This is a genomic window from Natrialba aegyptia DSM 13077, assembly GCF_000337535.1.
Taxonomy (GTDB): Archaea; Halobacteriota; Halobacteria; order Halobacteriales; family Natrialbaceae; genus Natrialba; species Natrialba aegyptia.
On record NZ_AOIP01000016.1, the window covers coordinates 112,641 to 169,876 of the forward strand.

Sequence of the window (57,236 nt, forward strand, 5' to 3'; positions counted from 1 at the left end):
TCGGGGTAGAGGTCGATCGCACAGCCGGCGTCGTGTGCGGGATACGGCGAGTTATAGAGCGAGAAGCGGGCGTACTGGGCGAGTACCGACTCGGGGAGTGTAACGGAAGTTGTGGCGGCCATCGGCCGAGTTCACCTGGTCACGTTCCTCTGTGCAGCGGGACTGTTTAGGTGCGTCGACACGAACGGGCCGTGTATGCGAGTGCTCCGCGGTCGTGCCGAGACGATCGACGCGGATCGGCGGGTGACCACACGCCTGCTCGAGATCGCGGCCGACGGCGAGCCTGCCGTTCGCGTCTGGACTCCCCACCGGCAGGTCGCCTTCGGCCGCCGGGATCGCCGGCTGAAGGGATACGACCGCGCTCGCGAACTCGCGGACGAACGCGGCTTTCCATCGGTCGAGCGGGACGTCGGGGGCCGGGCGGTCGCCTACGACGGCGAGACGACGCTCGCCTTCGCTCGTGCCGACCCCGTTGGGGACTTCCGGCAAGGGACCGACGAGCGCTACGAACGGCTTACCGCGGCCGTCGAGCGCGCGCTCTCGGAACTGGACTGCGAGACAGTCCGCGGCGAACCGTCGAACGCGTTCTGTCCCGGCTCGCACTCGATTTCGACGCGAGCGGCGGGCGGCTCACTACGAAAGCTCGTCGGGCTCGCCCAACGCGTCCGGCAGGACGCGGCGGTCACTGCCGGCATCGTCCTCGTCGACAACCGCGATGAACTTGCAGCCGTTCTCGCTGCGGTCTATGATGAACTCGACGTGGGGTTCGATCCCGAGTCGGTCGGAACGGTTGCGGCCGCAGATGGTAGGATCGATTCCGGCGTCGTCAGAGCGCGATTCGAGGATGCTCTCATCGGTGAAGAAGATTCGGCAAACGTGACGGTCAGTGCGGTGACGTAGGCGGTCGAAATAGCGAAATCGACAGAAAACGAGGCCTGGAAACGAAAGCGAGGGACGGGGATCGCCGGGCGAGTCTCGATCGGACACCCCGGATCTCAAAGTATGTATTTCCAGACAATTGGCCGCTACATTTACAATTAGATGGGTAAAAAACGCGATCAGCGATCGGTTCGGACCCGACTCGCACGCGGGAGCGGATACAACGGTCGATAGTCGATAACGGCGCTTTCGGCGGCAGCGAACGGGGATCGTTGCCAACGACCACACAGAAACGCACGGCGACCGGACAGCACCGAATCGCATCCGGAGGACCATGATCCGACGCACGACACTGAGACGGACCAGGGGGATGAGGCGATCGAGACGAATCAGGCGATGGAACGCCTCGAGGAGACGGGTGCACTCGAAGCGAGAATGAGGCCCGCACAAACACTCCCCGACGGGTTTTTTCTCGTCGACGTTGCCGATATTCTCACGATCGTCTTCGTCGTCATACTCGTAGTCCTGTTCTGGCGGACGTACCAGATACAGGAACTCATGGCGTCGATCCAGCAGACGCAGGCGGAGCTGATGGAACAACAAACGGCCTTTCTGAAGGCGAACCACCGGCCGATTATCGACCTCGAAGCGGTCGGTGCCGAGCAAAATACGCTCCACGTAACGCTCCAGAACCGAGGGAACGGTCCCGCACGGAACCTTCAATTGCAGTGTGTCGTTTACAAACAGAACGGGGAGACGACGAACGGGCCGACCGAATTGCGTGATAACGCACGGCGTACCGACTCCGTTGCGGATCCGGCCTGGACTCACCTCTGGAAGACATCTGCCCCGCAACTGGAGGCCAACCGCGGCACTCAGACTCCCGGCCCACACGACGGAATCGAACCGAACAGTTTACCGACCCAATTCGAAGCGGAAATCTCGTTTGCGGGGACGCCCGAAACGCGACCCCACGAATCGACCTTCTCCGAAGTCATGGAACAGATCCGCCGCGAGTGGTCCGTCGAACACATCGCACTCGACTTCCATATCGCGTTCACCGACGTGACGATCGAGACGCACACACAGCCGATCGGTTCGTTCGGCAATATTCCAACAACGACCGTCTACACCCTGGAAGAGGCCATCGACGACGCACAGATCCGAGCGCCTATCGGGGATGCCATCTCGAACGAGAACGTTTCGTCGGTGACTCCCACCGAGCGACAACCGAATACAGCCGAATGACGTGACCCGATCAGAACCGCCCTTTCTCTCACTCTCTCGCTCGCGATAACTGCAACTGCAACTGTAAACGTCGTCCCCACGTCGACCGTGCGACTCGCGAGTAACCGACTCAGCGGCCACCAACCGCAAACGTCCGGGTCAGACAGCTGTTGTTCCGATTTCCCGGGCGACCGCAGGACGGTCGCGGGTGCGCCGGCACTGAGTGACAGCCGTCCGTCTCAACACGGGCCGAACTCGAGTCGGCCGTTAAGCGCCATCGAGTGATCGTCGTAGTACGCATAGAGGTTCTGGGGAGCCTCGTATCGCCCGCCGTAGTGTCCGGCCGGCCCGTTCGAGTCAATGATGTTGTCGTCGTGGTCCTCCGTGAACCGGAAGTTCGTTCGCTCGTAGACGAGTTCGTCATCGAGCCAGTAGCGGACGATGCCGTCCGGATTCGCCACGCCGTTCGTGATCGTGTTCACGCAGACGTAATACTTGAACTCGTACCAGTTGCCGGGGACGATTTCTGGTTGCCCGTAGGCGTACTCCTCGCCGTCCATGATGAAGTCGTGGTCCTGGTTCTGATCGAGGTGGTACGTGTGCGAGAGGAGGTAAAACGGGCCCTCGGGATCGGAATCCCGATTGGTGAGGTACATCCGGTTACTCCAGCCGTTGGAACCGGTGGGCATACCGCCGCCGGCGCTGCCCTCGCCGAGTGCCATCGCACAGTTCCAGAGCCGGCAGTTCGCCGGGTAGCGGCCGGCCATTCCCCACCCAGTGTCGAGCCCGAACCGAACGCGGCCGGTGAGTTCGAACAGGCCATCCTCGAAGTCGTAGTGCATGCTCGCGCCCCAGTGGTTACCCTCACGAACCTGCAGTTGCAACGCGGTGTTCTCGGAGTAGACCGGATCGGTGACGAGGTCGAGCGTCTCGCTGTCACCGTTCGATAGCCGGTAGATGTCGTCCCAGCTATCGTAGTCGTCGTAGTCGAGGTGAATCACGTCGTCCGGCCGGTCACACGCCGCTGCCGCGCGGTCGGTGCCAACGCCGAGAACGCCGAGGAGACCCCCTGCACCGAGCACACCGCCCGCGCGTAATGTTCGTCGACGCGTGACGCCAGCGTCAGTTGATCCGGTCGAAGAACGATCGGTCGATTCCGCCTCGGAATGCCGTGCTGGCGCGTGCCCATCACCGCCAGCGGGATATTCAGCCATGCACGTCCCACTCTCAGACGCTGGTGGATAGTATCGAATTTGCTACCTGACTGTTCCGATAGCAAAAACAGTATTCCACGGTGATTACCATCTGGTCCGGATAGTTCCTGTTGCCACAACAGTCACGACAGCCCGGCTCGTTCCGACCGCACCACCAGTCGGCCGAGTGAACTCGATCGCTTTCGCCGTTTGGCGGTGGTTTACGAGTCGTCTTCCGCCCGCAGTTCCTCGCTCGCCGCTCGAACCTCCCGCATCACGCTCGAGATACGCTCTTCGGCTTCGAGTTCGTCTTCGACGGAGAGGTCGACGCCCTCGACTTCGAGCAGGAATTTCGCGACTTCCGTGGATTCGTACATCACGTCGTCGAGTTCTTCGGCGGTGAAAAAGTCACACATCGCGCCGTAGAGGAAGGTGGCTCCGGCGGTGCGGACCTTGTCCTCGAAGGACGAGCGGGCCTGGTTGACCGCCTGGGGCGTGTAGGTGTCGGTCATGAACGGCACGAGTTCGGGCAGGTTCTCGCCGATCTTGGTCATCTCGACGCCGGTTTCGGTCCGGAAGTCGGCACAGAGACGGGCGATGGCCCACTCGCGGGCGGTGATGTAGGTCCGGTCGCGCAGGAACTCGTTGACGCGGTCGTACTGTGCGCCGTCCATTTTCTTGAAGCGGGCGTATTTCTGAACGTCTTCCGGGACATCCGACCCCTCGGGTTCGGTGTCCGGAACGCCCGGCATGGAACTGGCCGCCGCGTCGTCACGAGTCGAGTCGGGTTCGGCGGGGTCGGTTCCGGTGGAGTTTGAGTCGGTTCCGGCGGATTCCGATTCCGTTTCCGTTTCCGTTTCCGTTTCCGTTTCCGTTTCCGTTTCGGAGCGGGGCGCGGACCCGGCCGCATCGTTGGCTGTCACGGCGGCGGTGGCGGACTCATCAGCCGCGGTCGATTGATCGAGTTCTCGTCGCTCGTTCGGTCCGTCCTCGTCCATAGCCGTGTATTCCGAGACGCGCGAGATAAGGGTTGTTCTCGACGGCGACACCGCCGGCAGAAGGCGGGTCGGTCGGTGCCGTCCAGATAAACTCCGTCCGCATCCTTCGGAGTTCGACCGGATTTAAGTCCGTTAAGGATCTTCGGTACAGTATGCCACAGACGCCAGTCGTAGTCAAGGCCGTGCGGACACCACAGGGCAAAGAGGACGGCGTGTACGCCGATCTTCGCAGCGAAGACCTCTCGGTCCCGCTCATCGACGAGATCCTGGCCGAAACCGGCCTCTCCGGCGAAGACGTCGACGACCTGATGTGGGGCTGCGCCCAGCAGCGCGGCGAGCAGGGCAACAACCTGGCTCGCGTCATCGCCCTGCTTTCTGAACTCGGCGAGAGCGTCCCGGCGACGACGATCAACCGCTGGTGTGCCTCCTCGATGCAGGCCGTCATCTCCGCCTCGGACGCCGTCGCCGCCGGCAACCGCGACGCCGTCATCGCCGGCGGCGTCGAGAGCATGAGCCGCGTCCCGATGGGCGAAAACACCCCGAACGTCCACCCGAAGATGGCCGAACTCTACAACATGGGCGAACTCCAGATGGGGATGACCGCCGAGAAGGTCGCCGAGGAGTACGGCGTCAGCCGCGAGGAGCAGGACGAGTACGCCGCCCGCAGCCAACAGCGCGCCGTCGAAGCTACCGAGGAAGGCCGCTTCGACGACGAAATCGTCCCGATCGAAACCGAAGACGGCACCGTCGAGGAAGACGAGGGCCTGCGCCCCGGCACGACCGCCGAGAAACTCGCCGAACTGCCGACCGTCTTCAAGTCCGAGGGATCCGTCACGCCCGGCAACGCCTCCCAGATCTCCGACGGTGCGTCCGCCCTGCTGGTCACGAGCGAGGAATTCGCCGAGGACCACGACCTCGAGATCATGGCCGAAATCGGCATGAACAACGTCGCCGGCGTCGATCCGACCGTCATGGGTATCGGCCCGGTCCCCGCAACGCGGGGCCTGCTCGAGCGCAACGGCCGCGACGTCGACGAGTACGACCTCGTCGAACTCAACGAGGCCTTCGCCAGCCAGTCGATCTACTCCCGCGACGAACTCGGCATCGACCCCGAGATTTTCAACGTCAACGGCGGCGCAATCGCCATCGGCCACCCGCTCGGTGCCTCCGGTGCGCGCCTGCCGGTGACGCTGATCAACGAACTCCAGAAGCGCGGCGGCGGCCTCGGACTGGCGACGCTGTGTGTCGGCTTCGGCCAGGGTGCAGCGATCGAGTTCGACGTGAACTGATACGGTCTGCTGTAACGATTTTCTGGCGCAACAGCGCCCGTCCTGCGGTTGCGCCGGAAACGACTTACAGCAGTCCGTATGAGGCCACCCGTTCGGTCACGGCCGTCGCCGGCCGATCGCTGCGGGGGATCGATACATATTTTGTTACAGACACGTTCGTTCGAGTATGGTCGTCCCGGATAGGCTCACCCATCGCTCTCCCCGGCCGTTCGAGTTCATCGATCGACGATGACGATGCCGAACGGGCGAGCACTGCTGGTACGGATGGTCGTCTCGATCGCGTTGCTCGCGCTCGTGATGGCCGGTCTCGTTGCGGGCATCTGGGGCGTGTTCTACGGCCTCCTGTCGATAGTCGGCGTCGAGAATCCGGCGACGCTGGCGTCGGTGATCAGCGTCTGTCTACTGGCATCTATCGCCGCCCTCGAGTTCACCCAAGTTTCGACGGTCGAACGATTCGCGGGAGCTGCGCCGGTCGACAGCGACGCGGAACCGGAACTGTACCGGACGGCGACGACGGTCGCAACGATGCTCGACGTGCCCGCACCGACGATCGCGATTTCGGACAGTCGCGCGCCCGAAGCGATGGTCGTCGGTTACCGGCCGGACGCGATTCACCTCGTGCTCTCCGCGGGCACGATCGATGCGCTCGATGCGGATGAACTCGAGGCGGTGATCGCACACGAACTCGCCCACGTGAAAAATAGGGATGCGATGGTGATGACGGCGCTTTCGGTTCCGGTGGTGCTCGCGGCGGGATTGCGAACGCGCCTTCCCGAACCGGCAGGCAAGGGTGCGGTGTCGATCGTCATCGTCCCGTTGCTGTTCGTTTCGAACGTCGTCTGGATCGCTGGACGAACGATCACGGCCGTTCTCGCTCGCGTTCGCGAGCGCGCCGCCGACCGCGCGGCCGCCGAAGTGACGGGGTCGCCCGCGGTTCTCGCAACCGCCCTGGCCACCCTCGATGATCGAATCGAAGCGACGCCGACCCGGGACCTCAGAGCGGTCGAAAGCGTCTCCTCGCTCTCGATTCTGCCGCTGGAAGCCGATCCGGCGACTCGAGACGTTCGTCTCGGCCCGGAGGGCGACGTCGAACCGTCGTACCAGTGGTTCGACCGGCTGAAGTGGCGACTCTTTACGACCCACCCGCCGACCGAGGACCGACTCGAGACGCTTCGGTCGCTCGAACGCGAACGGAGTCTAGAATCGGAACGGGACCGAGATTGAGTTGAGACCGAACTCGAAAACGAAGTCGAAATCGAAGTCGAAGTCGAAAACAGCAACGCAACGCGGTCGCGAGCACCGACAGTCGATTTACAACCCTCGGGCACGTATATCGGCCATCCCATGGACCCGCTGCTCCTGGCCATCGTCGTCGGCATTCCCCTCGCCTGGCACGTCGGGCTGACCGTGTTCACCTACTACGACGCCGGGAAGGTCGGGCTCGAGCCTCCCGCAAAGTGGGCGGCGATCACCGCCGTGCTCCCGCTCTTTGGCTTTTTCATCTACCTCTTCGAACGCAGTGAACTCGACTACGATCCGGAAACGGACCCCTACCGGGGAAACAACTTCAATATCCATCCCTCGCGGGCCGACGACACGCCGCTTCGGTCCCGCGGGGACGACCGACTCACGCCGGAGGGCGAAGTCGGCGAGTGGACCGACGAGGACGCGGACGAAAACGACCGATCGAGTTCAGGTCCGGAGTAGCGCCATAGCGGCGACGGAGACGGCGTCGCGGCGGCTCAGTCGTCCGCGGGTGCCGTCTCCGAGATCGTCTCGAGTTCGCTCGCGGGAACCGTCCCGTCGTCGTTCCAGTCGCGTTCGTCGTAGTACTCGTCGAGGCCCTGCTCGAAGTCGGGAATGTCGTACGGCAGCGTGTCGTCCGCCCGGTCGAAGCCGCGCTGGTTGTTGAAGTGGCGTTCGAGGGCGACGACTTCGCTGCCGACCGCGAGCAGTTCCTCGTAGTCGGCGTCGAGTAGCGTCTCGAACCGCTCGGTCGTCATGAAGTCCCGGGAGAACTTACAGAGGACGGCGCTATCCTTGATCGCGTTGATGTTCTCGAGTTCGACGAGCTTCGGTGGCTTGTTCTCGAGTCCAGCCTTGTCGAAGGCGTCGTCGGCGTCGACCAGCGGGTACTCGTAGGGGTAGAACTCGGCGTACATGTGGTCGGCACCGCGGTTCGAGGTCGCGAAGGCGAGGCCCTGGCCGTTCAGCGTGCGGCCGTCGTGGGCGGCGAACTCCATGCCCTTGACCGACCAGTTGTCGACGCCGAGTTCGTCGTGACAGCGGGCGACGCCCTCTGCGAGCTGGTCGCCGATTCCCTCGCGGTAGGCGATCTTCTCGACGGTTTCGTGAATGAGGTCGGCGTCGCCGAACTCGTCTTCGCTGGCGAGGTAGGCGGCGACGACGTCGCCGGCTGAGATCGTGTCGAGGCCGAGTTCGTCGCAGAGCTTGTTCGATTTCATCACGTCGACGATGTCGTCGACGCCGGAGTTCGATCCGAAGGCCATCAGGGTCTCGTATTCGGGGCCTTCGGTCTCGAGGCCGGTCTCCTCGTCTTTTGTCGGAAGCTTGCAGGCGAACGCGCAGGCCGAGCAGGTGCCTTTCTTGTACTTTTTCTCCTCGACGCGGTCGCCGCTGATGTCGTCGATGTGTTCGTAGGAGAGTTCGGAGAAGTACCGCGTTGGCAGGGCCTCGACCATGTTCGCGTACGTTGCGACGGAGGTCGTCCCCTGGTCGCGCATCGGGCTGTCGGACTGGGCGGCCTCGCCGTGGATCTCCATCTGGAGCGCCGGGAGGTCGACCTCCCGGGTGGAGTCGCCGTCGAAGGTGATCGCCTTGACGTTCTTCGCGCCGAGCACCGCGCCGAGGCCGCCGCGGCCGAACGCGCGCTCCTCGGAGGTCATGATCGAGGCGAAGCGGACTTCGTTCTCGCCGGCGGGACCGACGACGACGGTGTGCTCCGAACCGAGTCCGTGTTCGTCGTCGATGTAGGCGCAGGTTTCGGGGACGGTCGCTTCTTCGAGTTCGGGGACGGCTTCGAACGAGACGCCGTCGTCGGTGACGTGGACGATGACGAGGTCGTCGCTCGCGCCGGTGATCTCGACGGCGCTGTAGCCGGTCGCGGTGAAGTTACGCGAGAGGAAGCCGCCGGCGTTCGAGGAGAGCAGGCCGTCGGTCAGCGGCGAGACGCCGGTTGCGGACATGCGGCCGGTAAAGCTCATGGTCGCGTGCTGGAGCGGGCCGGTCGCGAAGTACAGGTTGTTGTCCGCCCCGAGCGGGTCGGCGTCGAACGGGATGCGAGCGTGAGCGAGTTTCGTCCCGAGCGCGCGGCCGCCGATTGCCGACTCGAGGAGGTCGTCGATCCGTTCGGTTTCGCTCGTCTGTTCCCCGACATCGATCGTACACAGTGGCCCCCGGACGTGCTTCATACTCGATACCGTGGGACGTGCGGTGGCAAAACGGTACCGGTACGTTGTCAGCGGATAACAGACGCGGCGTCGGTCTCGGGACGGCGAGTTCATCGAATCAGCCAACGCTTAATGTATCGGCACTGGACGACTTCGATAATGACCGGCCACGACTCCGCCGTCGACATCTATCGGCAGGCGTTACCGGTGGTCCTCGTCAGTCTCGTCGCGGGCCTGTTCGCCGGCACGCTGCTCGGCAGCGAAACGATGCGTGAGGGAATCAGCCGCGTTCCCGGGTTGCTGTTGCTGTTGCCGGCCTTTCTCGCCACCCGCGGCGGGGTCTACGGTTCGCTCGGAGCGCGACTGTCGAGCGGGCTCCACCAGGGACTGCTCGACCCTCATTTCGAGTGGAGCGGGCGGCTCAGAAACGCCATCATCGCATCCTTCCTGAACGGCATGATCGTCTCGCTGTTTATCGCCGTGCTCACCTGGGTCGTAATGCTGGCCCTGGGACGGGAGGCCGCGTTGCTCGAACTCGTGATTATCCTCTTCGTCGCCGCTCTTTTGAGCGCCGTCGCGATGCTCGGCGTCTTGCTTCCCGTGATCTTCAAGGGCTATCGCCGCGGCCTCGATCCCGACAACGTCATCGGCCCCGTCGTGACGACCGTCGGCGACGTGTTCGGCGTCTTCTTCCTGCTGGTCGGGATCGCCGTGACGGAGGCACTACTGTGAGCGCCAACGAGGCCCGGGCCGGCGATGAACTCGGGCGAGATCACATCGGCGACTGGACGATCCGGAATATCGTCACGACGCTCGTCCCGCTCCTGGCCGTCCTGTCGGTGTTGCAGATGGTGTCGGGAACCGTCCTCGAGACCTTCGAAGCGGCGTTACTGACGAACCCCGCGTTGCTCGTGTTGGTCCCGGTGATGATCGGGACCGCCGGAAACCTGGGCTCGATCATGTGTGCCCGCCTCTCGACGCAGTTACACCTGGGGACGTTCGAGTTCTCGCCGACCAATCCGGATCTGCGAGCGACAGTCGGGGCGATCGTCGGTCTCGCGGGGACGGTATTCGTCCTGCTCGGTATCGCCTCCTGGGCTATCGGCCACCTGCTGGGCGGCGAGCTCGGACTCGCTCCGCTGCTGGTTATTACGATCACCAGCGGCATGCTGCTTGCCGTCTGGGTCGTCATCGTCAGTACGACCGCGGTCTACGCCTCCTACCGTCTCGGCTACGACCCTGACGACACGACGATTCCAGTCGTCACGAACGTCTGTGACATCACCGGGGTGCTCATCCTCTTTGCGGTGGTTTCAGTCGTTCTCTGAGGCGGTCTTTGCGGTGGTCTCGATCGGTCTCTGAGACGGCAGGACGGTACAATACCCGTTTGACCTATCCCAACATTGGTTATCGTGCGCGGTGAGATTCGAGTATGCACCGCCGTCATCTCCTCGCTGCTGCCGGCATCGGGCTCTCCATCACCGGCGGCTGTCTCCAGTCGTCGCTGCCGACTACCGGCGGCGAAAACCCACCTCCGGTAGCCGCCGAAACGACCGTCCAGTACGACATCCAGCAGTTGGGGGTTCGACACGGGTCATCGCCGCAATTCGACGGCGCAGCCGCGGGACAACTCGACGTGTTCGACTCGAGCGCGGCCGTCCATCGAACGCTTTCGGTTGCCGATTACGACGGCGAGACGCCTGCAAGTCGCGCGTTCGTCGACGAAACGAACTTCGACGCCGAACTTCTCGTCCACGTTACGTCGGTCTGGCCGAAACGGGATTTCCTCGGAATCCGCGTTCGTGAACTCGACAGAACGTCAGACACGCTCATCGGAACCGCAACAGCGATCGGCGACGACCCAACCGAAGGCAATGACGCACTGGCCTTTCCGGCCGCTCTCGTTCGCGTGTCTGTCGGGGAGGATACCCCCGAATCCGTCGAGTTCACGATCGTCGATTACCGGGAGAACGAGACGACCGTCGAAGAACCGATCTCGGCGGACGCATAACGAGCGTCGGATTGCGCCGCCACTAGGCGTGGTCACCGCCATCCGCGAAACGGAACAGCGGTCGCGTTTCAGGCCTCCGGAGCCTGTTCCGTCGCTTCGTCGGCGTAGATCGAGTTCACCTCGTCGGCGAACGCGTCCAGAATCGTCCGGCGTTTCTTCTTCATCGTCGGCGTCAGCATCTCGTTTTCCTCGGTGAACTCGATCGGCACGAGTCGGAACTCCTTGATCGTCTCGTGGGCCTCGAAGTCCTCGTTGACGGCCTCGACCTCCCGACCGATCCGCTCGCGGACCCACTCGTGATCGCAGATGGCTGCCGGGTCGTCCGGCAGCGCAACGTCCTCGGTCTCGGCACGCCGTTCGAGGGCGTCGATGTTCGGCACGATGAGCGCGCCGACGAACTTCTCGCCGTCGCCGACGACCAGACACTGCTCGACGAGTTCGTTCGCGGCGAAGGTGTCCTCGATCGGTGCGGGCGCGACGTTCTTGCCGGTCGAGAGGACGACGAGTTGCTTCGTTCGCTCGTGGAACTCGATGTAGCCGTCGGGGCGGACGGTGACGATGTCGCCGGTGCGGAACCACTCGGCGTCCGCGTCGGTCTCGGACGCGTTCCCGTCTCGGTCGGCGTCGCTCGCCCCCTCCCCCGGCGCGTCCGCCGTGAACGCCCGGTCGGTCGCCGCCGGCTTGTTCCAGTAGCCCTCGGTGACGTTCGGCCCGCGAACGAGGAGTTCACCCGTTTCGCCGGGCGTGCTGGCGGCATCGCCGTCCGGCACGATCGACCCGTCGACGGTCACGTCGCAGTCGATAACCGCCGGCCCGACAGTGCCGATCTTCGGTGCCTCCGGCGGGTTCGTCGTGACGACGGGCGAGGTTTCGGTGAGCCCGTATCCCTCCAAAATCGGCAGCCCCATGCCGTGATAGAGCGTGCAGAGATCCTCGGAGAGCGACCCGCCGCCGCTGACCAGCATCTCGACGTTCCCGCCGAGAGCCTCCTTGACCTTGCTGAACACCAGTTTGTCCGCAACCGAGAGCTTGAACTCGAGGATCGGTCCGGGATCGTCGGCCCGATAGTAGGCTCGACTCACGTCCGTCGCCCAGTCGAAGATGCGCTCTTTGATCGGAGACTCCGTGGCCTCCTCCCGAATCGCGTCGTAAATCTTCTCGTAGACCCGCGGGACGCTCGTCGCCCCGGTCGGCTGGACCGCGCGAAAGTCCTCCTTCAGCGTGTCCGAACTCTCGGCGTAGGCGACGGTCGCCCCCGCGGCGAACAGCAGGAAGTGCCCCGCCGTCCGCTCGAAGACGTGCGCCAGCGGCAGGTACGAGACGAGCGTACTGTTCTCGTCGATGACCGGCGTGTCCGCGTCCTTGTCCGGCCGCGGGCCGTAGCGACGGTAGACCTGATTGACGTTCGTCCGGAAGTTCCGGTGGGTGAGCATGACCCCTTTCGGCTTCCCCGTCGTTCCACTCGTGTAGATGATGCTCGCCAGATCGTCCGGGTCGCGCGCTGCGAGCCACTCCTCGTACGCCTCCGGATCGTACCGCTCGTCTCCCAGTTCGTAGACCTCCGCGAGCGTGTAGCAGTCCGTCGCCGCGTCCTCTCCCGCACCACCTACCTCGTCCATCGACACGATGAACTCGAGTTCGAGTTCGTCCTCGACGGCGAGCACCCGCTCTAACACCGCCTGGTTCTCGACGACGACGCCGCTGGCACCGGGATCGTCGAGCAGGTAGTGTGCCTTCTCGGGCGAGGAGTTCTTGTAGACGGTGGTCACGACTGCACCCGCGGCGAGTAGCGCGAAATCGGTCTGGGCCCACTCCATGCGCGTCTGGGCGAAGATACCGACCCGGTCGCCGGCCTCGACGCCGAGTTCGCGGAAGCCGGCGGCCAGCGCGCGGACGATCTCACCCGTTTCCGCGTAGGTCAGGCTTTCGTAGTCGCCGTGTGGGGCGGGGTCGACCGCCGTCCCGGCGAGACTGCGATCGTAGATGCCGCCCTGATACTGCTGGGCGATCGCGTTCGGATTGCGCTCGACCGACGCCTCGAACATCCCTCCCAGCGGTTCCATACCCAGCACCGGACTCGTGAACTCGCGCTCCGCGGTCTGCCAACCCATGGTATATTATACCAAGAGGAGCGGGGAACTCTTGAAAGTACAGGGAGTTCAGAGCAATTTATCACGATATTTCTGTGGGGGCGGCGGACGATAGTCGAGGTGTGAGGACCTAACCCATACCACCGAAACAGTTCTATCGGGTGCTCGGGAATCCCGCGTATGGGCGACGGTCCAGCGGCACAGGAGTTGTCGGAATCGACCATCGAAGAGATGCTTCGATCCATCGAACGGGAGCGAGAGTCGGGACCGAAACTGGAACTCGTGGAGGCAACAGCGGTCGAGCGCGGCTTTTGTTCCGTGTACCGCATCATTGGCTCCGGCGGAGAAGGTGCCGACAGGAATGCGACGTGAGAGGGATACCTGAAGGCCACCCCCGACGGGCAGACGTGGGGAATTCCAACCGAGTCGCGGATTCAGGCGGTTCTCAACGCTCACACGTCGATCCCGGTTCCGCCGGTCTGCGGCGTCGTCGACGATCACGACTCCCTGCCATCGCCGTTTTACCTCATGCGCGCACTGCCCGGCGAGGAAGTCGCCTACGAGCGCGTGTGCCGATTCGAAGACGCCTCGCTCCGGCGACTCGCTCGAGAAACCGGCGAGTATCTGGCCGAACTGCACGCGGTTTCGGCGGTCGACCGGTTCGGACACGTCCGTCACGACGGCCCCGAACTCGACGGCGGCCAGCCTGTCGGCGATCCGGCGACCCTGACCATCGGTACCCCACGAGAAGCGTGGCCAACCGCACTGCGGAACTACGCCGATCGTGAACTCGACCGGCACGCAAATTCCCGGTTTTCGGATCTCACACCCGAACTCCGCCGGTGGGTCGAAACGGGCATCGACGAACTCGACGGACCGTTCGAACCCGTCCTGGGGCGAAACGATCACGGACTCCACAACCTCCTCATCGATCCCGAAACGGGCGAGATTACCGCGATGCTCGACTGGGGCTATACGCTCGCCGTACCGGCGGCTTTCGACTTCGAGTTCGCCGCGTACCTCTACAGCGGGGCCTTTCTCGCGGGACTGCCCGATGTCTCGGACCGGCGACCCCTCGTCCGCGAGGCAATGCTGTCCGGGTATCGGTCGACCGCGCCCACCCGTGCTGAAAACGTTTCAGCGCCCGAACCGCTCTACGAGACGGTAGCGATGATCCGTATTATGAACGACTTCCATCATCTGGCGTTCCCCGACGGAACCGAAACGGCGGTGATGGACCGCATCAGGGCAGACGTACGGGACCGTATCAGCTGATAACGCGACCCGGAACGGGAACGGACACGGGCACGGACACGGACACGGGCACTCGAACAGTCGTACTGATTCACGCGTTCTCGTAGATCCGATCCACTCGGTCCCCGAAGCGGTCCAGAATGACGCGGCGCTTCTTCTTCATCGTCGGCGTTAGCATCTCGTTCTCCTCGGTGAACTCGACCGGGACGAGTTCGAATTGCTTGATCGTCTCGTGTTTTTCGAAGCCCTCGTTCGCGCGGTCGACCTCCCGTTGGACGTACTCGCGAACGCGCTCGTCGTCGCAGATGGCGTCGGTATCGTCGGGCAGGTCGATGCCCTGTTCGTCCGCCCACGTCCGGATGTGCTCGACGTTGGGGACGAGTAACGCGCCGATGAACTTCTCGCCGTCGCCGACGACCATGCACTGCTCGACGACCTCGCTGGCGGCGAAGGCGTCCTCGAGCGGGCCGGGAGCGACGTTCTTGCCGGTCGAGAGCACGAGCAGTTGTTTCACGCGGTCGCGGAACTCGATGTAGTTGTCCCCGCGCAAGTGGACGACATCGCCGGTGCGAAACCACTGCTCGGCGGTCGAGTCGTCCGTAGTATCGAGTACAGTGCCGCCGTCGGGCCGAGACGTGACCCCAGCAGCGTCCTCGGCCGCAGCCTCGGTGAACGCACGGTCGGTCGCTGCGGGCATATTCCAGTAGCCCTCGGTGACGTTCGGCCCGCGGACGAGGAGTTCGCCGACTGCTCCCGGATCGTCGAAGGCATCCTGGTCGACGACGCTCTCGTCGATCGAAATGTCGACGTCAGACAGCGTCGGACCGATCGTCCCGATCCGCGGATCGTCCGGCGGATTGACCGCGATGACCGGCGAGGTTTCGGTCAAGCCGTAGCCCTCGAAGATCGGGAGCCCCATCGCGTGATAGAGCCGACAGAGTTCGGGTGAGAGGCTGCCGCCGCCGCTGATCAGGCTCTCGATTTCGCCGCCGAGTGCCTCGCGGACCGTCGAGAAGACCAGTTTGTCCGCAAGCGTTTGCTTCGCCGCGAGCACGGGGCCGGGCGAGTCGGCACGCTCGTACGCGACGCCGACGTCGGTCGCCCACTCGAAGAGACGCTTTTTGATCGGCGACTCGCTGGCCTGTTCGCGGATCGTGTCGTAAATCTTCTCGTAGACCCGCGGGACGCTGGTCGCCGTGTTCGGCTGAACGATGCTGAAGTCCTCCTGGAGCGTATCTGGGTTTTCCGCGTAGGCGACACAGGCACCGCTTGCGAACAACAGAAAGTGCCCCGCCGTCCGCTCGAAGACGTGCGCCAGCGGCAGGTACGACATCGCCTGACTCTCGGCGTCGATAACCGGCACGTCCGCGTCTCTGTCCGGCCGCGGCGCGAAGCGCTTGCGGATCTGATTGACGTTCGCCCGGAAGTTGCCGTGGGTGAGCCGGACGCCCTTCGGCTGCCCCGTCGTCCCGCTCGTGTAGATCAGACTCGCCAAATCGTCCATCGCGGGGTCGTCGACCCACTCCTGGTAAGTCTCGGCGTCGAACACTGCGACACCGCGATCGTGAAGCTCCGCGAGCGTCAGCACGTCGTCCCGGTCGTCGTACGCCGTCCCCGCCAGCTCGTCGATCGACACGATGAACTCGAGTTCGAGTTCGTCCTCGACGGCGAGCACCCGCTCTAGCAGTTCCTGGTTTTCGACGACGACGCCGTCCGCGTCCGGGTCGTCGAGCAAGTACGACACCTGGTCGGGCGAAGAACTCGTGTAGACGGTGGTGACGACCGCGCCGGCCCCGAGCAGCGCGAAGTCGGTCTGGGCCCACTCCATGCGCGTGTTGCTGAAGATGCCGACCCGGTCGCCGGATTCGACGCCGAGATCGCGAAAGCCGGCGGCGAGGTTCCGAACGATGTCGCGCATCTCGGCGTAGGAAATCGCCCGAAAGGAATCGGGTTCGGCCGGCGGAAGCACGGCGTTCGAGTCAGTGCCGGTGAGCGAACGATCGTAGATGCCGCCCTTGTACCGCTGGGCAGGTCGGTCCCTGTTTCGCTCGGCCGCGTCCTCGAACATCCGACCGAGCGTCGTGGTCCCGATCACCTCGTCGTCGTACTCGCGTTCGGCGTCCCGCCAGTTCATATCCGTTCAGAGTCGTTCCTGTGCGATAAAACGTGATGAAACTGGTTTCACTCGACGATTCGTTTATTCAGGTGTGAGCGCCGGCCGCCCCGAAAACGAGCGGATTCGGGAACTGAACTCGAAGCGACTGAACCGTCGCGCAACCGGGTGTTCACTCTCGGTTGTCGAGATAGCCGATAACGCCGCGGACGTTCATCGCCGCCTCGGCGCTTGCTTTCTGCTCGTTCCAGGCTTCGCCCTTCTCGGTCGCGGACGCGAAGTGGGCCATCACGTCCTCGTCGGCGTCGAGTTCAGCGCGTGTCCCCTCGACTGCGGAGACCCACTCGGTGAGGACGGTCGCGTACTCCTCGAGTACGCGTTCGGCGTCGTTGCCGACGTAACGAGGCCCGAAGTGCGTATAGAGGAGGACGTCGGGGTCGATCTCGGCGAGCAGTTCGACGTCTTCGAGACACTGTTCGAGGTCGAAGTCGGAGGGCGGGGAGGTTTCGACGATTTCCTCGCGGTCGGGAATCCAGATGCCGGCGGCGTCGCCGGTGAAGACGGCGTCGTTCGCGGGGTCCTCGAAGACGACCTGATGGAACGCGTGGCCGGGCGCGTCGTGAACGCGGAGTTCGTGGTCGCCGAGATCGATCGCGTCGCCGTCTTCGAGTTCGACGATTCGATCTTCGGAGATCGGTTTCGGCTCGACGTAGAACTGCCACTGGTCGCCGACGGCGTTTTTCGTGCCGGCGACCAGTTTGCCGGGATCGGCGAGCAGGCTCGCGCCGGCGGCGGGGATGCAGATGTCGGCGTTCGGGCAGGCCTCCGCGAGAAAGCCAGCGCCGCCCGCGTGATCGAGGTGGATGTGCGTCATCGTGACGACCTCGATGTCGGCGGGATCGATGTCGAGTTCGGCGAGCGCGTCGAGAATCAGGTCGTGATTGGTGCCGATGCCGGTTTCGACGATGGCCGGCCGGTCGTCGTTTAGAATATAGACGGCTCCGTAGCCGCCCGTCTCGTACATGCCGGTATCGAGGTAGTACAGGTCCGAACAGTCGCCGGCGGTCACCTCGCGAACGTCACCGATGTCCATACCGGAAGCCCGTCGGCGGACGGGATAAAAGCTCGTGTCCCAGCACTCCGGCATTACCGTTCGAGTTCGTCCGGCTGATCCTTCCACTCGCCGATGCCGGACGGGTCGAGGTGGACGTGCGCGTCGCCGACGTCCTCGAGTCCGCGGAGCTGATCGACGAGTTCAGATTCGATGTCGTGGGCGCGCCGGAAGGGGAGTTCGCCGTCGACCTCGACGTGAACTTCGACTTCGAGGACGGGGCCGTCGTAGAAGACGGTCAGATCGTGGACGCCCCGTACGTCGGGGTGGGATCGGAGCACGTCGAGCACGGCCGTTCGCTTCTCGGGCGTCGGGGCGGCACCGACGAGGTAGTCGACGTTTTCGCGACCGATTTCGACGCCCTGGTAGACGACCAGTAGGCTGACGAGTCCGCCGGCGACGGGATCGAGTTGTGGCTGGCCGAACGCGACGCCGATGATGCCGACGACGGCGGCCAGCGACGTGTAGATGTCGTTGAGACAGTCGGCGGCCAGCGCCGCGAGGGCGGGCGAGTCGAGGTCCGCGTTGATCGCGACCGTGTACCGGTAGACGAGGTACATGTCGACGATGGCGAAGCCCAGCGAGCCGAGCAATAGCGGACTGAAGGTAACGTCGACCTCGGTGAGCAGTCCCTCGACGGAGCGATAGAGCAAGTTCAATCCGAGAAGTGAGATGACGGCACCCACGAACAGCGCCGTCAGCGGCTCGATTCGGTCGTGCCCGTGGGGGTGGGTATCGTCGGGTTCGTCGTACGAACTCTGTCCCCAGATATAGACGACGATGCTGGCGATGAGATCCGCGATCGAGTGCGCCGCGTCCGCGAGCAGGGCGACGCTCCCGAAGACGAGTCCCGCAGCCCCCTCGACCGCGATTTTCGCGACGTTGCCGAGGACGTTGACCCACGATGCCCGTCGGAACCCGCGTCGCTCGTCCTCGACACTGTCCATGGATGGTTTAGAGCCAGTCTAACCTTGGGTCTTTTCCTTCCGACTGGCCGCCGTGAGCGTCCCGTGACGTTCGCAGGGCATAACGCTCATCAATCTGCGCAAACGACCTCCTAACAAGACGGTTCGAATCACGACGCGGTTTAAACACGATGACCGTCCCTTTCGGGCGATGGGGCCCGCCTGACCCAACCGCCGGCACCGACCGCCGGCTGACGGTCCCTGCCACTACACAGCCATGGCAGCATCCCAACCCCAGCCCCATCCCCTCGTTCGACTCGAAACGCTCGCACTGATCGCCGTCGGCGGCTTCGCCGGCGCGAACCTCCGCTACTTCGCGATGGGCCTGCTCTCCGACGTCCAGTCCGTCCTGCTCGTCAACGTCATCGGCAGTTTCGCGCTCGGATTTCTCGTCTACGAAGCCCAGTACACCGGCCTCGTCGCGCCCAAATCGAAAGTCGTCTTCACGACCGGCTTCCTTTCTTCGCTGACAACCTACAGCACGTTCGCCATCCAATCCGCACTCGCGTCAACTCCCTTCCTGCTCGTCGCCATCGTCCTCGGCAACTACGGCCTCGGCTTTACCGGCGTCCTCGCCGGCCGTGAACTCGCCCGCCGACTCGGCGATCCGGCCGCCGCGACAGCCGGCGGTGAGACGGCGTGAGCGCGACCGCCGCGGCGTCGCTTGCTGAACTCTGGATGGCGATCGGGGGAGCGTTCGCGTCGGTGGCCGTCCCGAAAGTCGGTCTCGCAGCGGTCACGTTCGATCCCGAACCTGCACACATCGTGGGGACCGGCGGTGCGATCGGTGCGGTGTTGCGCTACGGCGTGTATCAACGGCTCTCGAGCGACCGATTCCCCTGGCCGACGCTGCTGGTGAACGTCGTCGGCAGTTTTGCCTTCGCGCTTGCGATGTTTGCGGGTGCGACCGAGTCGGTCCTACAGTTGCTTGGAACCGGTCTCTGCGGGGCGTTCACGACGTTTTCGTCGTTCTCGGTCGAGACGGTACAGTTGTACGAACGCGGCGATCGGCTGCTGGCAATCGGCAATACCGGTGCGAATCTCGGCCTCGCACTCGCTGGAATCGGTCTCGCGTGGCTCGTCGCCGCGCTGGGGCCCGTTTAGCCGTGTTCTACGGCCGTTCCGAGTCTGCAAGCGCCGAAATTCCCAGTCCGATTGCACCGAGCTGCCGCGACTGATTCTCGTTTGCCTCGTCGACCGTCGTTTCGATTTGCCGGAAGTTCGTTACAACGCGGCTGGAACTATCGGTTCAGCCCGATCGACTCACGCCTGAGACAGGTCGTCGAACGCCGCCGCGGCCGTCCGGGTCCCCTTCGAAATCAACACGTCGCCGGCCCGCAGCGTCGCGTCGGAGTCGCCGACGAGCAACCAGCCCTCGTCGGGGCGGCGGATTGCGATCACCGACATGGTCGAATCGGTGTCGGGGACGCCGCTGACGACGGTCGCGCCGTCGAGGGTGCTCTCTGACTCGACCGGAACCCGAGTGATTATCTCGTCGCTCTCCTCGACGGCCATCTGGACGACCGGGTGAACATCGAGATCGCGGAGGACGCCCTCGCTAATGTCGACCGCAGCGTCGCTGATTACCTCCGTGCTGTTGCCGAGTTGGATGAGTCCCCGAAGGACGACCGGGTCGTCGGCGTCGGCGGCCGCTCGAAGCGTCCAGGCTTCGAACCGGGACTCCATCGCGTCGACTTCGACCTCCAGATTACGGACCTCCTCGGCGAGAGCCTCGCTGTCGAACAGCACGCTGCTGTAAGCCAGATCGACGGCGAGTTCGGAGAGGTTTTTCATGTGGACGATGGTGTCGACCGCCCGTTCGAGGTCGTCGATGTCCGGAACGTCGACTGCGGGGGATTCGTAGGGCGTGCCGGTGAGCGTCTCGTAGACCGATTCGATCGACGTATCCGGGCCGCGAAGGAGCGCAACGTCGTCGCTCGCGACCGTCGTGTTCGGGCCGGGATTGAGCAGCCACTCGTCGCCGCGTCGAAGGGCGATCACCCGGACGCCGGTCTCTGACTCCAGATCGATGTCCATCAGCGTGCGGTCGGCGAACGCGGAGTCCGGCGAGACGACGCCCCGAACGAGCGTCTCGGTCGCTTCGGGAAGCGCCGCCCGCATCGCCTCCGGCAACCCGACTTCCTCCAGGATGATCTTCGCGATGTCGCCCGCGGCGTCGCTGATGTCGCCCGCTGCGGCGACGATCCCCAGAACCGGAGCCAGTTGCTCCGCATCGTCTGGATTTCGAACCGCCATCATGAGGCTCATCCGCGCCTGCAGTTCGAGGACGTCCATGCGCTCTTCTAAGCGCAACACTTCCCGCGCGAGGTCGTCGTTACGGTGCAAGACGGCCGAGTACGAGAGATCGATCAACAGCTCCGCCGTATCCTTCATCTCGACCAGGATATCCTTGACACTACGGGGCTCGTACTCGACCGACACCGCCGCGGTCTCCCCCTCGAACGGGTCCATACGTCGACAAACCCGCCGCGTCGAAAAAAACGTTTCCCGCCGGTCCCGTCACAGCTATCACGGAATCGTACGCCGCCTTCCGATACGGTTTTGGACGGCCACACAGAAGCCACGGGCAATGATCGATCGAACCCTTCTTCGCGAACAGCCCGAGACCGTTCGCGAGGCGCTCGACCACCGAGGCGATGACATCGACCTCGACAGCCTCATCGACCTCGACGAACGGTGGCGCGAACTCAAAGCCCGCGGCGACGAACTCCGCCACGAACGCAACGAGATCACCGACCGCATCGGCGAACTCGTCGCCGACGGCAAAGACGAGGAGCGAGAAGCCGCCATCGAGGAATCCAAGGAACTCAAAGCCGAGATCGAGACCGTCGAGGCCGAAGCCACGGAGTTGCGCGACGAACTCGACGAGCGATTGCTCGAAATCCCGCAGCTCCCCCACGAGAGCGTCCCGATCGGCGACGACGAGTCGGACAACGTCGAGGACCGACGCTGGGGCTTCGACGAACTGCGCACGATCCCCGACGACGTCGTCCCCCACTACGACCTCGGCGAGGACATGGACATCATCGACGAGGAACGCGGCGCGAAGACCACCGGCTCCGGCTTTTACTTCCTCAAGGGCGACGGCGCACGCTTGGAACACGCGCTTATCCAGTTCATGCTCGACGTCCACCGCGAGCAGGGCTACGTCGACATCGTCCCGCCGGTCCCGATCACCAGCGAGTCGATGCGCGGCACCGGCCAACTCCCGAAGTTCGCCGACGACGCCTACCGGCTCGGCGGCCGCAACGACGAACCCTACGAGGACGACGACCTCTGGCTCTGCCCCACCGCCGAGGTCCCCGTCACCAACATGTACGCCGACGACATCCTCCTCACGGACGACCTCCCGCTCAAACACCAGGCCTACACGCCGAACTTCCGGCGCGAAGCCGGCGAACACGGCACCGAAACCCGCGGCATCGTCCGCGTCCACCAGTTCAACAAAGTCGAACTCGTCAACTTCGTCGAACCCGCGGAGAGCTACGACCGACTCGAAACCCTCCTCGGCGAGGCCGAGGAAGTCCTTCGTCGCCTCGATCTCCCCTACCGCGTGCTCGAACTCTGTACCGGCGACCTCGGGTTCAAGGCGACCAAGCAGATCGATCTCGAGGTCTGGGCCCCTGCGGACGACATGGACGACGGCCCAGACGAAGGCGGTCGTTGGCTCGAAGTCTCAACCGCCTCGAACTTCGAGGACTTCCAGGCCCGCCGCGCCGGCCTTCGTTACCGCCCCGAGCGCCACGAATCGGCCGAGTACCTCCACACCCTGAACGCCTCCGGCGTCGCTATTCCCCGCGTGATGGTGGCCATCCTCGAATACTACCAGAACGAGGACGGTACCGTCACGGTCCCCGAGGCGCTGCGCCCCTACATGGGCGGCCAAGAACGCATCGAAGGCCACGAGAAAGTCGGCGAGAGCGCACTCGGTGCCGGCGAGCGAGAGTAACGGCTCGCTGACGGCGATCGGAACCGCTCGAACCGATGCCGCTGGGACTCCCAACGCGCACCCGCACCATCGCTCGTGGCAATCGAACCAATCAAACGCCGTCCAAACGAACTAACAGCGGGAAAGAGCCCCGTCTCTTGAACGAGTTCCCAATGCCAATCGGAGCGTTGACTGCAGCATCGAACCACCGGTCACGTTTAACTGTGAGACAACCGAACGCATAGCTATGGCGTCATACGAGGAACGAGTCATCCGACTGGTCGCCAACCCGGACAACCGCGCGATTCTGACGATTCTCGACGACGCATCCCGACGGCTCTCCGTGGCATCGCTCGCCGACCGACTCGTTTCTCGCGACGCAGCCGTCGTCGACGCAACAACCTACGACCGCCGTCTCGACTCCACGCGCCTGTCCCTGCACCACGCCCGCTTACCCCGCCTCGCCGACGCTGAACTCGTCGCGTACGACCCCGAGGAGAACGTCGTTTCCACCCGAGACCACGCCATCATCGACCCCGAATGGCTCGAGTTCACTCTCCTCGACGAGTTCCTCTCGCGATTTGGCGGCAAGCGTGGCCCCGATACGATCGGCATACTCGAGACTCAGGCGGCGATCTACGACTACAGCCGCGAACTGGCGGACAAAGCCGACGATGAACTCTTCATCATCTATACGTCCGCCGACCTGCTCGATGAGGGCTGTCTTCCGCACACGACGCGGGCGGTCGAGCGCGGGGTGGACTTTTATGCCGGGTCGCAGAATCACGAGGTCAGGCGGTTCTTCCGGAATAACGTTCCGGAAACGACCATCTGGGAGCCACAGCTAGACTGGATGAACGAGCCATCGCGGTATCCACGCCTCAATCGTCTCATCGTGGCCGATCGCGACAAGGTACTGCTATCCCTGCAAGAGGAGCCACCGGTCGATAGCGCGGCGACGGCAACTGAAACGGAGCCCGGGATCGAAGCCGCGGCTGAGACTGAAACCGAAACCGAAACTGAAACTGAAACTGAAACTGAAACTGAAACTGAAACTGAGACTGAAACTGAGACTGAAACCACGACCAACACAAAAAGCGGGGACGAGACCACCGAACTCACCGAAACCGCAATGATCGGCGAGGGGGCAACCAATCCGCTCGTCGTCCTCGTCCGGGAACTGCTCGGACCACGCCTCGACCACCTCGATTATCAGAGCGACCACTTCACGGGCGAACTTCCATTCGAACCATGACCGACACTTCACGATCCGACGGCGACGACGAACCGCCGCCAGCAACCGTTCAATCGACCCACGAGTTCACCGATGACCAACCCCCGAGCGAGACGATCGTTCGGGCCGTCGCCGCACTGACGAACACGCCGGTCCTTGAACTCGAGCCGCTGTATACGGTTATCGACCCGACGCAGATCGACGAGACGTACGAGAAGACGAGTGCGGCGGTCGAGGCCGAGTTTTCGTTTACCTACAGCGGTTGCGACGTGACGGTGACCCGCGAGGGGGTTCACGTGCGGCGGGTGAGAGACGGAAACGGAAACCGAGACGGAGCGAACGAGGACACGGACGTCTAACCGGGCTATCGCGGCTCTGCGTTCGGCGATTGTCTCTCGTTTTCGGTGGTCGACCAGCCCGCGGAACTCGTGAGTTGCGAAGACGGTGGTCGCCGGTCGGGCGACCGGAACATGGTGGGGGCTTCGCTTTGCTGTGTGTCTGTGTGACTCGACCGCTCGGGACAGAAGACACAGGAAAGACCGACGGCGTCGGTCGAAAAGAAGGGCGCTTGGACTTAGATGTAGTCGATGGCCGGCGGGAGTTCGAGCTTCATGCCCTTGCGCTCGCGGATCTCCATGATCTTCTCGCGCTGGAGCGAGTCGGCCATGACTTCGAAGCCGGCGTTTTCCGTGTTCCAGGAGGCGCGGCCTTCGGTTGCGGAGCGAATGTCGCTGGCGAAGCCGATCATCTCGCCGACGGGGGCGATACCCTCGACGACCATCAGATCGCCTTCCTGGTACATGTCGTCGACGCGGCCGCGACGGCCCTGGATCTCGCCGGAGGCGGCACCCATGTGGTCGTTGGGCACGTCGATACGAACGTCCTGCATCGGTTCGAGCATCTTGATCTGGCCGTCGATCAGCGACTTGTGGACGGCCTCGCGGGTTGCCGGGATGACCTGTGCCGGGCCGCGGTGGATGGTGTCCTCGTGGAGTCGGGCGTCGTGCAGGCGGATCAGCGTCCCCTGAACCGGCTCGTTGGCGAGGGGGCCGTTATCGAGTGCGTCCTCGAGCCCTTCGATGACGAGTTCCATCGTCTCGTTCAAGTGCTGGATACCCTTCGTGTCGTCGATGAGGATGTTCGTCCCGTGGATGTGCTCGACGTTCTGGGACGTGTCCTTGTCCATGCCGGCCTCTTGCAGGGCCTCGCGGCGTTCCTGTTCGGGCATGTCCATCGAGGCCTCGCCGAGTTGGATCGTCTCGACGAGTTCGTCCGTCATCGGTTCGATGGAGATGTAGAAGCGGTTGTGGCGGTTCGGCGAGATGCCCTCGACTTCGGCGCTTGCCTGCTGGGGCTGCTCGCGGTAGACGACGATCGGTTCGCCGGTGTTGACGGGAATGCCCTGGTTCTTCTCGATGCGCTGGGTGATGACTTCGAGGTGGAGTTCACCCTGGCCGGAGATGAGGTGTTCACCGGTGTCCTCGTTGATGGTGATCTGGATCGTCGGGTCCTCCTTGGAGACCTGGCGCAGCGTCTCGATGAGCTTCGGCAGGTCGTCCATGTTCTGGGCCTCGACGGATTTCGTAATGACCGGCTCGGAGATGTGTTCGATCGATTCGAACGGCGTCATGTCGACGCTCGAGACGGTCGAACCGGCGATGGCGTCCTTGAGACCGGTGACGGCGGCGATGTTCCCTGCCGGGACGCGGTCGACTTCCTCGCGCTCGCCACCCATGTAGATGCCGACGCTCTGGACGCGGTTCTTCCCGGCGGTGCCGGAGACGTACAGCTCCTGGCCCTTCTCGAGCGTGCCGGAGAAGACGCGGCCCGCGGCGATTTCGCCGGCGTGGGGGTCGATCCCGATGTCGGTAACCATCAGGACGACGTCTCCCTCTTCATCGACGAGGCGCATGCCCTCGGCGAGATCCGAGTCGACATCGCCACGCCAGATGCGCGGGATACGACGGGGCTGGGCGTCGATCGGGTTCGGGAAGTGCTCACAGACCATGTCGAGCACGACGTCCGACAGCGGCGTCCGCTCGTGGAGTTCCTGGCGCTTGTCCGCGCGCTCGAGTTCCATGATTTCGCCGAAGTCCATGCCGGTTCGTTGCATCGACGGCATGGAGACGCCCCACTTGTACAGGGCGGATCCGAAGCCGACGGTGCCGTCCTCGACGGAGACGGTCCAGTCGTCGATGTCGTCCATGTCCTCGGTCATGCCACGGATGAGTTCGTTGACGTCGCTGATGACCGAGAGCAGACGCTGTTGCATCTCCTCGGGACCTTCCTGCAGTTCGGAGATCAGGCGGTCGACCTTGTTGATGAACAGGGTCGGCTTGACGCCCTCGCGGAGCGCCTGTCGCAGGACGGTCTCGGTCTGGGGCATGGCCCCTTCGACGGCGTCGACGACGACGAGCGCACCGTCGACCGCACGCATCGCGCGAGTCACGTCGCCACCGAAGTCGACGTGGCCGGGCGTGTCGATGAGGTTGATGAGGTGGTTGGTGTCCTCGTACTCGTGGGTCATCGAAACGTTCGCCGCGTCGATGGTGATCCCACGTTCCTGCTCGTCTTCCTCGGTGTCCATCGCGAGCTGCTCGCCGGCAGTCTCGTCGGAGATCATGCCCGCACCAGCCAGCAGGTTGTCGGTAAGCGTCGTTTTTCCGTGGTCGACGTGAGCGGCGATGGCGATGTTCCGGATGTTCTCCGGGTCGTCCATCAACCGTTCACACTCTTGAACGATTTTTTTACGTCGGCCCATATACCCCCCAATACCGGTAGCGGGGTCAAAAGGGTAGTGTTTCGTCGGCGGCAGAATCCGACGCGTATCCCCGTTCGTGCCGTTGAATATCCATTTTGCGTGAGTGAATAACATGCACTAAGAGGGCCGGCGGAGTCGCGGCCCGTTCTGCACTCGAGTTCCACTGACTGCCACCCGGCGTAAGAGACATACCTGCCCATCCCTTGCTATCCTTGCACATGGACATTCGTATCCAGGGTCCCGGTCCGACCTCTCCCTTTCTCAGCGCCCGAGATCTCTTCGAGACCGAACACGACCTCTCACGGCCAGTCTACGTGCGCTTGCGCGATGACCCCGACGAACGTACGTGGGCCGGCCACTACGAGGACCGCCACGTCCTCAACATCTCCCGACAGGCCGCCTCCAGCGCGATGGCCCGTGAACTCGCCCTCCACGAGTTCGCCCACATGGCCAGACACGAACAGGAACATCCCTCGCACACCCAATCGACCGAAGAAGTCCTCTATCTCGCACTCGCCGGCAAGAGCGTCGAGCGGCGAAAACTCACTCACTGCTACCAGATCGCGAACCACATGAAAGACATCTATGCCGACGACATCACGCTCTCGGTCGGCCCCGGCGAGAAACTCCTCTCCTTTCTCGAGTCCGGTCTCGCAATGGCCGTCGCGAACCGCCCGGACACGCCGTCGCGGCCGGGACTGCGACGACTCTCGCCGAGCGCCGATCCCGAGATCACGGCCGTCAACGCGGCGTTCGCGCTCGCGCTCGCGGAGCGCCACGACCTCGTCGACGACGCGCACACGCACCGCCTGTACGATCTCGCCCACGCGGCCGCCATGGACGCCCCCGAGGTCGACTTCGACGGCTTCAGGCGACGCTTTCGTGAACTCGGGCGGGAGACGGATTCGAGCACGTATCGGAAGGCGCTCGTCGACGCGACGCGCTCGTACGTCTCGATGAGTGACCCTGCCGCGGACTGATGGCCACTCGTCCGTGGGTTCCGGCGGCCGGAGCCAATCACGCGCGTTCGGACGGCGTCGTGTGACGCTCGGCGGATACGACGCGCCGAGCGGAGACAAGCGAGAGCGTCGCTCCCCCGAGCAGGAAGAACCCGCCGAGCAACGCCACGGTTTCGAGCGGACCGGTGAGATCGGCGACGTACCCCGCAACTGGCTTCAACGGGGCACGGACGACCGCATAACACATCGACATCGCACTCAGGACAGTTGCGCGTCCGGTCGACCCGATTCGGTCGTTGACATACGTGGTGACCAGCGGCTTCGATAACGCAGCGGCCCCTTTCAGAAAGACGAACACCGGAATTGCAAGCAGCGGGAGAACCACCGGTGCGACAAGCGCCACTGCGACGGCGACGGGTACCCACACGAGCACCGCACGAACCCCGACGAGTTCACGAACGCGGGCCGCGCTATCGCTCGCGATCGCGCTGATGACGGCAAAGCAGGCATAGAGCACGCCCAGGAGTGCGGGCTCTGGGAGTCCAGCAGTCACCCCAATCGCTGTGCCAGCACCCGTCCCGCCGCCCGCGCTCGCACCCATCACTGCCATCGAATCGAGTACCCGACCGAGTACGGTCTCCGCAATCGGCTGGATGAAGGTATCCGCCGCGTTGACGACGGCGAAAAACAGTGCGATGAAGGCGACGAACGGACGCAACGACCCCGAAAACAGGTCCGTCCGGATGATCGACAGCGACTTGCGAACGCCGACCCGGCTCGTCGTAATCGTCCCCTCATCACCGTGTCCGTTGTGTCCGTTCTGCGGGAGCGAAAGAACGATACCGATCCCGCAGGCGTGCAACGCCGCCGATGCAATGAACGGATACGTCGGATGGAACACGTAGAGCAGTCCGCCGGAGATCATCGTCATCGCCGACGTGTACTCGTAGATCGCCCCACCGCGACCGCGCACGCGAGTGAACTCGTCGTTGTCCTCGTTGCTGTCCTTGTCGCCGTTGCCGCTGTTGTCGTCGTTGTCGTCATTGCGCAGGTCCGTCGCGAGCGTCTCGTACAACCAGGCGTCGGCGGTTCCCGATTGAAACGCGATCGAAACGGCCCACAGCGAGTAGAGGACGACGAACTGCCAGTACGCATCGGCGACGACGAATCCGGCGACTGATGCGGTCATCGACGTCATTCCGAGCGCGAGGGCGTTCCGGCGACCGATGCGGTCGGCAGCGTAGCCGGTCGGGACCTCGAGAAGGACGACGAGTACGGCGGAAATGGCACTCAGTAGCCCGATCTGGGTAAACGAGAGGTCGTTCCAGAGCAAAAAGAGCGTGAAGACCGGCCAGATGAATCCGACCGAGTCAGTCACCTGGTAGCCGTAGTATGTCAGAATCGTCGTGTTCGGAAGCCGATCGGCAGGGGACAGCACTAGGCTATCGTCGTATGGCGTCCCGTTTAGTCGTTCCCTGATCGCAGTTTCTGTAAGTAATTCTACGTGTTTGCCACACGGAGTTGTTCAGTGAGCCACGCTGCTCGAGTTCAGGTGTAACTGTGAGGGGTGGCGAAATCGGCAGAGAAGAACGGCTCGATCGGCGTTAGCGAGCGGCCGCCGCGACGCGCTCTTTTTCCTCTTTCTGGCTGACCGCGTAGGTCTGGACGTCGTAGTTCGCTGCGCCGGTGAGCTGAGAGGCGATGGCCTCAGGAACCGACGTGGACGTCTTGAACGAGGCGTTGTGGACGCCTTCGGCGAGGAACTTCAGCGCCTGATCGACGCGGCGCTGGGGCGCGACGTCGACGGCCTTCGGGACCGAGATGCCACCGTACTTGAGGCGGACGGTCTCCTCGCGCGGCGCTGCGTTCTCGACGGCCGTCACGAGGATCTGGATCGGGTTCTCCTCGGTGCGCTCGTGGATGAGTTCGAACGCCTCGCGGACGTAGCTGAGCGTCTTTTGTTTCTTGCCCGTGTTCTCCTCGGTCTGCATGAGCCGGTTGATGAAGCGCTCGACGATGGAGATCTGGGACTTCTGGAACTGCTTGCTGGCGTGGCGACCGGCGGTGTGTGCGACCGGCGTTACGGTGATGTAGCGCTCGGTCGAGGGGTCCTCGTAGGCGATTTCGTCGATTTCCCACGTGCCAAAGAGCTGTGCGCCGACATCTGCACCGCCTGCCGGGGCGTCCGGGTCCGGTTGATCTTCTGCCGCCATGGTTATCGCACCGGTTTCTCCGCGTTTCCGCGAACGAGTTCTTTCAGTGCGACGCCGTTGACCTTGTCGACCTTGTAGTTGACGCCGGAGAGGTCACCCATTGCACGACCCTTCGCCCCGCCGATACCGGCGATGGTAACTTCGTCGTGCTCGTCGATGAACGAAATTGCGCCGTCACCGGGACAGAACGCGGTGACTTGCTTGCCGTTCTTGATCAGCTGCACGCGGACGCACTTTCGGATCGCCGAGTTGGGCTGCTTGGCTTCGATGCCGACTTTTTCGAGTACGATACCTCGTGCCTGCGGCGCTCCCTCGAGGGGGTCTGACTTCTCGCGAAGTCCACGAGCGCGGCGCGCGTAGTCAGAGTCGGACCACCGCTGATTCTGGCGGTCCTTCTTGAGCTTACGCGCGGCGTACTTGCCGTTTGCCATAGTGTCAGTCGCTATCCGACGAAGACACTTAAGCATCCCTGTTTCGATCCGACGTTACGCCACGAGAGCGCTCGATGTACCCCGCTCGCCGGATCTGAGCGTGTTTCGTGAACTCGAGTTATCGCTCGAGCGTCGATTAGCGGGCCTCGGCAGACTGGAGGTTCCCGAACGGCACCGGTCGTCCGTGCCAGACCACGGTCGGTGTGAACGAAGTGGCAGCCGTTCCCGTGAATTCTTATTTGGTGACAGTTCTACCGATATGATCAAAATCGTATGAGTAACGAGAAGCTATTAGTTAGGTGGGTCACATTCTGCAACCAGTATGACAGTCACTACGGTACTTCTCGCCAATTCATGGATTCAGCGACTTCTCGGTTCTAGTGACAGTAGCTCACAATCAGATGATGAACTGCCGACGGTGCACGATCGAATCGGGTACGAGGGATCACTCGAGGATGCGGAGGTTATCGGTCGGAGTCCGCAGTCGTATATCGCTGCCGGCGAATCGGTCTCGACGTTCGTGGGCAAACAGGTGACTACCAAACTCGCCCAGCATGGCCTCGAGGACATCGAGGGCGAGGAGTGGTACTCACTCAAAATCCCACTCGCCGCACTGTACGATATGCGCGATGAGTACGGCGATGTGAGGATGCGGAATATGGGTCGAAACGTCCCCGAGCACGTCGAATTTCCGCCAGAACTGTCCGAGGTCGAGAACGCGCTACCGGGAATCAATCAGGCGTATACCCAGAACCACCGCGGTTCGGAAATCGGGTCCTACGAGTTCGAGCAAGCGGGATCGAACGAGGGAGTGATGATCTGTGAGAACCCGTATCCGTGCGAGTTCGACAAGGGACTTATCAAGGGTGTGGCGAAGAAATTTGCCGACAGCCACGTCACGGTCGAGGAGGTCGGCGATCAGTGTCGATCGGAGGGCGGCCAGCACTGTGAGTATCGCGTCGAGTGGATATAGCCGAGTACGGATTCGAATTCTAATTCGAAGTTAGTACGGATACTCGCGCGGTTCGCGCTGGATCGAGATCCACTTCAGCGTCGTCAGGGTGTCCATGATCCACTCGTCGTTGTACCGACCCATGCCCGACGCACCGACGCCGCCGAAGGCGACGTGGGGTTCGTCGTTCAGCGGTTGGTCGTTGATGTGAACCATTCCTGTCTCTAACGCATCGGCCACGTCACGCGCGCGGGCGACATCAGATGAGTGGACCGATCCCGACAGCCCGTAGTCGGTGCCGTTGGCGATACGGATCGCCTCCTCGTCGGTCTCGAACGGGATAACCGGGGCAACTGGCCCGAAGTGCTCGTTGCAGGCGGCCGGCATATCGGCCGTGACATCCGAGAGCACCGTGGGTTCGATGAACAATCCGTCGTGGTTACCGCCGGCCTCGACCGTCGCGCCGCGTTCGATCGACTCCTCGAGGAATCCGACGATTTTGTCGCGCTGGCTCTCGTTGATGACCGGTCCGACGAGCGTCCCCTCTTCGCGCGGATCGCCGATAGGGAGCTGTTCGGCGCGGTCGGCGAGCCCTGCGACGTACTCGTCGTACAGCGACTCGTGGACCAGGTGGCGGTTGATCGAGATACACTCCTGGCCCTGGTGAGTGAACGAGCCGAACGCGCCAGCGTCGACCGCACGCGCTACGTCGGCGTCTTCGAGCACGATGTGTGCGTTGTTGCCGCCCAGTTCCAGCGCCGGTTCCGTGTACGAGCCGACGGCGCGCTGGCCGACGCCTCGCCCGACTTCCGAGGAGCCAGTAAACGCCATCACTGACGGAACCGAGTGTCCCGAGAAGTGGTCGCCGATCTCGTGGCCGTAGCCGGGGACGACGTTCAGGACGCCCGCCGGCAGACCGGCCTCCTCGAAGATCTTCGCGAGCACGAGGCCGCCCGTCAGTGGGGTGTGCTCGTCGGGCTTTAGCACGACACTGTTGCCAAGCGCGATGGCCGGTGCGACGACCCGACTGGAGAGATACAGCGGGAAGTTCCACGGTGTGATGACGCCGACGACGCCGGCGGGTTCGCGCACGAGCAGGTTCTCCTTGCCCGGCGTAACCGACTCCTTGCGGCGGCCGCCGTCGCGCATCGCCAGCCCGGATCCGACCTCCATCGTCCCCTGGGCAAGTTGCGTCTCGAAGTCAGCCTTCAGTTGGACACCACCGCACTCGACCGCAAACAGTGTTGCAAGGTCCGCAGCGTACTCACCCAGCAGCGCACAGGCATCCGCAACGATCCCGGCACGTTCCTGCGGCGGTCGATTCGCCCACGCCGCCTGGGCCTCGTCCGCGATCGCATACGCCTCGTCGACATCGTCCTCGGTACTCGAAGGGACCCTTGTCAGAGGTGTTCGCGTCGCAGGATTTTCGACTTCGATCAGGTCTCGGTCACCGGCCGGAACCCACTCTCCGTCGAGATACAGCGCGTTCCATCCGTTCTCCGGCGCAATATCGAGTTCATCTACGGCACTCTCTTCGGCAGGGAAATCGTTCGTACCCGGCATACGAACTCCGTCTCAGTGAACGCTGTTTACTGTTTTGGTTATGATATTCGTAGCCAAAAACTACTTGTACAACACTATACAGTAATGACTATCACCGAACGAGATACATACGCCTGCTTAGATATTGTCGACTAATCGATCGAATCGGAACCGACGAGGGCGGCACCAAGCTAGCCACTTGCGTCCGGTGTCTCGACCGCTCGTTTCGTTTACCGTCACCGAGACGAGCACCCGCGAGTTCAACGGAGAGAGTTGAACAGAGAAGGCAGATACCGAAACGACCGGGAAACGACCGGGACCGCTCAAATAAGCTGTACGTCGTCGATCTCGCAGTGTCGATCGGCGAGCCGACGAACGGTCTCGATCGTGCGACCGTTCGATCCGATCGCAACACCGCGGTCGGAATCGGCGACTTCGACGTAGGCGACCGTATCGTTGTTCTCGCTGATCGTCACGTTGTACACCGCTGCGGGTGCAAACGCGTTTGCGACGAACACCTCGGGATCGTCGGCGTCTTCGACGAGTCGAACCGGCAGGCCGATACGCTCCTGGAACTGCGTTACCGTCCGTCCGTCGGGCCCGATCGCCTCGCCCAATTGACCGCTCGCGACGACGATCGTCAACTGAACTCGTGCGCCGTCAGCCCCGGTGTCGATAATGCAGTCGATGCCGTCTGCACCCGTCACCTCCTCGAACGTCTCGAGATACTGCCGGGCGTCGTCGTCGAGGGTTACCGCCATCGATCAGTCTGCTTGGCCGCCGGGTCCGGGATTGATCGATCCCATCCGCAGATCGACGTCGCCGGTCCCGAGTTTGATCGGTTTGCCGACGATGACGTTCTCCGCGACACCGTCGAGTTCATCGATCTCGCCGTGGATCGCTGCGTTCAGCAAGTGATTAACCGTCACCTCGAACGCCGCCCGTGCGAGGACGGAGTCTTTCGATCCAGAGATGCCGTGACGACCGATCGACTCGATCTCGCCGCGATTGGTCATGATGTCCGCGACGAGCATCAGGTGACGAACGTTCACGTCGTCGAGGCCCTGCTCTGCGAGCGTGTTGTTCGTCTCCTCGATGATGGCCTCGCGAGCGGCCTCGATACCGAGGTTGCGGTGGATCTCGTGGATGTTGTTACACGTCGTCCGCGAGGCGTCGACGCCTTCGATCTCGAGTGCGTCGCCGAAGGCAGATCCCTCGGTGTAGAGGACGAATTGCTCGTCGCCGTCGTCCAGTTCCTCGCGGCGGATGACAACGCGGGAGACCTCCTCGATCCCCTTGAACGTGATATCTCGTAGTTCCTCGACGAGTTGGAGCAAGTCGCGGTAGGACGGCTCCTCCGGACCGAACTCGATCTCGGTGTCGTTCTGAATCGCCTTCACGCCGAGGTTGTCCTCGATGATTTCAGCCACCTCGTCGGGCGTGATCAGGCGCTCTTCGAGCGTCTCCTCGTTGAGCGAAATCTGCACGCGCATGTCGGCAACGTTCGTCGACACGTCACCCAGCGCGAGGATCTTCGTCGCCTCGATATTCCAGACGACTTCGTGGGCCTTCTCGCGCTCGGTCGCATATTCGTCCTCGAGATACACCGTCATCATCGGTGTATCCGGCGTCTTCCGGGCGTCGACGAGTTCGATCAGTCGCGGTAGCCCCTGGGTCACGTCGATCTCTGCGACCCCCGCGTAGTGGAACGTGTTCATCGTTAGCTGCGTCCCCGGCTCCCCGATCGACTGTGCGGAGACGGTTCCGACGGGTTCGAGCGGTTCGACGCGGGTGTCGATGTAGCGTGCCTCGACCGCCTTCGCGAGTTCGTCCGCGTCTTCGACGGTCGCGTCGCCGCGGTCCTCCAGGGTTTCGTAGACTTCGTCCTTGAGTCGCCGCGGAAGGTCGGCATCCTCGACGACGGCGATCATGTCGTCGTCGACGGCGTAGTCGACCTCAGTCATCCGAGGGCACCTCCGTTTCCTCGGCAAAGCGAGTATCCGCGTGCTCGGAGAGGTTCGTCGGCTGGCGCTTCGTGCCGAGGAACTCCTCTTTCTCGGCCTCGGAGGCGAACTCCGAGTCCAGGACGCGATCCGCGATCTGGGCGACCTCGATATCGTTATCATCGCCCGAGGAAACCTTGACCGGCGAGGTGCCGTCCTCGCCGAACTCGAACTGGACGATCGTATCGCTCGTGTCCCGAACCGTGCCGTCGTACTGCGCTTCGAGTTCGGAGAGCGCGTTGATCAGCCGCCGCTGCAGATAGCCCGACTTCGAGGTTCGGACTGCCGTGTCGACAAGCCCCTCGCGACCGCCCATCGCGTGGAAGAAGAACTCTCGCGGCGTCAGACCGCTGGTGTAGGAGTTCTCGACGAAACCGTGTGCCTCCGCGGAGAGGTCGTTCGGCTGATAGTGGCTGAGGGTACGATCCTCGTACCCCCGGTTGATCCGCTCGCCGCGAACCGCCTGCTGGCCGACGGCACCGGCCATCTGGGTCAGGTTGAGCATCGACCCACGCGCGCCGGAGTTCGCCATGACGACCGCCGGATTCTCGTCTTCGAAGTGCTCGTCGGCGATGTTCCCGGCGTTGTCGCGGGCACGCGAGAGCGTCTGCATGATCTTCATCTCGAGGGTTTCATCGAGCGTCCGGCCCGGCAGCGACTCGAGTTCGCCGCGCTCGTAGGCCTCGATGAGTTCCTCGACGCGATCGTTTGCGTCCTCGATCGTCTCGTCGATGCGCTCCTGTGCCGCCTCCGGGATCGTCTCGTCGTCGATGCCGATCGAGAACCCGAAGTGCATGATCGCACGCATCGCCAGCGTCGAGACCTCGTTGATGAAGATCCGCGAGCGCGTGTTGCCGTAGACCTTCGTAATAGTGTCGACGATCTCGCCGCCGAACTCGCCGACCTCGTCCTCGGCGACCGTTCCCTCGATCAGCTGGCCGTCCTCGATGACGACCTCGTCGCCGACCGTGCCGGTGAACTCGAGGTTCAGGTCGTCCGGCAGGAGTTCGGAGAAGACGTCGTAGCCGGTCCAGAACGGCTCGCCGGCGTCGTCGATGCCGCTCGGTTCGGGCAGTTCGTCGATCCGGGTCGCACGCAGCAGGTCGAGCGCCTGCGTCTCGTTGAACCGCGGATTGTCGTGGGTCAGGAGGTACATCCCACTGATGTGGTCCTGAATGGCACCGATGATGTTCTCGCCGAAGCGCGGCGAGAGAATCTGCTCCTGAACTCGCATGAGCACGCGGGCCTCGGCGCGGGCCTCCTCGTTTTGCAGCGCGTGCATGTTCATCTCGTCGCCGTCGAAGTCGGCGTTGTACGGCGGGCAGACGACGGTGTTCAGCCGGAACGTCTTGTACGGCATGACCACGACCTCGTGGGCCATGATCGACATCCGGTGGAGCGACGGCTGGCGGTTGAAGATGACGATGTCGCCGTCGACCATGTGACGGTTGACCTCCCAGCCGGCCTGGACCTTCTCCGCGAGTTGCTCGCAATTCTTCTCGGTGACCTTCAGTCGGCGACCGTCGGGTCGGCGGACGTAGTTCGCGCCGGGGTGGGCCTCGGGCCCGTTGGAGACGTAGCGACGAGCCTCCGCCAGGTTTCGCTCCGTGACGTTCATCGTCTGGGTCATCTCCTTTGCGACCCGATCCGGAACGCCGACCTCGTTCAGGCTCAGGGTCGGGTCCGGCGAGATGACGGTCCGTGCGGAGAAGTTCACACGCTTCCCGGACAGCGAGCCGCGGAATCGACCCTCCTTCCCCTTCAGGCGCTGCGAGAGGGTCTTGAGCGGCCGACCCGAGCGGTGGCGGGCCGGCGGCGTTCCCGAAATCTCATTGTCCATGAAGGTGGTGACGTGGTACTGCAGCAGTTCCCAGAGGTCCTCGATAATCAGCTGTGGCGCTCCCGCCTCACGATTCTCCATAAACCGCTGGTTGATCCGGATGATGTCGACCAGTTTGTGCGTGAGGTCGTCCTCGCTGCGCTGGCCGTTGTCGAGCGTGATCGACGGTCGCGCCGTCACCGGCGGGACGGGGAGGACGGTAAGGATCATCCACTCCGGGCGCGAGCGTTCGGCGTCGATGCCGAGCACTTCGATGTCCTCGTCCGGAATGGCCTCGAACCAGTCCCGGATGTCGCTCGGCATCAGCTTGTTCGTGTCCTCTTCCGTGAGGTCGATATCCAGCGCCTTCTCGATCGCTTTACGCTGACTCTCGCGCGGGCGGAACGACCCCGAGAGAATCTCGTTGATCCGCGAGAGTTCAATATCGGTCTCCTCGGCGAGTTCGTCCGGCGAGGTTCGCTCGATGCCTTCCTCCTCGTCGCCCTGCATCGCGCCGGCGATTCGCTGGGAGTACTCGCTGGTGAGGACCTGCTGGACCTCGTAGTAGGTGGTCGGCTTCTCGTGGTCGATGTCGTACTGGATCTCGCCGCAGAACGGACAGCGATCCTTCTTTCGGGCCTGCCGAATCGCGGCCTTCGTCACGTCGTTTAGGTCCCGACCGAGCTTTCGCGATTCGTCGATCTGGTCGCGGAACTCGCCGCGTTCGTCTTCGGTCAGCAACAGGCGCGAACACTCGCGACAGGTGCCACGCAGGAGCCGGCGGATGAGCTTCGTAAAGCCGACGTGGATGACCGGCGCGGCGAGTTCGATGTGGCCGAAGTGGCCGTTACACGACCCCGAGTGCTTCCCGCAGGTCTTGCACTCCAGACCGGGGTCGATCACGCCGAGCCGCGGGTCCATCAGCCCCATGTCGATGGGGAAACCGTCGTCGTCGTAGGTGTCGGCGGTGATGATCTTCGTCGCGCTCATCTCCCGGTACTCCTCGGGCTCCATCAGCCCGAAGTTGATCGATCCGATATCTTTTGGTGTACTGTTTCGCATTGTTTTAGACAGCGTCTGCCAGTTCCAGTCGCGGTGCGATTCCCAGCGCCTTCATTTCGTCCAACAGGAGCTTGAACGCGTAACTCATCTCGATTTCGTGGATATCCGTCTCCTCGCCACAGTTCGGACAGTAGACGCGCCGTTGCTCGACGTTCTCGACCGCGCTCATCCCACACTGCCCGCAGACGTTGATGAACTCGCGGTCGGACTCGTCTAAGAGCCGTTCCTTGAGCGTCATCGCGGCACCGTGACCGATGAAGACGTCGCGTTCCATCTCCCCGATACGGAGGCCGCCCTCGCGGGCCCGCCCTTCGGTCGGCTGGCGGGTCAACACCTGCACCGGCCCGCGCGAACGGGCGTGCAGTTTGTTCGAGACCATGTGGTAGAGCTTCTGGTAGAAGATGATCCCGACGAAGATCTCGGCCTCGATTTTTTCGCCCGTCACGCCGGAGTACATCGTCTCCTTCCCGGCGGAGTTAAATCCGGCATCCTCCAGCCCGTCGCGGAGTTCGGACTCGTCCTCGCCGAGGAAGGGCGTCCCGTCGACGCGCCGTCCTTCCATCGCGCCGAGCTTGCCGCCGATCATCTCGAGGATGTGCCCGACCGTCATCCGCGACGGCAGCGCGTGCGGGTTGACGATGAGGTCCGGCACGACGCCGTTCTCGGTGAAGGGCATGTCCTCCTGGGGTGCGAGGTGGCCGACGACGCCCTTCTGTCCGTGGCGGGATGCGAACTTGTCCCCGAGTTCAGGAATGCGCTCGTCGCGCACGGAAACCTTCGAGAGTTTCGAGCCGTCCTCGCCTTCCATCAGCGTGACGGTGTCGACGACACCCGACTCGCCCGAGCGCATGGTAACGGAGGTCTCGCGTCGTTTCTGTGGCGAGAGGCCGCCCATGTCGTCCGGCTCCTCTAAGAATCGCGGCGGACTCGTCTTGCCGAGCAGGACGCTGTTTTCGTCGACGTCCGTCTCGGGGTTGACGAGGCCGTCTTCGTCCAAGTGCGCGTAGGCGTCCTCACCGCGTGCGCCGCGGACGTCCTGGGAAGGGACCTCGAAGCGGTCCTCCTGACCGCCCGGATACCGTCGTTCCTCGCCCTCGTAGGTCCGGAAGAAGTGCGAGCGGGCGAGCGCGCGCTCGACCGAGGCCTTGTTCATGACGAGCGCGTCCTCGATGTTGAATCCCTCGTAGCTCATCACGGCGACGACGAAGTTCTGGGCCGCGGGCCGGTCGTCGAAGCCGATCTGCTCGGTCGTCTGGGTCTTGACCATCGAGAGCTGCGGGTAGTGCAGCAGGTGCTGGCGCGTGTCCGGCCGAATTCGGTAGTTGGCCGAGGGCAGCCCCAGCGACTGCTTGACCATCCCCGCCCCCATCGTAATCCGCGGCGACGCGTTGTGTTCCGGATACGGAATCATCCCCGCACCGATCCCGAAGATGAGCTGCGGGTCGATTTCGAGGTGGGTGTGATCCTCGTTTAGATCGTCCTCGTCGACGGCGACGTAGATGTCCTCCTCCTCCTCGGCGTCGATGAACTCGATGTAGCCGTGATCGACGAGATCCTCGAACTCGAGTTCGTCGTTCTGGAGGGCTTGGATCTCCTGATCGGAGATTCGCGGTTCGCCGTCTTCGACGACGAGCAGCGGGCGGCGAGCGCGGCCCGCATCGGCGTTGACGATCACTTCGCGGGTGCGTTCTTTGACCGAGACGTTGACCATCTCGCTAACGTCGCCGATTCGTCGTGCTTCGCGGATCTGTGCTGCAAGCTCGTGCGGGTTCGGGTGCGTTCCCACCAGCGACCCGTTGACGTAGACCTTGGCGTCTCGTTGTTGGCTGCTCATGATTGATTAGTCGTCTGCCGGTGATGTCGTTCGTTCGATGCCTTCGAGACCGGGAATCCCTTCGACCCCCATCGAGGCGAGTTCGCGTTTGAGCGCTTGCTCGTCCTCGATGTTCTGGGAGAGTTCCATCGCCTGCGCGAAGTTCTTGACCAGTCCACAGTTCGGTCCCTCCGGCGTCTCGGAGGGACAGATGCGACCCCACTGGGTCGCGTGGAGGTCTCGCGCTTCGAAGTGTGGCTGACTGCGCGAGAGCGGGCTGCGCAGGCGGCGAAGGTGTGAGAGAACCCCCATGAAATCAGTTCTATCCACCAGTTGGGAGACGCCGGAGCGGCCGCCGACCCAGTTCCCCGTCGCGATCGGGTGCTCCAGGCGTTCGGTGAGCACGTCCGAGCGGACGACCGTGGAGACCGACAGGTTCCGGTTTCGCATGTTGGCGCGCTCGAGCTGGTACTTCACGTCGCGTGCGAGCTTGTTCAGCGCCGTCCGGAACAGGTCTTTCATCAGGTCGCCGGAGACCTTCAGCCGCTTGTTGGCGTAGTGGTCCTTGTCGTCCGCCTCACGACGGTTGAGCGCGAGCTCGAAGCAGGCCTCGGCCATCCGACAGAGGTAGTGGGCTTTGTTGATTCGGACGTCTTCTTCCTCGACGCCGTCCTCGTGGAGATGCGGCAGGAGATAGCGGTCGATAACGTAGTTCGCTCGTTTGAGCTGGTAGTTCTTGCCCTGGCCGGAGGCGACGCGTTTTCCGAGTTCTTCGATGGCACCCTCCTCGGTCTGGACGTCCGCCTCCTCCAGATTTTCGAGCATGTACTTGACGACCTCGGGGTCGTTCGAGACCTTGTGGACGATCTCTTCGTCCGATTCGAGGCCGAGGGCACGCACGAGCGTCACGAAGTTGATAGAGCCGGAGACGGAGGGGAAGCTCACCTCGAGCAGGCCGTCACGAGTTCGTTCACAGAGGACGAGCGCGCGGTAGCCACGGCGCTGGGAGAAGGTCTTTGCGACCTGGATCTCGTCGCCGTACTTGGTGTCGTATTCGGCGAGGATCTTGTTCGGCGCGAGGTCCTCGCTGGTCATCAGCACGCGCTCGGAGCCGTTGACGATGAAGTATCCGCCGGGGTCCGCCGGATCTTCGCCGATCTCGATCAGTTCCTCGTCCGAGAAGCCGGCGATGTTACACTTATCGGAGCCGACCATGATCGGCATCCGGCCGATCTTCGTCTCCGTGGAGTCGACGACTCGCTGGTCGCCTTCCTCGCCCTTGACGATCGACATCTCCATGAAGACCGGTGCGGAGTAGGTGATGTTTCGGAGGCGGGCCTCCTGTGGGTAGAGGAGTTCTTCGGAGCCGTCGGCCTCCCGAACGCGGGGCGTGACGACACGCACGTCACCGAGTTCGACGTGGACCGGTTCTTCGCCTTCCTTGTCGCCGATGTCCGTATCGATGGTTTCCTTCTCGTCGACGACCTCCTGCATCCCCCGGTTGAGGAAAGAGTTGAACGAACGGTAGTGATGTTCTGCGAGCCGTTCCCTCGAGAAGTATTCGCGTGAGATGTCCCGTCGTTTCTCGCGGTTGAGTTCCATTGCCATTTATTCCACCACAAGTCGGTATACGACTGCCTGATCGGTTGTACGTGAGTCGCGGACGATTTTGATGACGTCGCCGAGCTCCGCCTCGTCCGGGATCGCGGGATCGGTCCGTTTGATTTTCGGCAGATCTGTGCGGTCGATGTCGTACTCGGAAAGGACCTCCTCGAGCGTCTCCTCCTCGAGGATGGAGTGGTCCGGCACGAGTTCGTGTTGGCTTACGTCTACCATGTATTGATGTGCGTGTGCGCTATTGGGAGAGAAGCGGCTGTCACGAGATACTACAGCCACGTAGCGGCGGCAAGCATTTAACGGTTTCTAACTCGACTCAGAAGCGTCGCTGTTCGACCGGGCGGACCTGACCGGAGTAACCGATCACACTCGTGAATAGCCGATTCTCAGTTAAATTCCTTGTGGGTCATGTGAAGGACCCACACAATAATGCGAAAGTCACGGGCAGTTGTGTCCCGATTTCCCGTACCACGGCGCGTTCAATTGGAAACCCTTAATACTCTCACCGGGAAACCAAGAGTTGCAAGCCCGGGTGGTGTAGTGGCCTATCATACAACCCTGTCACGGTTGTGACGCGGGTTCAAATCCCGCCTCGGGCGTCTTCTTCGATTTCAACTTCGTGAGCGACCGGTGTATCCGTGTCGCGAACACACTGAATCGAGGAGCGACAGAATCAGGATTTGAAAACAAAGAGTCGCACGCCCGGACCGGTCGAACAGAGTGAGACCGCAGCCCGGAACGTCTCTGTCAGGTTCAAATCCCGCCTCGGGCGTCTTCTTCCGAGCACAAGTTTGGTAAGCGACGCGTCTAGGTTCAATACCGGTTGATGATCTACGCGGTGAGTCACGCCGTTATCCGGACGAATTGGAAACAATCCGTGACAGTTGAGTCGCGTGAACTCGTTTCGGATTCCAGAACACTTTCCCGATCTACTGGGTGTTATTGATAGCAACCACGGTTACGGGTGCGAGATAGGCTGTCCCAGCGGCGAGTTCATAGCTGTCCGAATAAGCACATGATGGTGAGTGCAGAACAAAACCCTTAATACTCTCACCGGGAAACCAAGAGTTGCAAGCCCGGGTGGTGTAGTGGCCCATCATACAACCCTGTCACGGTTGTGACGCGGGTTCAAATCCCGCCTCGGGCGTTCTCTTCGATTTCAACTTCGTAAGCGACCGGTATAGCCGTGTCGCGAACACACTGAATCGAAGAGCGACAGAATCGGGATTTGAAAACAAAGAGTCGCACGCCCGGACCGGTCGAACAGAGTGAGACCGCAGCCCGGAACGTCTCTGTCGGGTTCAAATCCCGCCTCGGGCGTCTTCTTTCGCGAACAAGTTCGACGAGCAATGCGGTAGTATTTCTCTTTGTCTAGAAGTGGACCACTCGATGGATTTGAATCAGCGAGTTCAGGAGGTCGCGGATAAATTGGGCTCGGCCGCAGGTTAGCGGTCGAAGTGGTAGAGAACCGCTGTGCTCGGACAGCGACGCTGCGATCATTTTTATCGGATTGAGAGCCAACTACGCTATGCGGAACTCAAAGGACATTGGAGACGAGACAGAAGCCAAAGCAATAGCAACACTACTTTCGTGTGGGTACAGCGTCTCGATCCCGTTCGGAGACAACGATAAATATGACTTACTCGTTGATAACGAGGGCGAGATCTATCGCATTCAGTGTAAAACCGGATGGGAAAACAAAAAGAACACGTTCCGGTTTAATACACACACTCAAACGACACGTAATGGGACATATCACGAGGACATATACCAAGGTGAAATCGACGCGTTCTTCGTCTACTACCCCGAAAACGGCACGTTTTATTGGATCGATGCAACCGATGCCACTGAACAGAAAATGGAACTTCGATTCGAGTCTGAAATCGATCATCCATCGATAAATTGGGCAGAAGAGTACGTATTTACGGGCGAGATATGAGAAGCAGGGAGTAGTCTGCAGACGGAACAACGAGCGAACGTCCGCTACTGCGTCACAAACAGTATCTATTTAGTACTTGTTTCGATAGTGTCCAATAATACTAGCTAGAATTCCCCTCTCTTTAAGACAATGTCACAGTCGATCACCGTCCTCGTCGTCGACAACGAGCCAGGATTCGCCGACCTCGCCGGAGAGATGCTCGAACGCGAACGATCCGAACTCGTCGTCGAGGCAGCAACGAGCGGGGAGGAGGCGCTCGAGTTCATCGAGCAGCGCGATGTCGACTGTATCGTCAGCGATTACGAGATGCCGGATTTGACGGGACTGGAGTTGCTCGAACGCGTTCGAGAGGACGACCCCGAGATTCCGTTTGTGCTCTTTACGGGACGGGGGTCGGAGGCGGTTGCGAGCGAGGCGATCGACGCGGGAGTGACCCAGTATTTGCAGAAGGGGACGGGGCAGGAGCAGTATACGTTGCTCGCGAATCAGATTACGAACGCGGTCGCCCAGTATCGGGCGGAGACGGAGTTGCGCGAGAGCGAGCGCCGATACGAGCGGACGGTGACGACGCTCCACGAGACGACGCGGGAGCTGATGCGGGCCGAAACGAAGACGGAAATTTACGAGACAGCGGTCGAGACGGCGGCGGAGATGGGAGGTGTGGTCGCTGCTGCGGCGTACGCGTTCGAGTCGACGGCGCGGGTGCTCGAACACGTCGCCTCGGCGACGGCTGAGGAGACCTGCGGGGTTGTCGATTCCGAGATCGAAGCCCCGCGCGAAGACGACCTCGTCTGGGAAGCGTTCTCGGCGGGGACGACAACCCGGTACGAGGCGTGTACGCGGTCGGGTGGGATTTTGAAGACCGAGCTGGTTCAACGAAGCGAAATCGTCGTTCCGCTCGGCTCTCACGGAGCGTTAGTTGCGGGGACGGACGCGGAATCGTTCGACGAGACGACGGCCGAAGTCGTCGAGATACTGGCGGCGAATACCGAAGCAGCGCTCGATCGGGCGGAACGCGAACAGTTGCTCCGCGAGCACGACCGGACGTTGACCCGCCAGAACGAGGAGTTGACGCGGCTCAACCACATCAACGAGATCATCCGAGAGATCAACCACGGGGTCGCACAGGCCTCGACACGCAGCGGGATCGAATCGACCGTCTGTGAACGGCTTGCCGACACCGACCGCTACCGGTTCGCCTGGATCGCAAGCGATGATCCACCGGTGCCGACGGCCTGGACCGGCGTCGATGCGGCGTACATGGATCGCATTCGAGATGCGGACAACCATGCCCCGGAGGTGACGCTGATTCAGCAGACACTCGAAACGGAACAGCCCTGTGTCGTACGGGATGTACTCGAGGCTGAATCGTGGGAGCAACGCCGAGCAGAGGCGCTGACCTACGGCTTCCGGCGCGTCCTCGCCGTGCCGCTCACGGACGGCGAACGCGAGTTCGGCGCACTCCTGGTCCACATCGGCGGCGGCGACGAGATCGGCGACGCCGAGCGCGAGGTACTTGCTGAACTCGGCGAGACCATCGGCCACGCGATTCATTCGGTCGAACGAACGCGAGCGATGCTTACGGACAGTCGGCTCGAACTCGAACTCGAGTGTCGAGACCCCCGGTTGCTTTTCAATCGGCTGACGACCCGTATCGACGAACCGCTTACCGTCGCGGGCGTGATCGACCGACCGAACGACGAGTTCGTCTGTTTCGTGAGCGCGCCGTCGTCGGTGGATCTCAGCCCGGTTGCGGACGAATGGGCAGTAATCGAGACCTGTTCGGTCGTCTCGGACGGCGACGACGAGACGCTCTTCGAGGTGACGGGATCGACGACGCCGCTAATCGACGTGTTACGAACGTACGACGTGACGGTTCGGACTGCGGTCGCCGAGGCGGGGACCTCGACGCTCGTCCTGGAGGTGCCAAAGCAGGTCGAAGCACGCACGCTGTTCGAGGCGATCAGCGAACGCTACCCGGACACCGAACTCGAAGCGCGCCGCGAGACGGCGAGTGCGCGGTCGGCCCAGCAACTGGATACGCATCTCGAAGAGGAGTTGACCGACAAGCAGTACGAGGCGTTACAGGCGGCCCACTACAGCGGCTTTTTCGAGTGGCCCCGGGAGAGTACCGGCGAGGACCTTGCAGGGGTGCTCGACGTGTCCTCGCCGACGTATCAGTACCACCTTCGGGCCGCGGAGCGAAAGCTCGTCACGCTGGCACTTGGTCGGTCATCTAAATAATTAGTATATCTATGAGTGACTACCTACATAGCTAGAAACTATACTTAACCACCAGCCAATCGTATCCGTAAGTGGCGATCTGCGAAGGCTGTCGCCACCCCCTAATCCCCCACCCCCACTTTCCGTAATTCCGCACACCGTAACGTAGCGATACTATAACGACACCGGTGAGCCAGTGCTGTGCCGATCGTTCCTCCCAGCAAAGACAGGGGCGTCAGTCGTCAGTGATCGACCGCGCGATCCCACTCGATCCAGTCCTGTTCCCAGCCCCGTCTGGACTCGGCGCGTCGACGGGCGTGTTCGCGGTCCTCACGAGCCGTCCGATTTCGTTCGATAGCGCCGAGTTGCTCACCGTCGACGAGGAGTGGATCGAACGAAACCGGGCCTCGCTCGGAGCGCGACCCGTCGGCCGAGACGGCGACGAGTCGCTGTTGCTGGGTTCCCTGTGGAACGACCAGTCGGCCGTCCGCAGCCAGTTGCTCCACCAGGGCACGCGGCGGCGAAACGACGGCGGCTTCGAGCAGAATGCGATCGAACGGGGCGTACTCGGGAAGCCCATCCGCGCCGTCCCGGCAGTCGACGAGCACGCCGTCGTAGCCCGCATCCGCGAGGTTCTGGCGGGCTTCGATCACGAGCGGCCGTGCGATGTCGACGGCGTGGACGTTCGTCTCGCCGACGAGTTCAGCCGCGAGGGCGGCGGTGTAACCCACACCGGCACCGATGACGAGGACGGAGTCGTCGGCGGTTGGCGCGAGTGCGTCGAAGAGCCGAGCGACGGTGCTCGGCGCGAGCACGCGCGTCCCGAGGACTTCGTGCTCGCGATCGGCGTAGGCCGTGCGATCGTCGTCGACGAACTCGTGGCGGGGCACGTCCCGCATGGCGACGGCGACGGCCTCGTTCTGGAGGACGTCCTTGGCCGGGGACTCGAGTCCGTCGACCATGTCCTCTCGCAGTACCGCGGGGTCCATAGTCGACGTATCCGACGAGCGAGTATGAATGGCGCGCTTGCGCTGCGGTCGGTTCGCGGACGCCGTCTCGGACGACCCCGAGGTACTCGCCTCGTCCATCCATAAAGAGCACCGTCACCGAACGATCAGCCGCGCATCTGGACGAATCGAACCGCCCCGTGTTCGGTTCGATCGAGTGCCTCGGTTCCGGGTTCTCCGGATTCTCCGGATTCAGTCGCGCGTTTCGTCGCCTCGACGAGCGTCTGCCGGCCGGTCCCGATCGGCGCGAGGATCGCTCCCTCGGGCTGGAGTTGCTCGATCACGGGGTCGGGTATCGACGCCGTCGCACAGGTGAAATAGACCCCGTCGTAGGGGGCGTGTTCGGCCCATCCCTCGCGACCGTCGCCGACGCGAACGGACACGTCACCGTAGCCGATCTCCGCGAGCGTTTCCCGGGCCGATTCGGCGAGTTCAGCGCTGAACTCGACGCTGTAAACGTTGGCCGCGCCGGCGAGTTCGGCGGTGACGGCGGCGTGGTAGCCACAGCCGGTGCCGATTTCGAGCACGTCGTCGCCCGGGTCGGGATCGAGCCGCGCGGCCATGATCGCGACCATGTGCGGGGCGCTGATCGTCTGGCCGTCGCCGATGGGTAGGGGCCGATCGGCGTAGGCGCTTTCGCGTCGATTCTCGGGGACGAACTCGTGACGCGGGACCGACTCGAGGGCGTCGAGCACGCGCTGGTCGTCGATACGGCGGGCGACGGTTCGAACCAGGCGCTTGCGGGCGGTCTCGTAGTCGTCGGGGTCGTTGGGGTCGTTGCGGCCGTTACGGCCGAAGCGATCGAACGGGGCCATGGTTGTGTGTCGTCGCTCGCGAGCAAGAGAATGACGGGCGCACGTGCTGGCCGTGTGCGGAATCAGGTGTCTCAACGCGTTTTGTGCGGTTCGTCATCGAACGGCCCCGAATAGATCCGATGGAGTCGAACGGAACCGAACGGAGTCGAACGGAACCGAACGAAACCGATGGAGCCGGCGACAATCGCGCCACCGTCTTCTGGGCTACCAGGCGGACCACGCACTCGTCGTCTGATCGTACGCGTAGACCCGCTTCGTGTCCTTTGCGGGCACCGTATCGCCTTCTATCTCGTATCGGTCGCGGTCGTACCCCTGAACCGTATCGCGGACGACGAACGCGTCGATCTCGAACTCGTCGTCGCCGAACTCCTCGATCTCGCCGACCTCGAACTCGTAGTCGCCAGGGACGTGGACCGTAATGCTTCGGCTGTCGTCCCGCGAGCCGTCCTGCGGGTGGATCGTCACGCTGACCGAGACGTTGTCGACCTCGCGCGTCCAGACGGTCTGTATTTCGTCCGCAGGAGCCTCCTCGACACGTTTGTGCCCCTCGAGTTCGATGCTCGTGACGCGGACCGTCGAGAGGACGGCCTCCGTTTCGAGGATGAACTCGTCGCCGACTTCGACGGGTTCGTCTTCGGGGGTGGTGACGTTCGCCGAGAAGGACTCGCCGTCCTGGGAGACGATGACGTCGAGCGTGACCTCCCGCTCTCGTTCGGGCTGGACCTTGTGGACGTGGCTGCACTCGCTACAACGGACGGTGAGGGTGCCGCCGCCCTCGGTGAGGACCTCGTGCACCGTCTCGAGGTCCGGCGAGCACGACGGGCACGCCGTCGGAATCCGCTCCGGAATATCGTTCATAGCACGTCGTATACGCTACGTGCCTAAAAGGCGATTGGACCGCGAATCGGTCCGAGTACTCGATAGCGGCGGGCGTTCTCGCCCACTGTCTCGGGCGGGCAGTCGTCGCCAGTCGTCAGTCAGTCGGTCGTTGTCAGTCGTCACTCGGCCGGTTCGTTTTCGTCGCCGAGAGGCGTCACCCGCTGGCCAGCGTGGACGTATCCGCGCTCGTGCGAACGCGACTCCGTGTCCGGATGCGCCGTCCTGACGTTGTCGAACTGCACCGGGAGCCCGGCCCCGAGGAAGAAATTCGGGCGATCCTGCACGTGAAAGTGGAGGTGCGGTTCCGTCGAGTTCCCCGAGTGCCCGCAGCGGGCGATTCGCTGGCCCCGGTCGACGCGCTCTCCCGGTTCGACCGCGACGCTGCCGCGCTGGAGGTGGGCGAGCACGCTGAACTCGCCGCCCGCGTGTTCGATGATCACGTTGTTCCCCAGGATGCTCCGCTGGAGCGGGTCCAGCCAGCCGTCGGTCCGGTGGTAATCGCGGTGGTCGGTTCGCACGCTGACGACGGTCCCGTCGGCGGGAGCGAGGATCGGCTCCCCGAAACAGTAGAACTCGTCGGGCGGGCCGCGGTCGCCCGCGGTCGTTCGCCCGTCCTCGTCGGCGATCACGAAATCGTAGGCGTACCGCTGGGCGTACAGCCCCCAGGAGTGGGAGTACTCGCGGTCCGGACTCCCGTTGATGACCGTCCAGGTCCCCTCGAACGGCAGCCGGTAGTCAACCTCGCTCTCGTGGTCCGCAGGCGACGGCAGGCTCCCCCGGTAGCGCGCAAGGACCGGCAACTGGCCGGCCATCTGTCCGATCCCGGTGACTAACAGCACGGGCTGGAACTGAATCAGGAGCATTGCGACGATCATCCGAATGGAGGTTCCTCGGTCGTCCGTCTCGAGCCAGTCTCTCGGTGCCGGATCAGTCCGGTCGCCGTCCGAATCCGAACCCGCACCCGTGAGTAGTCCGGGGATCAACTGAAGAATCGGCCAGAAGGCCGCCAGAAAGAAGAGCGCGAACAGTTTGAGCTCCTCGAGCGAGTCGAACACGTAGCCGGGGATCGACAGAAATCCGAGCAGCGAGACGGTTATCGGGTCGGGAAGGCGACGCGTGATCGCCCTCAGCCGGCCCGGATCAGCCCCTGCATCCGAATCGACCGGATGTCGTATTGCCATACTGCTCCACACAGACCGAGTCGGGATCAACGTTTGGCGAAGAACGTTTCTATAACCATTCCAATATCTTTCGCGACTCAGTCAGTCGTGAACTCGAGTTCAGCGACCGAACCCGTCTCGTCGAGGGTCGCCCGAACGGTCGTATCGCCGATGTCGACCGACAACCGAACGCGGTTCGGGTCCGTCCCGCTCGACTCGAACTCGAGTTCGACGGCGGACGTGACGGGGTCGAGTTCCCACCAGTACTGCGTCCGCAGGGGGCGATCCTGGCGGTGGTACAGCCGTTCGATTTCGGGGTGGGTGAGGAGCGCGAATCCGACCGGAACGGACCAGGCAGCGCCGCAGGCGTCGCAGGCGGCGGTAAAACGGACGGACTGGCCCGCTGTGTCGTCGCCGCTGCTGTCGTCAGCCGACTCGAACTCGGGTGAAATCGACGAATAGCACTCCGAACACGTCCCGTTGACGACCAGTTCGTACGACTGGAAGGCGAGCGTCGTCGCGAGTTCGATCAGGTCTTCGATCGACGCGCCCGCCGCTGCGTTCGGCGGCAGCGCCCAGACGAAAAGCGGATGTTCGTTCTCGCAGGAGACGGTGAGGATCCCGTCTCGGTAGGTTGCGGAGACGGCCGCCCCGCAGAACGTACACGCGCTGTCGACCGGCGTCGGTCCGAGTGCGTCGGTGTCGGTGTAGGTTCCGGCGACGATCGCAGTGAGCACCGCTGAGCCCGCGTACGTGAGCCGGTAGCCACCGTCGCACTTCTCGACGAACGCCCCCCGGAGTTGCTCGAGGTGGTAGCGAAACTGGCCGGAGTCGCGGAGGCCGACGGCTCGCCTGAGCGTCGAAAACTGGACGACCGGAGTGGCCGCCGCCTGCTGGTGCTCGAGAAACGCCCGGAGGATATCGACGCGAATCGAATTCCCGAGCGCGGCGAAGGCGTCCGCGGGATCGACGCGCGCGGGAGCGGCGTCGTCCGCGTCTGCGTTTTCCGCGGTGAACTCGTCCGGGTCCGGATCCGTGCCCGTATCTGTCTTTCCGTCCGCGTCCATTCCGGCGTCGGAATCAGTTGGCGTATCGTCCATGGCGACCGGTGTACGAGCGAAGCCGGTTACTGTCCCGGTAGGTCGAGTTCTTTCCCGTCGGCGTACACCGTCGGCTCACGGATGATGCCGTCGAGGTGGATCGGCGCTTCCACGTCGCCGCCGATACCCGCGTCGTCGCCGACGGCGATGTGGACCGTACCGCCGGCCTTCTCGTCTAACAGGACCGAGCCGACGAGTTCGGTGACGGCGACGTTGGTTCCGATACCGAGTTCCGCGAGGTTGCGAGCGGCGTCGCCGACCTCGTCAGCCGCGTTCTCGACGGTTTCGCGGATGTCGTCGTCCGAAATGTCCGTGACGAAGCCGTCCTCGACCTCGAAGGAAAGGGTCTGTCCGTCATCGAGCAGGCCGTGGGGCATCATCGTCCCGTCGACGACGAACGTGCCGGTCGCGGTCTCGGGGCTGACGAACACCTCGCCCGCGGGGAGGTTCGACATGACGCCGGCCTCGTGGACGATGCCGGTGTCCGAGCGGAACTCGCGGTCGCCGATGCCGAACGTGATGTCGGTTCCTGCGGGCGCGGTGACGCGGATTTCGTCCGCGCCGTCGACCTGTTCGCGAACGTCGGCGCAGTGGTCGGCGATCAGTTCGTAGTCGGCGTCGAGACCGGTGGTGAAGACCTCCTCGGTGATGCCGGGCAGGGTCGCGACGCGCGCGCCGGCCTCGTTGGCCTCGGTTCGAGCGCGGGTGTGGCTCAGGCTCTTGGTCGTCGGGGCGAGGACGACGTCCGCGCCGGCCATCGCGGCCGCGACCGGCGCGGGCGGTTCGCCGCCGTGGGTCTCTCCCGGCGGGTAGCGGACGATCACCGCGTCGTCCGTGATCTCGCTCGCCACCTCGTAGAGGGTCTCGCCGATCGGTTCGCGCTTGTCGTCGGTAATGATCGCGCAGGATTCGTCCGGCTCGAGCGCCAGACACTGTTCGACGGCCGTTTCGGCCGGGCCGCGAAGATCGGTGTCAGAAGCGGACATACCTCAGCGTGGGCACGGCGGGCGAATATGTCTTCCCCTCCGGCGGTTCCACGCTGGTGAACTCGATAGCCGATCGGCTACGGCCGCCGGTGCGACGACGCCGTCGCCGACGCCGAACGTCCCTCTTGGAACCGCTACAACGACCATTTCACCTTGGCAGATAGTTATAGGAACGACTCGCGACGATCACCGTATGGACGAGTTCACTCGCCGAGGTGTCCTCCGTGCCGTCGGCGCGGCCGGGGCGGTCGGTACCGTCGCCGTTGCAGGGTGTCTCGACGCGTCGGCAGACGGTTCGCCGAAAGGCGACGACGGGATCGACAAAGACGACGACTACGACGAGATCGCCTGGAGGTACGATACCGGCGGCAGCGTCGAGACGGTGCGAGACGGCATTCTCTACGGACAAGAGGATTTCGTGGACGGCACCGGCGGCGTCCTCGCTCTCGATGCCGCGACCGGCGAGCCCGAGTGGCGCTTCGGACGAACGGGCGGGTACAGTTCGTACACGGCACCCGTCGTCGACGAGTTCGTCTACACCGGCTACGGCGACGACGCGATCGGTAGCGGCTCGGGGTCAGTGTACGCGCTCGACGACGACGGTACCGAACGCTGGACGGGCGAAACGGGAAGCGTCTATCACCGGCCGCGTCTCGCCGACGGACTGCTGGTCGTCGGCAGCGACGACGGGGCCGTCCGCGGATTCGACCGCGACAGCGGCGACGAACGGTGGACCGTCTCGGTTGAGGGCGAGGACGCGGGCGAGCCCGCACCAACGAGTCCGACGGTCGAAACCGTCGCGGACGGCGTCGCGTACGTCACCGACGACGAGACCCTCTACGCGTTCGACCTCGCGAACGGCGACGAACGGTGGCGCTACGACGCCGAGAATCGGCTCTCGTCGCTCACGGTCACGGATACCGTCTACTTCACGACACGGGACTGCGTGGGAGCGATTTCGGTCGACGGCACCGAACGCTGGACGATCGAACTCGACTCGGTGAAGCGACTCCGCGCCGTCGTCCGGGGAACCGTCTTCGTCGTTCGCGGAGACGACCTTTTCGCGATAGACGCCGCGGACGGAACGGAACGCTGGAGTGACGAACCCGACGCCGGTGCTGACACCGATCGGACGATCCGCATCGCTGCAGGAGCGGAAACCGACGGCGACGAGCGCATCTACATCGCTTCCGACGCGGACTCCGACTCCGATCCCGCAACCCTGCGCGCGCTGGCGCTCGACGGCGACGAACGGTGGTCGACCGCACTCGGCGACGTGAAGGAGTCAACGAAGCCCGAAGCGAAAACCGAAACGGAGCCCCGTTCGATTTCGACCGCCGACGGCTCGGTGTACGTCGTGACCGCCGACGCGATCCACCGGTACGCCTTCGGCGGCGAAAATCACTCGGCGGTGCCGATCGCCGACATCTGGAGTCACGCCGTCGGCGAACTCGCGTACGTCGGCACTCGCGACGCCGTGTACGGACTCCGCTTTTGAGCCCCCGATCGAACCCGTCTGGAAACTCTCAACCGAGTAAAAATCCCTCGAGAAGCCTCGAAACGGTTATCCGACTCGGTAGTGGACTGCCGGATACAGACAATGATCAAGGTCGCGATCAACGGCTACGGAACCATCGGCAAACGCGTCGCAGACGCCGTCCGGGCCCAGCCCGATATGGAAGTCCTCGGCGTCGCCAAGACGCGGCCGAACTTCGAGGCCGAAACGGCCATCGACAAGGGATTCCCCCTCTACGCCGCCATCGAGGAACGCGAAGACCAGTTCGCGGCCGCCGGCCTCGACATCGCCGGGCCCGTCGCCGAACTCGTCGACGCCGCGGACATCGTCGTCGACGCCACCCCCTCCGGCATCGGTGCCGAGAACAAATCACTGTACGAAGAGTACGACACGCCCGCGCTCTATCAGGGCGGCGAGGACGCTGCACTCGTCGACACCAGTTTCAACGCGCGCTCGAATTTCGGGGACGCCGTCGACGCCGACCACGTCCGGGTCGTCTCCTGTAATACGACCGGCCTCTCGCGCGCCATCGCGCCGCTTCGCGAAGCGTTCGGTGTCGAGAAAGTCCGCGCGACGCTCGTCCGGCGCGGCGGCGACCCCGGCCAGACCTCCCGCGGTCCGATCAACGACATCCTTCCGGACCCGGTGACGATTCCGTCCCACCACGGCCCCGACGTGGAGACGATCTTCGACGACCTGGACATCGACACGCTCGGAATGAAGGTGCCGGCAACGCTGATGCACATGCACAGCCTCAACGTCACGCTCGAGGAGGCGGTCGACGCCGCCGAGGTTCGCGACCTGTTCGCCGACGAGTCGCGCCTGTTCCTGATTCCGAAGCACATGTCGATCGACGGCAGCGGCAAGCTCAAGGAGTACGCCCTCGATGCGGGCCGTCCGCGCGGCGACATCTGGGAGAACGCCGTCTGGGAGGAGTCCATCTCGACCGTCGGCCGCGACCTGTATCTCTTCCAGGGAATCCACCAGGAAAGCGACGTGGTCCCCGAGAACGTCGACGCGATCCGGGCGGTCACCGGCAGCGCCGACGCCGAGGAAAGCATCCAGACGACCAACGAGGCACTCGGAATCGGACTGTAACGTTCTCTCTTGGTTTTGCGATTTCTCTTGGTACAATTCTACTGTCGGACAGTCTATTCCAGATAGCGTTCTATGGCTTAGAGAGAGTGTTGATATCCACCGGTAACCGATTCGTTAACTCCTGTTTTGAAAATAATCCAAAGATGACGACACGATCCCAAGTATTATGAGAAAGAATAATCCGATAGAGAGAAAGAGAAATAGTAATTCAGAATAAATATTGCTAGTTCCTAGAGTATTAAATGCAAGTGTGAATGCGATAATAGACAAGATTGTCTCTTCAACGTCCATAGAGAGGATCAAAACTGAGTATGTTTATAGTTTTCTCTACCAGTACCACAGTAATTGTGGCCGTATGAGTCATTCTGCCTCAATAGCATTCCAAACACACCCTCCCAGTATAGATACGATTCAAATAGGCATTTGAGAGAGAGAGTCGTCCTAACACTCAGATCAGCTATGGGGTGTGAAATGAGTTCAGAGAATCATGCGTAGGATTATGGCCGATACTGGGTTTGCAATTACGTATCCGAAACAACTAGTTCCGACAGAAAGTTTTTCCCGCACCGGCCACTACCAGTTCCTATGCGAAGAGACGACCGCGACGAGCCCTTCGACGACCTCTTTCGTGAGATCGAGCGGATGATGAACGAGATGATGAACAACAGCGATGCGAACGTCAACTTCAACACCTCTCGGGATATCGACAGCGGCTTCGGCATGGACACCCACGTCGACATCCACGAGACGGACGACGAACTCCGCGTCGTCGCCGACCTCCCCGGCGTCGAAAAGGAAAACATCGACCTCGAGTGCGACGGCAAGACGCTGACCATCTCCGCCGGCAGCGACCACCGTCAGTACGACGAACGCATCACCCTCCCCCAGCGCGTCAACGAACACACGGCCTCCGCAACCTACAACAACGGCGTTCTCGAGGTCGTCTTCGATCCCGCAGAGCAGTCCTCGGGAATCAGTCTCGAGTAAGTATCACTCGCGGTCAGACGGACGTTTCAGCCGCCCCGCCGTCCCCCTCGTCCTTCAGCGTTCATCGTTCAGCGTTCATCGAGTATCGACATCTCTGAGCGGTAGCAAGAGAACAAGAGAGCGCGAGAGCAGCACACGGAAAGACGCGCTTGTCGAGAACACGTCAGTCGCCTGCTCGCGCCCGCGAACGAATCGCAACCGCAAGCCGATCGTAAAAGTCCGGCTCGTACTTCGTCTCCTCGTCGATCGTCGGCCGCGCGTTCGTTTCGTTGACGACGACCGCCTCACCCGTGACGAGTAAATCGACCCCCACGAACGGAATCTCGAGCGTCCGCGCAACCGACTCGGCGAGTTCACGCCACGGCTCCGGCAGGTCGACGCCGGTGGCCTCCGCCCCCCGGTGGACGTTGTGTTTCCACTGCCCCGACGAAACCGCGTCGTCGGGCAGCCGTCGCTCGACCGCGCCCGCGTACTCGCCCTCGAGAACCATCACCCGGTAATCAGTCGCCCCAGGGAGGAACTCCTGGACGAGAAACGAGCGGTCGTCGGTCGCCCGGTAGTCGTGGACCAGCGAGAGGTAGTCGCAGATACCGAGAAACGAATCCAGGTCGTGAGCCTTCGCGACGCCGACGCCCCGCGTCGTCGAGTTCGGTTTGACCACGACGGGCGGCTCGAACCGATCGAAGACGGCCGTCAGTTCGGACTCGGACACGTCGTTCGAGACGTACTCCGTCCGCAGGACCGGGAGCCCGGCCCGGTCGAGCCGGGCGAGCACGTCGGCCTTGTTCCGCGAGGTGAGCACGGCGTCGCGGTCGTTGAGCCACGCCACGTCGAGCAGCGCGTCGGCGACGCCACCCTCCATCATCCGTCCCGGATAGACGAAGCCAGCGCTGAACTCGTCGGGCGACCACGGCGGGTCCCCGAGCGGGACGACGCGTTCGCTTACGGGGACGTGGTGGGCGCGAACGCCGCGCTCGGCGAGCGGGTCGCGCATCCGCTGGAACGTCTCCTGGTCGTTGGCGACCGCGAGATCGATCATGCTCGGGAGTCAGGATGGAAGCGATAAAAAGCTGCTCGAGACTGCGACCTGAATGAACTCTGTGGCCGGGAGTGCGACTCGGAGGAAGGAGGAATCACACCGTTCCCAATCGCGAGCGAGCCGAGCCAACGAGCGGGCCGACGACCGATGTGGACGTACGGCTCCCTGGAGCGAAAGAACGGAAGGAGAAGTGCTTTTACTCGAATTTTGCCGAGGGCGCGGCGAAGCCGCGTCCGCAGAGCAAAACTCCGAATTACGCGATCAGCTGCTCTTCGCCCTTCTCGACGACGACGCGACACGGCGGCGAAATTTTGTTGTACGCACGACGGAGTGCATCCTTGGCGAACTCGGCGTCGTCGACATCACACCAGATCGTGAAGATGCGCTCGCCCTGATCGATCCGGGCGGCGGTGCCGACGATCTTCCCGAACGCCTGGCGCATCCCGTCGGAAACACGGTCTGCACCCGCGCCAGTTGCCTGCTTGTTCTCCCGGATGACGTGGTGGGGGAACTTGCGCAGGATCATCTTGTAGTTGCCCTCGCCGGCGTTTTTCAGCATGTGGCGGTTCGCCGAGAGCCGGGAAGCCTCGAGACTACCGTGGCGGAGCTGGACCTCCTCTTCCGTGATGAGGCTAATCTGGATGGGGTAATCCTCGGCGTCTGCCTGCAGGTCGCCCATCTTGTGCTGTGCAATCTTCGAGCCGGGAATGCCAGTGATGTACTCGCGTCGCGTGTAGGCTGGCTTGCTGATTTCCCGGTACATGGAGGCGGGTTTGTCGGACATGGTTGTGGTTACTTACGAAAACGCAGGCCTACCGTCCGGATAAAGCCTTCGAAGCACGCGCTCGAGTTCAGTATCGGCACGTCGTCCGATGGACCGATCCATCGGGGTTCGAAACGATTGCTCGATCGGGCCGGCCACAGTGTGAGTCGCGGATCGTACGCCGCGACATGAACCGCCACAGTCGGTGGAACTCGGCGGCGTCTTTATGGTTCCGCCGCGGGTAACACAAGGCATGTTGAGGAGTTTCCGGATCGGCTCTCTCTTCGGAATCCCGATCAAACTGGATATCACGTTCTTGCTGGTGCTCCCGCTGTTTGCGTACCTCATCGGGTCCCAGATCAGTGATGTCTCGGACATCCTGAACACGACTCTCGGTGCGGGAATCGACATCGGGTACATCACGTCCGGGGTGAATCCGTGGCTCTTCGGCCTTGCGGCGGCGCTCGGGTTGTTCGTCGGCGTCGTGTTACACGAACTCGGGCACTCGCTGACGGCCCGGCGGTACGGATTTCCGATCGACTCGATTACGCTCTGGCTGTTCGGCGGGGTTGCATCGTTTACCGAGATGCCCGAGGACTGGCGACAGGAGTTCGCAATCTCGATCGCCGGGCCGATCGTCTCGGTTCTCGTCGGCGTCGGCTCCTTTGTGCTCTTTACCGTGACGCCGGTCGGATTCGACGGCGCGCGTTTCGTTCTTGCGTATCTTGCAATCCTGAATATCGCCCTCGCCGCGTTCAACATGTTGCCGGCGTTCCCGATGGACGGCGGACGCGTGTTGCGGGCGTTTCTCGCCCGGTCGAGACCGTAC

At 63.0% G+C, this 57,236-nt stretch carries 51 protein-coding genes, 2 tRNA genes and 1 riboswitch (2 of these 54 cut by a window edge); of the genes, 25 read left to right on the plus strand and 28 right to left on the minus strand.

Annotation, left to right across the window (positions count from 1 at the left end):
- Positions 1-122, minus strand: the 5' portion of a protein-coding gene (locus C480_RS07270; protein WP_006664972.1) for a hypothetical protein. 880 nt of this gene lie to the left of the window's left edge; 122 of the gene's 1,002 nt are visible here — the first part of the coding sequence; it begins with the start codon at positions 120-122; its stop codon lies beyond the left edge, outside the window.
- A 73-nt stretch (positions 123-195) separates the two neighbouring features.
- On the opposite strand from C480_RS07270, the gene C480_RS07275 reads away from it, so the two are divergent.
- Positions 196-900 carry a lipoyl protein ligase domain-containing protein gene (locus C480_RS07275; RefSeq protein ID WP_006664973.1) on the plus strand — a complete coding sequence of 235 codons (705 nt, stop codon included), beginning with the start codon at positions 196-198 and terminating at the stop codon, positions 898-900.
- Between the two features lie 375 nt (positions 901-1,275).
- Positions 1,276-2,127, plus strand: coding sequence for a hypothetical protein (locus C480_RS07280; protein WP_006664974.1), 852 nt, complete (start codon positions 1,276-1,278; stop codon positions 2,125-2,127).
- Between the two features lie 218 nt (positions 2,128-2,345).
- On the opposite strand, the gene C480_RS07285 is transcribed toward C480_RS07280, so the two are convergent.
- Both C480_RS07285 and C480_RS07290 read right to left on the minus strand, forming a co-directional pair.
- Entirely contained in the window at positions 2,346-3,188 is an 843-nt protein-coding gene (locus tag C480_RS07285; protein ID WP_006664975.1) for a hypothetical protein, read from the minus strand.
- 332 nt (positions 3,189-3,520) lie between these two features.
- Positions 3,521-4,297, minus strand: coding sequence for a DUF5806 family protein (locus tag C480_RS07290; RefSeq protein WP_006664976.1), 777 nt, complete (start codon positions 4,295-4,297; stop codon positions 3,521-3,523).
- Positions 4,298-4,449: 152 nt separating this feature from the next.
- Between C480_RS07290 and C480_RS07295 the strand changes: the two genes are divergently transcribed.
- The 3 genes from C480_RS07295 to C480_RS07305 all read left to right on the plus strand — a co-directional run bounded on the left by C480_RS07295 (position 4,450) and on the right by C480_RS07305 (position 7,293).
- Positions 4,450-5,586: a thiolase family protein gene (locus C480_RS07295; protein ID WP_006664977.1), complete on the plus strand. Its 1,137-nt coding sequence runs from the start codon at positions 4,450-4,452 to the stop codon at positions 5,584-5,586.
- A gap of 228 nt (positions 5,587-5,814) precedes the next feature.
- Complete coding sequence (locus tag C480_RS07300; protein ID WP_006664978.1) at positions 5,815-6,810, plus strand: M48 family metalloprotease; 996 nt, start codon at positions 5,815-5,817, stop codon at positions 6,808-6,810.
- Between the two features lie 120 nt (positions 6,811-6,930).
- Positions 6,931-7,293, plus strand: coding sequence for a hypothetical protein (locus tag C480_RS07305; protein ID WP_006664979.1), 363 nt, complete (start codon positions 6,931-6,933; stop codon positions 7,291-7,293).
- A 35-nt stretch (positions 7,294-7,328) separates the two neighbouring features.
- Here C480_RS07305 and C480_RS07310 read toward each other — a convergent pair whose 3' ends face one another.
- Complete coding sequence (locus tag C480_RS07310; RefSeq protein WP_006664980.1) at positions 7,329-9,017, minus strand: aldehyde ferredoxin oxidoreductase family protein; 1,689 nt, start codon at positions 9,015-9,017, stop codon at positions 7,329-7,331.
- A gap of 138 nt (positions 9,018-9,155) precedes the next feature.
- Between C480_RS07310 and C480_RS07315 the strand changes: the two genes are divergently transcribed.
- The 3 genes from C480_RS07315 (at position 9,156) to C480_RS07325 (ending at position 11,007) form a co-directional block, all read left to right on the plus strand.
- Positions 9,156-9,728: a magnesium transporter gene (locus C480_RS07315; RefSeq protein ID WP_006664981.1), complete on the plus strand. Its 573-nt coding sequence runs from the start codon at positions 9,156-9,158 to the stop codon at positions 9,726-9,728.
- Entirely contained in the window at positions 9,725-10,324 is a 600-nt protein-coding gene (locus C480_RS07320) for a magnesium transporter (protein WP_006664982.1), read from the plus strand. The genes C480_RS07315 and C480_RS07320 overlap by 4 nt, the downstream gene beginning before the upstream one ends.
- A gap of 104 nt (positions 10,325-10,428) precedes the next feature.
- The gene (locus C480_RS07325; RefSeq protein ID WP_006664983.1) at positions 10,429-11,007 is read left to right on the plus strand and encodes a hypothetical protein; all 579 of its coding nucleotides are present in this window, start codon (positions 10,429-10,431) and stop codon (positions 11,005-11,007) included.
- A 68-nt stretch (positions 11,008-11,075) separates the two neighbouring features.
- Here the strand turns inward: C480_RS07325 and C480_RS07330 are convergent, their stop codons facing one another.
- Positions 11,076-13,118: an AMP-dependent synthetase/ligase gene (locus C480_RS07330; protein ID WP_006664984.1), complete on the minus strand. Its 2,043-nt coding sequence runs from the start codon at positions 13,116-13,118 to the stop codon at positions 11,076-11,078.
- Positions 13,119-13,277: 159 nt separating this feature from the next.
- Between C480_RS07330 and C480_RS24195 the strand changes: the two genes are divergently transcribed.
- Positions 13,278-13,469 carry a hypothetical protein gene (locus tag C480_RS24195; protein ID WP_006664985.1) on the plus strand — a complete coding sequence of 64 codons (192 nt, stop codon included), beginning with the start codon at positions 13,278-13,280 and terminating at the stop codon, positions 13,467-13,469.
- 42 nt (positions 13,470-13,511) lie between these two features.
- On the plus strand, positions 13,512-14,372 hold the full coding sequence (locus C480_RS07335) for a phosphotransferase family protein (RefSeq protein ID WP_338044726.1): 861 nt from the start codon (positions 13,512-13,514) through the stop codon (positions 14,370-14,372).
- 70 nt (positions 14,373-14,442) lie between these two features.
- Here the strand turns inward: C480_RS07335 and C480_RS07340 are convergent, their stop codons facing one another.
- The 3 genes from C480_RS07340 to C480_RS07350 form a co-directional block, all read right to left on the minus strand.
- The gene (locus C480_RS07340; RefSeq protein WP_006664987.1) at positions 14,443-16,485 is read right to left on the minus strand and encodes an AMP-dependent synthetase/ligase; all 2,043 of its coding nucleotides are present in this window, start codon (positions 16,483-16,485) and stop codon (positions 14,443-14,445) included.
- Between the two features lie 151 nt (positions 16,486-16,636).
- Complete coding sequence (locus tag C480_RS07345; protein ID WP_006664988.1) at positions 16,637-17,557, minus strand: MBL fold metallo-hydrolase; 921 nt, start codon at positions 17,555-17,557, stop codon at positions 16,637-16,639.
- A gap of 53 nt (positions 17,558-17,610) precedes the next feature.
- Complete coding sequence (locus C480_RS07350; RefSeq protein ID WP_006664989.1) at positions 17,611-18,522, minus strand: cation diffusion facilitator family transporter; 912 nt, start codon at positions 18,520-18,522, stop codon at positions 17,611-17,613.
- A 156-nt stretch (positions 18,523-18,678) separates the two neighbouring features.
- A riboswitch (Fluoride riboswitch) is annotated at positions 18,679-18,751 on the plus strand.
- A 6-nt stretch (positions 18,752-18,757) separates the two neighbouring features.
- Here C480_RS07350 and C480_RS07355 point away from each other — a divergent pair.
- Complete coding sequence (locus C480_RS07355; protein ID WP_006664990.1) at positions 18,758-19,183, plus strand: CrcB family protein; 426 nt, start codon at positions 18,758-18,760, stop codon at positions 19,181-19,183.
- Positions 19,180-19,644: a fluoride efflux transporter FluC gene (locus tag C480_RS07360; RefSeq protein ID WP_006664991.1), complete on the plus strand. Its 465-nt coding sequence runs from the start codon at positions 19,180-19,182 to the stop codon at positions 19,642-19,644. The genes C480_RS07355 and C480_RS07360 overlap by 4 nt, the downstream gene beginning before the upstream one ends.
- A 159-nt stretch (positions 19,645-19,803) precedes the next feature.
- On the opposite strand, the gene C480_RS07365 is transcribed toward C480_RS07360, so the two are convergent.
- Entirely contained in the window at positions 19,804-21,012 is a 1,209-nt protein-coding gene (locus C480_RS07365; protein WP_006664992.1) for a potassium channel family protein, read from the minus strand.
- A gap of 118 nt (positions 21,013-21,130) precedes the next feature.
- On the opposite strand from C480_RS07365, the gene serS reads away from it, so the two are divergent.
- The 3 genes from serS to C480_RS07380 all read left to right on the plus strand — a co-directional run bounded on the left by serS (position 21,131) and on the right by C480_RS07380 (position 24,082).
- Complete coding sequence (gene serS, locus C480_RS07370) at positions 21,131-22,510, plus strand: serine--tRNA ligase (protein WP_006664993.1); 1,380 nt, start codon at positions 21,131-21,133, stop codon at positions 22,508-22,510.
- A 226-nt stretch (positions 22,511-22,736) separates the two neighbouring features.
- Positions 22,737-23,744, plus strand: a complete 1,008-nt coding sequence (locus C480_RS07375; RefSeq protein ID WP_006664994.1) for a DUF7344 domain-containing protein — start codon at positions 22,737-22,739, stop codon at positions 23,742-23,744.
- Complete coding sequence (locus C480_RS07380) at positions 23,741-24,082, plus strand: HalOD1 output domain-containing protein (protein ID WP_006664995.1); 342 nt, start codon at positions 23,741-23,743, stop codon at positions 24,080-24,082. The genes C480_RS07375 and C480_RS07380 overlap by 4 nt, the downstream gene beginning before the upstream one ends.
- Positions 24,083-24,297: 215 nt before the next feature.
- Here the strand turns inward: C480_RS07380 and C480_RS07385 are convergent, their stop codons facing one another.
- Positions 24,298-26,484, minus strand: coding sequence for an elongation factor EF-2 (locus tag C480_RS07385; protein WP_006664996.1), 2,187 nt, complete (start codon positions 26,482-26,484; stop codon positions 24,298-24,300).
- Between the two features lie 218 nt (positions 26,485-26,702).
- On the opposite strand from C480_RS07385, the gene C480_RS07390 reads away from it, so the two are divergent.
- On the plus strand, positions 26,703-27,464 hold the full coding sequence (locus C480_RS07390) for a DUF5781 family protein (protein WP_006664997.1): 762 nt from the start codon (positions 26,703-26,705) through the stop codon (positions 27,462-27,464).
- Between the two features lie 37 nt (positions 27,465-27,501).
- Here the strand turns inward: C480_RS07390 and C480_RS07395 are convergent, their stop codons facing one another.
- The 3 genes from C480_RS07395 to C480_RS07405 form a co-directional block, all read right to left on the minus strand.
- Complete coding sequence (locus C480_RS07395) at positions 27,502-28,881, minus strand: MFS transporter (RefSeq protein WP_006664998.1); 1,380 nt, start codon at positions 28,879-28,881, stop codon at positions 27,502-27,504.
- A 166-nt stretch (positions 28,882-29,047) separates the two neighbouring features.
- Positions 29,048-29,656 carry a 30S ribosomal protein S7 gene (locus C480_RS07400; RefSeq protein ID WP_006664999.1) on the minus strand — a complete coding sequence of 203 codons (609 nt, stop codon included), beginning with the start codon at positions 29,654-29,656 and terminating at the stop codon, positions 29,048-29,050.
- A gap of 2 nt (positions 29,657-29,658) precedes the next feature.
- Positions 29,659-30,087, minus strand: coding sequence for a 30S ribosomal protein S12 (locus C480_RS07405; RefSeq protein ID WP_004267302.1), 429 nt, complete (start codon positions 30,085-30,087; stop codon positions 29,659-29,661).
- Positions 30,088-30,505: 418 nt separating this feature from the next.
- On the opposite strand from C480_RS07405, the gene C480_RS07410 reads away from it, so the two are divergent.
- Positions 30,506-31,060, plus strand: a complete 555-nt coding sequence (locus tag C480_RS07410) for a 4-vinyl reductase (RefSeq protein WP_006665000.1) — start codon at positions 30,506-30,508, stop codon at positions 31,058-31,060.
- A gap of 30 nt (positions 31,061-31,090) precedes the next feature.
- On the opposite strand, the gene C480_RS07415 is transcribed toward C480_RS07410, so the two are convergent.
- The 7 genes from C480_RS07415 to C480_RS07445 all read right to left on the minus strand — a co-directional run bounded on the left by C480_RS07415 (position 31,091) and on the right by C480_RS07445 (position 41,114).
- Positions 31,091-32,602, minus strand: coding sequence for an aldehyde dehydrogenase family protein (locus C480_RS07415; RefSeq protein WP_006665001.1), 1,512 nt, complete (start codon positions 32,600-32,602; stop codon positions 31,091-31,093).
- 302 nt (positions 32,603-32,904) lie between these two features.
- A complete protein-coding gene (locus C480_RS07420; RefSeq protein WP_006665002.1) occupies positions 32,905-33,342 on the minus strand; it encodes a NusA-like transcription termination signal-binding factor in 438 nt (145 codons plus the stop codon).
- Between the two features lie 3 nt (positions 33,343-33,345).
- Positions 33,346-34,545, minus strand: a complete 1,200-nt coding sequence (gene rpoA2 / locus C480_RS07425; RefSeq protein WP_006665003.1) for a DNA-directed RNA polymerase subunit A'' — start codon at positions 34,543-34,545, stop codon at positions 33,346-33,348.
- Positions 34,538-37,465 (minus strand): DNA-directed RNA polymerase subunit A', encoded by a 2,928-nt coding sequence (locus C480_RS07430; RefSeq protein WP_006665004.1) that lies wholly within the window; start codon positions 37,463-37,465, stop codon positions 34,538-34,540. The genes rpoA2 and C480_RS07430 overlap by 8 nt, the downstream gene beginning before the upstream one ends.
- 4 nt (positions 37,466-37,469) lie before the next feature.
- Positions 37,470-39,299: a DNA-directed RNA polymerase subunit B gene (gene rpoB, locus C480_RS07435; RefSeq protein WP_006665005.1), complete on the minus strand. Its 1,830-nt coding sequence runs from the start codon at positions 39,297-39,299 to the stop codon at positions 37,470-37,472.
- A gap of 6 nt (positions 39,300-39,305) precedes the next feature.
- Positions 39,306-40,886, minus strand: a complete 1,581-nt coding sequence (locus C480_RS07440) for a DNA-directed RNA polymerase subunit B'' (RefSeq protein WP_006665006.1) — start codon at positions 40,884-40,886, stop codon at positions 39,306-39,308.
- Positions 40,887-41,114 carry a DNA-directed RNA polymerase subunit H gene (locus C480_RS07445; RefSeq protein WP_006110585.1) on the minus strand — a complete coding sequence of 76 codons (228 nt, stop codon included), beginning with the start codon at positions 41,112-41,114 and terminating at the stop codon, positions 40,887-40,889.
- Between the two features lie 307 nt (positions 41,115-41,421).
- Here C480_RS07445 and C480_RS07450 point away from each other — a divergent pair.
- The 4 genes from C480_RS07450 to C480_RS07465 all read left to right on the plus strand — a co-directional run bounded on the left by C480_RS07450 (position 41,422) and on the right by C480_RS07465 (position 45,078).
- A tRNA-Asp gene (locus tag C480_RS07450) sits at positions 41,422-41,494 on the plus strand.
- A 475-nt stretch (positions 41,495-41,969) separates the two neighbouring features.
- A tRNA-Asp gene (locus tag C480_RS07455) sits at positions 41,970-42,042 on the plus strand.
- Positions 42,043-42,423: 381 nt separating this feature from the next.
- Positions 42,424-42,834: a group I intron-associated PD-(D/E)XK endonuclease gene (locus C480_RS07460; RefSeq protein ID WP_006665007.1), complete on the plus strand. Its 411-nt coding sequence runs from the start codon at positions 42,424-42,426 to the stop codon at positions 42,832-42,834.
- Between the two features lie 129 nt (positions 42,835-42,963).
- Positions 42,964-45,078, plus strand: coding sequence for a bacterio-opsin activator domain-containing protein (locus C480_RS07465; RefSeq protein ID WP_006665008.1), 2,115 nt, complete (start codon positions 42,964-42,966; stop codon positions 45,076-45,078).
- Positions 45,079-45,299: 221 nt separating this feature from the next.
- On the opposite strand, the gene C480_RS07470 is transcribed toward C480_RS07465, so the two are convergent.
- From C480_RS07470 to C480_RS07495, 6 genes are all read right to left on the minus strand, one after another.
- On the minus strand, positions 45,300-46,046 hold the full coding sequence (locus C480_RS07470; RefSeq protein ID WP_049903443.1) for a protein-L-isoaspartate O-methyltransferase family protein: 747 nt from the start codon (positions 46,044-46,046) through the stop codon (positions 45,300-45,302).
- A 125-nt stretch (positions 46,047-46,171) separates the two neighbouring features.
- Positions 46,172-46,879, minus strand: coding sequence for a protein-L-isoaspartate(D-aspartate) O-methyltransferase (locus C480_RS07475; RefSeq protein WP_006665010.1), 708 nt, complete (start codon positions 46,877-46,879; stop codon positions 46,172-46,174).
- A 204-nt stretch (positions 46,880-47,083) separates the two neighbouring features.
- A complete protein-coding gene (locus C480_RS07480; RefSeq protein WP_006665011.1) occupies positions 47,084-47,737 on the minus strand; it encodes an HVO_0476 family zinc finger protein in 654 nt (217 codons plus the stop codon).
- A 140-nt stretch (positions 47,738-47,877) separates the two neighbouring features.
- Entirely contained in the window at positions 47,878-48,939 is a 1,062-nt protein-coding gene (locus C480_RS07485; protein ID WP_006665012.1) for a M23 family metallopeptidase, read from the minus strand.
- Positions 48,940-49,016: 77 nt separating this feature from the next.
- On the minus strand, positions 49,017-50,018 hold the full coding sequence (locus C480_RS07490; protein WP_006665013.1) for a winged helix-turn-helix domain-containing protein: 1,002 nt from the start codon (positions 50,016-50,018) through the stop codon (positions 49,017-49,019).
- 26 nt (positions 50,019-50,044) lie between these two features.
- Positions 50,045-51,004, minus strand: coding sequence for an aminopeptidase (locus C480_RS07495; RefSeq protein ID WP_006665014.1), 960 nt, complete (start codon positions 51,002-51,004; stop codon positions 50,045-50,047).
- A 193-nt stretch (positions 51,005-51,197) separates the two neighbouring features.
- Here C480_RS07495 and C480_RS07500 point away from each other — a divergent pair, with 193 nt between their 5' ends.
- The 3 genes from C480_RS07500 to C480_RS07510 all read left to right on the plus strand — a co-directional run bounded on the left by C480_RS07500 (position 51,198) and on the right by C480_RS07510 (position 54,605).
- A complete protein-coding gene (locus tag C480_RS07500; protein WP_006665015.1) occupies positions 51,198-52,502 on the plus strand; it encodes an outer membrane protein assembly factor BamB family protein in 1,305 nt (434 codons plus the stop codon).
- Positions 52,503-52,604: 102 nt separating this feature from the next.
- Positions 52,605-53,618, plus strand: a complete 1,014-nt coding sequence (locus tag C480_RS07505; protein ID WP_006665016.1) for a type II glyceraldehyde-3-phosphate dehydrogenase — start codon at positions 52,605-52,607, stop codon at positions 53,616-53,618.
- Positions 53,619-54,203: 585 nt separating this feature from the next.
- The gene (locus tag C480_RS07510; RefSeq protein ID WP_006110596.1) at positions 54,204-54,605 is read left to right on the plus strand and encodes an Hsp20/alpha crystallin family protein; all 402 of its coding nucleotides are present in this window, start codon (positions 54,204-54,206) and stop codon (positions 54,603-54,605) included.
- A gap of 163 nt (positions 54,606-54,768) precedes the next feature.
- Here C480_RS07510 and C480_RS07515 read toward each other — a convergent pair whose 3' ends face one another.
- Complete coding sequence (locus C480_RS07515) at positions 54,769-55,644, minus strand: ATP-grasp domain-containing protein (RefSeq protein ID WP_006665017.1); 876 nt, start codon at positions 55,642-55,644, stop codon at positions 54,769-54,771.
- A 253-nt stretch (positions 55,645-55,897) separates the two neighbouring features.
- Entirely contained in the window at positions 55,898-56,428 is a 531-nt protein-coding gene (locus C480_RS07520; RefSeq protein ID WP_006110598.1) for a 50S ribosomal protein L16, read from the minus strand.
- A 232-nt stretch (positions 56,429-56,660) separates the two neighbouring features.
- On the opposite strand from C480_RS07520, the gene C480_RS07525 reads away from it, so the two are divergent.
- Positions 56,661-57,236, plus strand: the 5' end (the start) of a protein-coding gene (locus C480_RS07525; protein ID WP_006665018.1) for a site-2 protease family protein. It continues 687 nt past the right edge of the window; the window shows 576 of its 1,263 coding nt (coding positions 1-576); its start codon is at positions 56,661-56,663; the stop codon falls past the right edge of the window.

What these genes read in the sequence shown, in the direction of transcription:
- C480_RS07275 (WP_006664973.1), top strand. Translation starts at nt 196, where the DNA reads ATGCGAGTGCTCCGCGGTCGTGCCGAGACGATCGACGCGGATCGGCGG.
- C480_RS07280 (WP_006664974.1), top strand. Translation starts at nt 1,276, where the DNA reads ATGGAACGCCTCGAGGAGACGGGTGCACTCGAAGCGAGAATGAGGCCC.
- C480_RS07290 (WP_006664976.1), bottom strand. Translation starts at nt 4,297, where the DNA reads ATGGACGAGGACGGACCGAACGAGCGACGAGAACTCGATCAATCGACC.
- C480_RS07295 (WP_006664977.1), top strand. Translation starts at nt 4,450, where the DNA reads ATGCCACAGACGCCAGTCGTAGTCAAGGCCGTGCGGACACCACAGGGC.
- C480_RS07300 (WP_006664978.1), top strand. Translation starts at nt 5,815, where the DNA reads ATGACGATGCCGAACGGGCGAGCACTGCTGGTACGGATGGTCGTCTCG.
- C480_RS07305 (WP_006664979.1), top strand. Translation starts at nt 6,931, where the DNA reads ATGGACCCGCTGCTCCTGGCCATCGTCGTCGGCATTCCCCTCGCCTGG.
- C480_RS07310 (WP_006664980.1), bottom strand. Translation starts at nt 9,017, where the DNA reads ATGAAGCACGTCCGGGGGCCACTGTGTACGATCGATGTCGGGGAACAG.
- C480_RS07315 (WP_006664981.1), top strand. Translation starts at nt 9,156, where the DNA reads ATGACCGGCCACGACTCCGCCGTCGACATCTATCGGCAGGCGTTACCG.
- C480_RS07325 (WP_006664983.1), top strand. Translation starts at nt 10,429, where the DNA reads ATGCACCGCCGTCATCTCCTCGCTGCTGCCGGCATCGGGCTCTCCATC.
- C480_RS07330 (WP_006664984.1), bottom strand. Translation starts at nt 13,118, where the DNA reads ATGGGTTGGCAGACCGCGGAGCGCGAGTTCACGAGTCCGGTGCTGGGT.
- C480_RS24195 (WP_006664985.1), top strand. Translation starts at nt 13,278, where the DNA reads ATGGGCGACGGTCCAGCGGCACAGGAGTTGTCGGAATCGACCATCGAA.
- C480_RS07340 (WP_006664987.1), bottom strand. Translation starts at nt 16,485, where the DNA reads ATGAACTGGCGGGACGCCGAACGCGAGTACGACGACGAGGTGATCGGG.
- C480_RS07345 (WP_006664988.1), bottom strand. Translation starts at nt 17,557, where the DNA reads ATGGACATCGGTGACGTTCGCGAGGTGACCGCCGGCGACTGTTCGGAC.
- C480_RS07350 (WP_006664989.1), bottom strand. Translation starts at nt 18,522, where the DNA reads ATGGACAGTGTCGAGGACGAGCGACGCGGGTTCCGACGGGCATCGTGG.
- C480_RS07355 (WP_006664990.1), top strand. Translation starts at nt 18,758, where the DNA reads ATGGCAGCATCCCAACCCCAGCCCCATCCCCTCGTTCGACTCGAAACG.
- C480_RS07365 (WP_006664992.1), bottom strand. Translation starts at nt 21,012, where the DNA reads ATGGACCCGTTCGAGGGGGAGACCGCGGCGGTGTCGGTCGAGTACGAG.
- serS (WP_006664993.1), top strand. Translation starts at nt 21,131, where the DNA reads ATGATCGATCGAACCCTTCTTCGCGAACAGCCCGAGACCGTTCGCGAG.
- C480_RS07375 (WP_006664994.1), top strand. Translation starts at nt 22,737, where the DNA reads ATGGCGTCATACGAGGAACGAGTCATCCGACTGGTCGCCAACCCGGAC.
- C480_RS07380 (WP_006664995.1), top strand. Translation starts at nt 23,741, where the DNA reads ATGACCGACACTTCACGATCCGACGGCGACGACGAACCGCCGCCAGCA.
- C480_RS07385 (WP_006664996.1), bottom strand. Translation starts at nt 26,484, where the DNA reads ATGGGCCGACGTAAAAAAATCGTTCAAGAGTGTGAACGGTTGATGGAC.
- C480_RS07390 (WP_006664997.1), top strand. Translation starts at nt 26,703, where the DNA reads ATGGACATTCGTATCCAGGGTCCCGGTCCGACCTCTCCCTTTCTCAGC.
- C480_RS07400 (WP_006664999.1), bottom strand. Translation starts at nt 29,656, where the DNA reads ATGGCGGCAGAAGATCAACCGGACCCGGACGCCCCGGCAGGCGGTGCA.
- C480_RS07405 (WP_004267302.1), bottom strand. Translation starts at nt 30,087, where the DNA reads ATGGCAAACGGCAAGTACGCCGCGCGTAAGCTCAAGAAGGACCGCCAG.
- C480_RS07415 (WP_006665001.1), bottom strand. Translation starts at nt 32,602, where the DNA reads ATGCCGGGTACGAACGATTTCCCTGCCGAAGAGAGTGCCGTAGATGAA.
- C480_RS07420 (WP_006665002.1), bottom strand. Translation starts at nt 33,342, where the DNA reads ATGGCGGTAACCCTCGACGACGACGCCCGGCAGTATCTCGAGACGTTC.
- rpoA2 (WP_006665003.1), bottom strand. Translation starts at nt 34,545, where the DNA reads ATGACTGAGGTCGACTACGCCGTCGACGACGACATGATCGCCGTCGTC.
- C480_RS07430 (WP_006665004.1), bottom strand. Translation starts at nt 37,465, where the DNA reads ATGCGAAACAGTACACCAAAAGATATCGGATCGATCAACTTCGGGCTG.
- rpoB (WP_006665005.1), bottom strand. Translation starts at nt 39,299, where the DNA reads ATGAGCAGCCAACAACGAGACGCCAAGGTCTACGTCAACGGGTCGCTG.
- C480_RS07440 (WP_006665006.1), bottom strand. Translation starts at nt 40,886, where the DNA reads ATGGCAATGGAACTCAACCGCGAGAAACGACGGGACATCTCACGCGAA.
- C480_RS07445 (WP_006110585.1), bottom strand. Translation starts at nt 41,114, where the DNA reads ATGGTAGACGTAAGCCAACACGAACTCGTGCCGGACCACTCCATCCTC.
- C480_RS07460 (WP_006665007.1), top strand. Translation starts at nt 42,424, where the DNA reads ATGCGGAACTCAAAGGACATTGGAGACGAGACAGAAGCCAAAGCAATA.
- C480_RS07465 (WP_006665008.1), top strand. Translation starts at nt 42,964, where the DNA reads ATGTCACAGTCGATCACCGTCCTCGTCGTCGACAACGAGCCAGGATTC.
- C480_RS07470 (WP_049903443.1), bottom strand. Translation starts at nt 46,046, where the DNA reads ATGGACCCCGCGGTACTGCGAGAGGACATGGTCGACGGACTCGAGTCC.
- C480_RS07475 (WP_006665010.1), bottom strand. Translation starts at nt 46,879, where the DNA reads ATGGCCCCGTTCGATCGCTTCGGCCGTAACGGCCGCAACGACCCCAAC.
- C480_RS07480 (WP_006665011.1), bottom strand. Translation starts at nt 47,737, where the DNA reads ATGAACGATATTCCGGAGCGGATTCCGACGGCGTGCCCGTCGTGCTCG.
- C480_RS07485 (WP_006665012.1), bottom strand. Translation starts at nt 48,939, where the DNA reads ATGGCAATACGACATCCGGTCGATTCGGATGCAGGGGCTGATCCGGGC.
- C480_RS07490 (WP_006665013.1), bottom strand. Translation starts at nt 50,018, where the DNA reads ATGGACGATACGCCAACTGATTCCGACGCCGGAATGGACGCGGACGGA.
- C480_RS07495 (WP_006665014.1), bottom strand. Translation starts at nt 51,004, where the DNA reads ATGTCCGCTTCTGACACCGATCTTCGCGGCCCGGCCGAAACGGCCGTC.
- C480_RS07500 (WP_006665015.1), top strand. Translation starts at nt 51,198, where the DNA reads ATGGACGAGTTCACTCGCCGAGGTGTCCTCCGTGCCGTCGGCGCGGCC.
- C480_RS07505 (WP_006665016.1), top strand. Translation starts at nt 52,605, where the DNA reads ATGATCAAGGTCGCGATCAACGGCTACGGAACCATCGGCAAACGCGTC.
- C480_RS07510 (WP_006110596.1), top strand. Translation starts at nt 54,204, where the DNA reads ATGCGAAGAGACGACCGCGACGAGCCCTTCGACGACCTCTTTCGTGAG.
- C480_RS07515 (WP_006665017.1), bottom strand. Translation starts at nt 55,644, where the DNA reads ATGATCGATCTCGCGGTCGCCAACGACCAGGAGACGTTCCAGCGGATG.
- C480_RS07520 (WP_006110598.1), bottom strand. Translation starts at nt 56,428, where the DNA reads ATGTCCGACAAACCCGCCTCCATGTACCGGGAAATCAGCAAGCCAGCC.